This is a genomic window from Pseudomonas fjordensis, from assembly GCF_976987115.1.
This window is the reverse complement of the sequence record NZ_OZ336860.1, coordinates 3,974,588-4,032,258: the sequence shown is the minus strand read 5'-3', so window position 1 is coordinate 4,032,258 and position 57,671 is coordinate 3,974,588. Positions and strand designations below refer to the sequence as shown.

Here is a 57,671-nt window from a genome sequence, read left to right as displayed (position 1 = left end):
GCAAGGTTGCGTCGATGCAGGCGTACAGTTGCAAGCCCCTGGCCTGGGCGAAGGCGCTGTAGGTACGCACGCTGTCTTCGGTCAGCTCCAGCGGGCAGAAGTCCTGGTGTTCCAGGATCATTTGCCCGGCTTCGATCTTCGACACGTCCAGCACGTCGCTGATCAACTGGAACAAGGTGGCGGACGAGCGCTGGATAGTGTGCAGGTAATCCTGCTGGCGTGGGGCGAGGGCGGTCAGGCCGAGCAGTTCCAGGGTGCCCAGCACGCCATACAGCGGTGTGCGGATCTCATGGCTCATGGTCGCGAGGAAGCGGCTCTTGGCCTGGTTGGCCGAGTCGGCGGCTTCGCGGGCAGATTCCAGGGCGGCGGCATCTTCGATGTGCCGGGTTACGTCATGCAGCGCGCATAGCCAGGCATCCTGACCCTGGTAGCGCGTAGGCACGAAATCGACGTGCAGGTGACGCCCGTTGATTTCAAGATCGGTCTGCCCGGCCTCGCTGTGCAACTTGAGCAGGCTTATCAATCGTTGGCTGTCATGCCAGGCTTGAGCGCGCTGATTTTGCAGAAGCACTTGGTGATCACTGCGGCGGATCACACACAGGCCGGCGGGTGCCGTGTCGATCACCGTGCGGCTGAACGCCTCGCTTTCAGCGGTGCTGGCATGGGCGCGTTGCGCGGGCAGGATCACCCGTGCGGTGTACCAGCGATTGGCTGCCCGACTGCAGCCGAGCACTGCCAGCACCAGCGCAACCAGGCACAGCAACGGCCACAGCGCGTACTTGAGAAAGCGGTGCAGGCTAATGACGTAGATAGCCGTCCAGTGTTGTTCGCCAGGACTGGTGAGCTTGAACACCAGCCCGTCGGGGCTGAAGTTCAAGCCCTTGGCCAGCATTTGTCCGTCTTTCAGAGTGCCTGTTAACACTTGGCCTGCGGGAGTGACCAGGGTGAAGTCATCGTAGATCGACCATTGCAGCAACCGCTCGATGTTATTGATCTGCGCCAGGTTCAACAGCGAGCCCAGCACCACCCGAGTACTGGCCCCCGCGATGGTTGAAAACTCGCCAGGCAGATTGATCTCCACGTAAGCCAGCAGTCTCGGTGCAACGTCACCGGGGGCCGCCGGGTAGGGCGCCCAATGCACCTGATTGTCCCTCTGCGAGGTTTTTTTTGTTTCCAGGCGCTGATTCAGTTGGGTCATCACCTCGACCAACGCGTTCACCCGTGTCGGTCCTGCCCCGCGCAGTCGGCCGGCTGAGGGCACCGTCACGTCAAAATTGCCAGGGCCATTGAGCAGCATCACTTGGGGCGACTGATAGTGCGAAGTTGCCCAGAACGCACTGTAATAGGCGGCCAGATAGGTGCCCAGAGCAAAGATGTTGGGGGATTGATCGGCGGTGATCTTGTCCGGATTGATCTTCAAGCTATACGGTAAGGAGAATGGCAGGGCGCGACCTTCATACACGTTCGGCCCCTCTTCGGGCAGTGGTCTTTGCATAGGGGGCGGCAGGGAAGTCGAGGGCTTGATCTCACCTTTGACGCTTTCCAGTGCCGCATTGCGCAGAAAAACCTCGTGCTCGTGGATATTTTCCATCAAGCGGGCGAAGTGGAAGTCCAAGGTATCGCGCTGTTCATCAAGCATGCGCAGCACACCCAGGTAGCTGATGCCCAGCAACAGCGGCACCAGGGCGCCGAGCACCAGCAGGCCTTTATTCAGGCGCGAGGAACTGCTGGCGAGTTTTTCCAGGAAGGCGTTGGGCGGGTGCATTACTGCGCCTGGACGAAGGTGAGGGAGCTGCTTGTGAACACAATGACCTCTATAGCAAGCGACGTTCGGCCACACGCTTGCGCGGATCAATACACGTTCGCCGGCCCGTCATGGGTCAGCAATTGCTGGAACTGATCCGAAGACACGGCGTGGGAAATCAGGAAGCCTTGTACCTGAGTGCAGTCGATCTTACGCAACAGTGCAAGTTCTTGCGCGGTTTCTACGCCTTCGGCCACTACCGTCAGGCCCAATTGGCGGCCCAGGCTGACAATGCTGGTCAGCGCCTGGGCCAGTTCTTCGTTGGCGTTGCAGCCCTGCACCAGCGCTCGGTCGATTTTCAACTCGGTGAAGGGCGCGGACACCAGGTTCATGTACGAGCTGTAGCCCTTGCCAAAATCATCCTGGGACAGGCCGAAACCCTTGATCCGCAATCGGCAGGCGCCGGCGTAGAAGTTGCTGATGTCATCCGGGACCGAGCATTCCATCAACTCAAAGCAGATGCGCGCGGGCAAACCTTGGTGTGCCAGTACGAAAGCGAGGATGCGGTCGGGCAGGTCGTGGCTGTTGAGCAGGTGAGTGGGCAGGTTGATCGACACGGGAATGTCATAGCCGTGTTGGCGCCACTGGGCCTGGGCCACCATCGCCTGTTCCAGCACCCGCCACAACAGGTGTTCTTCGAGGCCGAAGGCAATCAACGCCGGCAGGAACGCGCCGGGCAGCAAGGTGCCGTGGTCGGGGTGAATCCAGCGCACCAGAGCTTCGGCGGCGACGATGCGGCCGTTGTCCAGGGCCTTCTTGGGTTGGAACCAGGCTTGCAGTTCGTGATTGTCCAGGGCATTGACCAGGCTCTGGCGGTCGATGCCGGGTTGGGTTTCGGCGAGCGGGGTGTGGCGCAGCCCCTGCAGTTGATCAATCAGGCAGCGCAGGGCGGCGGCATTGACCGGCTTGGAAATCAGCCCTACGACCTTCACTTGCAGGTTGCTCGCCACCAGGCTGGCGCCCATCAGCATACGGCGCGACGCCGCGCTCATGATCGCCAGTGCCGGTCGCGAGGTTTGCGCGGCCAGGCCCTGGATAAATTGCACACCGTCCATGCCGGGCATCAGCAGATCCGTCAGCACCAGGTCGAAGTCGCGGCTTTTCAGGCAGGCCAGGGCGGCTTCACCGTCCTTGGCAAACACCAGGTCAAACTCACCCAAGGTGCTGAACAGGTTCTGCAAGTACAGGTGCTGGAAGGGGTGATCTTCGACAATCAGAATGCTACAGGGCTTCATGGGCGGCTCGTTCATAGGGAGCCAGGGCGGTGAACAAGGCTCGCAGCGTAAAAGGTTTGATCAGGCAGTGGTTCATGCCAGCGGCCAGGCACAGTGCGTCTTCACCGAGCAGGGCGTTGGCGGTCGCACCGATGATGGGGGTTGTACAACCCAGCTCGCGCAGGGCCTTGGCCAGGTCGTAGCCATTGAGCTTGGGCATATTGACGTCGGTGAGCACAATGTCGAAGCCGCCGTCGTGCCAGAGCGACAAGGCTTCTTCACCATCTCGGGTCAAGGTCACGCTGCACCCAAGCTCTTCGAGCTGGTCGCGCAGGATCAGTTGGTTGATGACGTTGTCTTCTGCCACCAGGATATGCAGGCCCAGCGGGCTCAGCTCGCGCGGTTCGCAGGTTGGTTGGGGCAGGGCTGGTCGGCCGCCCTGGGCATGGCGCACCGCTTGCTGGATCGCCTTCAGGTCATTGAGGTTGACACTCCAGCCATCGCCGCGAAATTGCGGCTCGTAGGCACCGTCGCAACGGGCGATGACCCTTGGCCCCTGCCAGGGCAGGCGTGGGCGGGAGTCCGGCGGATCGGGGTACAGCTCAAGCAACACGCCAGCGGCGTCCGACTCCATCCCCACCGGCACGCCGATTTGCGGCCGGGCGCCCCAGAGGCGCAGCCAACCGCTGATGTTTTGCGCCAGTTCATGCACGGGCGAGACCACGTATACCCTCTCCGCCGTCAGTGTCTGTGGCATGGCCGACAGCAGCCTGGATGAACGTTGTTCCAACGGCGCCGCCAGGGAAAAACTGCTGCCCAGGCCCGGTTCGCTGACCATGCGCAGGGTGCCATTCATCAAGTGGGTCAGGCGCAGGCAAATGGGCAGGCCCAGGCCGGTTCCGGCCATCACATTGTTGTTGCCTGTGGTCTGGTAGAACGGTTCGAAAATAAACGCCTGGTCTTGATGGGCTATCCCCTTGCCGGTGTCCGAGACCTGCCATTGCAGACACACCCGCTCGCCTTCGCGGCTGAGCACCTGGACCCGCAACACCACGCGCCCGGCGTCGGTGAACTTGACGGCATTGCTCAGCAGGTTGTTGAGGATCTGCCGCAGTCGGCTGATATCCCCCAGCAACGGCTCCGGCAGTTGCGGGTCGAGGCAGGCGTACAGTTGCAAGCCTTTGCTCTGCGCTGCGGCGCCGTAGCCCTGCACCACCTCTTGCACCAGGGCCTGCACAGAGAATTCGCTCAGTTCCAAGGCCAGTTGCCCGGCCTCGATTTTCGACACGTCCAGCACATCGCAGATCAACTGCAGCAAGGTGGCGGAAGAACCCTCAATGGTGCGCAGGTAGCTTTTCTGCTGGGCATCTAGATGCGTGCGACCGAGCAACTCCAGGGTTCCAAGCACGCCGTACAGCGGCGTGCGGATTTCGTGGCTCATGGTGGCCAGGAACAGGGTCTTGGCTTCGTTGGCGGCGTCCGCAGATTGGCGCGCCTGTTGCAACGCTGCTTCGATCTGAGTGCGCGCACTGATGTCGCTGAACGCACATAACAGCACATCTTCACCTTTGTAACGGGTGGGGGCGCAGCTCAGGTATAAGTGACGGCCGTCGGCGGTCTCGAAGTAATCCGTGAGGCAGGGCGCCGTGGGGTCGAAGGCATTGCGTATCCAGCCCGGGCCCAATTGCTCGCCGCACTCACCCAGCCATTGTCGGGCTAGGGTGTTATCCAGCACCACCTGGCCATCGGTGCGGCGCAATACGCACAGCGCCACGGGCGCAGTCTGGATCACGTCGCGGCTGAACAGCTCACTTTCCACCAGCGCCTGGAGACGGTGCAGCGCCGGAGTAATGAAGCGGTGCTCCAGGCGGCGGGTCAGCAGGCACACCAGGCTGATACTCAGCAGGCAGAACGCCAGCGCGCCGAAGATTTGCGGCCATAGCGCCTGCACCACGGCGAGCAAATCAATGGAGTAGGTGAGTTGCCAATCCGAGGACTTCAACTGCTTGCGCAACACCAACTGTTCGGGAAACCAGCCAGCGCCGACAAACCCGAAGAAGTCCTGTTGCCGCAGCAGTGGCAAGTTCTGCCCAGGCGGAGGTGTATGGCTATTGCTGAACAGCGCCATGCCCTCGGCGTTGAACATCGTGAACTCGCCGGCACTGTGGTCGTTCAAGGCACTGGAGACTTCGTGGTCGTCCATTTCCAGGCCGAGCCAGCCGGAGTTCACGTCCCGCTCGTCCAGGCGAATAAAGATATACAACCGTGAATGCCCATTGGACGCATGGGTCAGCCATAACTCTTGAAGAGTTTTCGACGTCTTGAGGGCGGTCAGTTGATTGAGCATGCCCTGGGAAAACACGGTGGTGACCGGTGCGGTGCTGTACAGCCGCAGCACACAGCCCTCGGTGTCGACATACAGCAGGTTGAGCTGCTTGGCCTTCAGGTAGTCACGCATGCGCTGGGTCAGCCAGATGCTCCATTGCTGGCCCGGTGTTTGCCCCAGCAACAGGCGGATCTCCTCATCGGATACCGGCGCGTTCAGTTCGGTTTTACGCGTGGCTGATAAGCTCAGACTCTCCAACAGCGCTTCACGGGTGGTGAAAAAGGTATGCGCTTCAGCTATGGCGCTGCTCATGTAGCTGCGCCGCTGGGAGATTTCATTGTTGAAGGTAAACAGCAAAAAGCTGTACACGCCACCGAGAATCCCTACCAGCAGTACCAGCGCAAAAACGCGCAACAGCCGGCGCGCGGCGTTGGGGTTGGAAAGGACCGGGCTGATCTGGTGGAGGTAGTTCTTTAATCTCATCCCGGCACTTTAGGGAAGGCCAGGTGTAGGGAAAATCAGACGATCCTTAGATTGTTACAGCTAGTTCACGATGAAGGTCACATCCGTGTTGGCGCTGCCCGCCTTCAGGGTGCCGGTGGGCAAGCGGTAATACGCCGCCGACAGGGGGATCTGGAAATGGGTGCCAGTGGGGCTGAAGGCATTGAACGGGTAGGTGGTGTCCAGTGCGCTGTGCTGCTCCGGCTTTTTTCGAAGTCCTTAAGCTGATAGTCGTCGCCCATGGCGACCGGGACGGCGGGTGTCTGGCAGGAGGCTTTATTGACTACGATCGGGTTGCTCAGGTTGAATATTTTCAGTATCAGGTAATCGTTGCTCAGGGTGGCCAGGTTGCCTTCATCAATCTTGGCTTTTTCCGCCAGTGGGCCGGTCTTCAAGATTTCCAGCCTCACCCCCGCCGCTGCCGATGGCATAGGTTCTGTCCGCAGATGGGATGGGTTGATATCCTGGTTCATAGCGATCTGTACCCGTCATCCAGATACGGAAGGAAAGCCCAGATTTGCCAAGCGGGAAAGTCGTCTGCTTGGCGAACGTGTCGCCCGGGACGGGATTGATCAAAATGCCATACCTCGAGTTATCCCTGCAGTACCAGATGTGACCGGTGCTTTGCAGTGTCTCGGTAGACGCGCTTTTAAGTACTTCATGGGCAGGGCTATACGAGTTGTTCAAGAATCCCCTACCTTAACTAGCACAGATACCGTAGCCCATCAGGCAATCCTTAGACCTCACTGCTCATCCCTCAACTACCAAGCAATCTAATTATTCCATTTGACATTCGCTGCCTAAGCAGTAACATCTCGTCACACATTCACTGCCTAGGCAGTAATAAGGTGACTTTCGATGCCTCACTTCACCCCTGACAACTTCCACAACTGCCATCTCGGCCTGTTGCTGGGCCGCGCCGCGATTCTCAAGGACCGCATCATCGACACCCATATGGAACCCCACGGCATCACCGCCGCGCAGTTCAAGGTGTTGATCATCATGGCCCAGTTCGGCGTCGATACCCCGGCGGAGCTGTGCCGCAACCTGTCCCTGGACAGCGGTTCGATGACGCGCATGCTCGACCGGCTGGAGCAAAAAGACCTGCTCAGCCGCAAGCGTTCCGAGCTGGACCGGCGCCAGGTGCAGTTGGTGCTGACCGCCGAGGGCCAGCGCCTGGCGGACATGCTGCCGCACATTGGCGCCAAGGCGCTCAACCAGTTGGCCGGCGTGCTTGAGCCGGGCGAGCTGGAAACCCTGGAGCGGATCCTGAAGAAAATGCTGATCGCTGCGGGTGACCCCATCACGATCCAGCGGGTAGGTCGATCATGAACACACGCGCACTCAGCCTGGTGCTGGCGGCGATGACGTTGGCCGGTTGCGCCAATTACAGCGGCCTCGACACCCAGGGCCATCGCCTCGACGCCAATACTCTGCACACCGGCAAATCCCTCAGCGGCGTGACGCTGTCGAGCGCCGCCTGGCCGGCCGCTGACTGGTGGAAAAGCCTGGGCGACCCACAGCTTGACGGCCTGATCCAGGAAGCTCTGCAGAACAGCCCCGACATGCAAGTGGCCGATGCCCGCGCCCACCAAGCCGAAGCCGCCGCCTATGCCGCCAACGCGGCGCGCATGCCGACCCTGGATGCCAGCGCCGGCGTGAGCCGTTCGCGCCTGGCCAAGGACCAGGACCCACGCGGGCAGGGCGATGCCTATTCGACGGTGCGTAACATCGGCGCCAGCTTCAACTACAACTTCGACCTCTGGGGCGGCCAGCGCGCCGCCTGGGAAGCCGCGTTGGGCGAGGCCCGTGCTGCCGAAGTCGACCAGCAGGCCGCGCGCCTGACCCTGGCCGCCAACGTGGCCAAGGCCTACAGCGACCTGGGCCAGGCCCATATCGTGCGTGACCTGGCCGTCGATGACCTCAAGCGCACCCGCCAGATGCTCGACCTGAGCAAGCGCCGCCTGAGTTCCGGTATCGACAGCGAATACCAGTACCAGCAGACCGAGAGCCTGGAAGCCAGCTCTCAGTCGCAACTGATTGACGCGGAAAAACAACTGCAAAGCGCCAAGATCGCGCTCGCGGTATTGCTGGGTAAAGGCCCGGACCGCGGTGACGAGTTGGCTCGCCCAGCGGTGCTCAAACCCAGCGCCGTGGCCGTGCCGGCGGTGTTGCCTGCCGAGCTGCTCGGCCGTCGCCCGGACCTGGTCGCCGCACGCTGGCGCGTAGAGGCCGCGAGCAAGAACATCGATGCCAGCAAGACCCGCTTCTACCCCAACCTCAACCTGAGCGCGAGCGCAGGTGCCGAGTCGTTGCTGGGCGATGCGATGTTCGGTTCGGCCAGCCGCTTTTTCAATATCGCGCCGACGATCTCATTGCCGATTTTTGACGGCGGTCGCCTGCGCGCCGACCTCGATGCCCGCGACGCTGACTACGACCTGGCCGTGGCCCAGTACAACAAAACCCTGGTGCAAGCCTTGGGTGATATCGGCTCCACCCTCTCGCAACTGCGCGACACCGGGCGGCAGATCCAGGCCCAGCAACACGCCGCCGATATCGCGCAGCAGTCCTACGACACCGGGGTGCAACGCTACAGCTCAGGCATCGGTAACTACCTGGATGTGCTCAGCATCGAGCAGCAATTGCTGCAGGCCCAGCGTCAGCTGGCCACCCTGAATGCGGCGCAGATCGACCTGTCGATTCAATTGATGCAGGCCCTGGGTGGCGGGTATCACGCCAACAGCGTGGCCGCGACCACCCCAGCTACACGCACGGAATAATTTGAGGTATTTGTCATGGCCACTGCCGACAGCAACAACGCAACCGAACAACCCAAAGACACCAACCCGCGCAAACGCAAAGTGATGCTGATCGGCCTGGCGCTGATCGTCATTCTGAGTGTGGTGGGCGTGTGGGCCTGGTATGAATTCTACGGGCGTTTCAATGAAAGCACCGATGACGCCTATGTGAACGGCAACGTGGTGGAAATCACCCCGCTGGTCACCGGCACCGTGGTCAGCATTGGCGCCGACGATGGCGACCTGGTCCACGAAGGCCAGGTGCTGATTAACTTCGACCCCAACGACGCCGCCGTCGGCCTGCAAAGTGCCCAGGCCAACCTGGCCCGCACCGTACGCCAAGTGCGCGGTTTGTACAGCAACGTCGATGGTATGAAAGCCCAGGTCAATGCGCAGAAAGCCGATGTGCAAACCGCCCAGGACAACTACAACCGCCGTAAGACCCTGGCCCAGGGTGGCGCGATTTCCCAGGAAGAACTGTCCCACGCCCGCGACAGCCTGACCGCCGCCAAGAACGCCTTGACCAACCTTGAGCAACAACTCAAAACCACCAATGCCCTGGTGGATGACACAGTGATTTCGTCCCACCCCGACGTGCAAGCCGCCGCCGCGCAACTGCGCCAGGCGTACCTGACCAATGCGCGCAGCACCTTGATCGCACCGGTTACCGGCTATGTGGCCAAGCGCACCGTGCAACTGGGCCAGCGCGTGCAACCGGGCACCGCGCTGATGGCGGTGATCCCGCTGGACCAGCTGTGGATCGATGCCAACTTCAAGGAAACCCAACTGCGGGATATGCGCATCGGCCAGCCGGTGGATATCGAGTCGGACATCTACGGCAGCGACGTGAAGTACAGCGGCACCGTCGACAGCCTCGGCGCCGGCACCGGCAGCGCGTTCGCCTTGCTGCCTGCACAGAACGCCACCGGCAACTGGATCAAGATCGTGCAACGGGTGCCGGTGCGCATCCATATCAACGCTGAAGAGTTGTCCAAGCACCCGCTGCGCGTGGGCTTGAGCACCGTGGTCAACGTCGACCTGCACGACCAGAGCGGCCCGGTGCTGGCGCAACAGGCGCCGCAAAAAGCCTCGTTCACCACCAGCGTGTATGACCGCCAATTGGCCGAAGCCGATGCCATGATCAACCAGTTGATCCATGACAACAGCGTCGCCGCTCCCAAGGCTGCGCAACGCTGATGAGCAATAACGCCTCGTTCACGCCACCCAGCCTGTTGATGGCCACCATTGGCCTGTCGCTGGCGACCTTTATGCAGGTGCTCGACACCACCATCGCCAACGTGGCGTTGCCGACCATCTCCGGCAACCTGGGGGTGAGTTCGGAGCAGGGCACCTGGGTGATCACCTCGTTTGCGGTGAGCAACGCCATCGCCTTGCCGCTCACCGGTTGGTTGAGCCGGCGCTTTGGCGAGGTGAAGCTGTTTTTGTGGGCGACCCTGCTGTTTGTGCTGGCGTCGTTCTTGTGCGGTATTTCCACCTCGATGCCTGAGCTGATCGGCTTTCGGGTCCTGCAAGGCTTGGTCGCCGGGCCGTTGTACCCGATGACGCAGACGCTGTTGATTGCGGTCTATCCACCCGCCAAGCGCGGCATGGCCCTGGCGTTATTGGCGATGGTCACGGTGGTAGCGCCGATTGCCGGGCCCATCCTCGGTGGTTGGATCACCGACAGCTACAGCTGGCCGTGGATCTTTTTCATCAACGTGCCCATCGGGATTTTTGCGGTGATGGTGGTGCGTGCGCAGCTGAAGAAACGCCCGGTGGTCACCAGCTATCAGCCGATGGACTACGTCGGGCTGCTGAGCCTGATCGTCGGTGTGGGGGCCTTGCAGATCATCCTCGACAAGGGCAATGACCTGGACTGGTTCGAGTCCAACTTCATCATCATCGGCGCGGCCATTTCGGTGATTGCCCTGGCGGTGTTCGTGATCTGGGAGATGACCGACAAGCACCCGGTGGTCAACCTGCGGCTGTTCGCACACCGTAACTTCCGGATCGGCACCATTGTGTTGATCCTCGGTTATGCGGGCTTTTTCGGCATCAACCTGATCCTGCCGCAATGGCTGCAAACCCAGATGGGCTACACCGCCACCTGGGCCGGGCTGGCGGTGGCGCCCATCGGCATTTTGCCGGTGTTGATGTCGCCGTTCGTGGGCAAGTACGCGCACAAGTTCGACCTGCGCCTGCTGGCGGGCCTGGCGTTCCTCGCGATTGGCTTGAGCTGCTTCATGCGCGCCGGTTTCACCAACGAAGTGGACTTCACCCACATCGCCATGGTGCAACTGTTCATGGGCATCGGCGTGGCGCTGTTCTTCATGCCGACCTTGAGCATCCTGATGTCCGACCTGCCGCCGCACCAGATTGCCGATGGCGCTGGGCTGGCGACCTTCCTGCGTACCTTGGGCGGCAGCTTTGCGGCCTCGCTGACCACCTGGATCTGGATCCGCCGGGCCGACCAGCACCATGCCTATATGAGCGAGAACATGACCGTCTACGACTCGACCACCCGCGATGCGTTGCAGGCGCTGGGTGGGGCAGGGCAGAAGGCCTATACCCAACTGGACCAGATTCTCACCAGCCAGGCGTACATGATGTCCACCGTGGATTACTTCACGTTGCTGGGGTGGATGTTCATGGGCTTGATGTTGCTGGTGTGGCTGGCCAAGCCGCCGTTTACGGCGAAGGCCGGGCCTGCGGCTTCAGGGCACTGACTTGAGGTTGTACTCAGTCAAGAATGTGGGAGCGGGCTTGCTCGCGAATGCGGTGTATCAGTCACAGCCATATCGACTGACACTCAGCATTCGCGAGCAAGCCCGCTCCCACAGTTGGATCTCTGTTCACATTGACCGGTGTTGTGCTTGATCAGGCTCCAGGCAGCGCCAACTGCGGGTTGACGAAGTCAAACGCCGCCAGCTGAAACCCTTGCTCATCCACCTGCAACGCCCAGCCTTGCTTGTCCCAGTCCCCCAGCACAATGCGCTTGGCCGCCTGGTCGCCGATCTGCAACTTATGGATGGCGGGGCGGTGGGTATGGCCGTGGACCAGGGTGCGCACGCCAAACTGCTGCATCACCCGGGGCACTTCTTCAGGCGTGACATCGACAATGTCATTGGCCTTCATGCGCACCTGGGCGCTGCTCTCACTGCGCAACTTGCGCGCCAGTTTGTGGCGGGTGCCCAAGGGCAGGTGGCGCAGGATAAACAGCACAATCGGGTTGCGCAGGATGCGCCGCAGCTTCATATAGCCGAGGTCGCGGGTGCAGAGGCTGTCGCCGTGCATCAACAGCACAGGCTCGCCATACAACTGCACGACCGTCGGGTCCTTGAGCAAGGTGGCGCCTGCCGCTTTGCAGAACGCCTTGCCGATCAGGAAATCGCGGTTGCCGTGCATGATAAAAATCGGGGTGCCGCTGTCGCTCAGCTCGCGTAGAGCCGCGCAGATGGAACGCTGGAAGGGGGTCATGCCATCGTCGCCAATCCAGGCTTCGAAGAAGTCCCCCAGAATGTACAACGCCTGGGCGCCACGGGCGCGGCCGTGGAGCAGATCCAGAAACGCCCGGGTGATGTCCGGGCGCTCCTCTTCCAGATGCAAGTCTGAAATCAGCAATATCACGCTTCGATGATCTCGGCTTTCTCGACGATCACGTCTTCGGCTGGAACGTCCTGGTGACCGGCCTTGGAGGTGGTCGATACGCCTTTGATCTTGTCGACAACGTCGGTGCCTGCGGTGACTTTACCGAACACTGCGTAGCCCCAACCCTGCACGTTCTTGCCGCTGTGGTTCAGGAAGGCGTTGTCGGCGACGTTGATGAAGAACTGCGCGGAGGCCGAATGCGGCTCCATGGTACGGGCCATGGCGACGGTGTACTTGTCGTTGGAAAGGCCGTTGTCTGCTTCGTTCTGGATGCTTGGACGCTTGTCTTTCTTTTCTTTCATGCCAGGCTCGAAACCGCCGCCCTGGATCATGAAGTTGCCGATGACACGGTGGAAAACGGTGTTTTCGTAGTGGCCGGCTTTGACGTATTCGATGAAGTTGGCGACGGTGATCGGCGCTTTCTCGGCGTTCAGCTCGATGACGATGTCACCGTGGTTGGTGGTCAGTTTGACTTGAGTCATGTTCGCTACTCTTTTCAGGGAATTCGTGGGTGTGGGCGCCTGGGCACCTTACCTGTCTGGCTAAACGACGGCCAAGGCGCGCAGTTTAGCCTGCCCTGCGGGAATTTCGAGGTGGTTTTTTACCGCCCGGGCAATTAATTGGCCGCGCTCTGTATGTGTCTTGACTGCTTCGGCTATTATGAGCCCTTTGTTTTATCTGGCCCCACCTGGCCACGCACCTGTCTGTTCAAGGATCCTATGAGCAAGCCCACTGTCGACCCTACCTCGAATACCAAGGCCGGACCTGCCGTCCCGGTCAATTTCCTGCGCCCGATCATCCAGGCGGACCTGGATTCGGGCAAGCACACGCAGATCGTCACCCGTTTCCCGCCTGAGCCCAACGGCTACCTGCACATCGGCCACGCCAAGTCGATCTGTGTGAACTTCGGCCTGGCCCAGGAGTTCGGTGGCGTCACGCACCTGCGTTTCGACGACACCAACCCGGCCAAGGAAGACCAGGAATACATCGACGCCATCGAAAGCGACATCAAGTGGCTGGGCTTTGAATGGTCCGGTGAAGTGCGCTATGCCTCCAAGTATTTCGACCAGTTGTTCGACTGGGCTGTCGAGCTGATCAAGGCCGGCAAGGCCTATGTGGACGACCTGACCCCGGAGCAGGCCAAGGAGTACCGTGGCACCCTGACCGAGCCGGGCAAGAACAGCCCGTTCCGCGACCGTTCGGTGGAAGAGAACCTGGACTGGTTCAACCGTATGCGTGCCGGCGAATTCCCGGACGGCGCTCGCGTGCTGCGCGCCAAGATCGACATGGCCTCGCCGAACATGAACCTGCGCGACCCGATCATGTACCGCATCCGCCATGCCCACCACCACCAGACCGGTGACAAGTGGTGCATCTACCCCAACTACGACTTTACCCACGGTCAGTCGGACGCCATCGAAGGCATCACCCACTCCATCTGCACCCTGGAGTTCGAGAGCCATCGCCCGCTGTACGAGTGGTTCCTGGACAGCCTGCCGGTGCCGGCGCACCCGCGTCAGTACGAGTTCAGCCGCCTGAACCTGAACTACACCATCACCAGCAAGCGCAAGCTCAAGCAACTGGTCGATGAAAAACACGTGCATGGCTGGGATGACCCGCGCATGTCCACGCTGTCGGGCTTCCGCCGCCGTGGCTACACCCCGGCGTCGATCCGCAACTTCTGCGACATGGTCGGCACCAACCGTTCCGACGGTGTGGTCGATTTCGGCATGCTGGAATTCAGCATCCGCCAGGACCTGGATGCCAACGCGCCGCGCGCCATGTGCGTGCTGCGTCCGTTGAAGGTCGTGATCACCAACTACCCGGAAGGCCAGGTCGAGAACCTCGAACTGCCGCGTCACCCGCAGAAAGAAGAGCTGGGCGTGCGCAAATTGCCGTTCGCCCGCGAAATCTACATCGACCGTGACGACTTCATGGAAGAGCCGCCAAAAGGCTACAAGCGCCTGGAGCCGAACGGCGAAGTGCGCCTGCGCGGCAGCTACGTGATCCGTGCGGACGAAGCGATCAAGGACGCCGATGGCAACATCGTCGAGCTGCGTTGCTCGTACGACCCGGACACCCTGGGCAAGAACCCTGAAGGCCGCAAGGTCAAGGGCGTGGTCCACTGGGTACCGGCCGCTGCCAGCATCGAGTGCGAAGTGCGCCTGTACGATCGTCTGTTCCGCTCGCCGAACCCTGAGAAGGCAGAAGACAGCGCCAGTTTCCTCGACAACATCAACCCTGACTCTCTGCAAGTACTCACTGGTTGTCGTGCCGAGCCATCGCTTGGCGACGCACAGCCGGAAGACCGTTTCCAGTTCGAGCGCGAAGGCTACTTCTGCGCGGATATCAAGGACTCGAAACCTGGTGCTCCGGTATTCAACCGTACCGTGACCTTGCGAGATTCGTGGGGCCAGTGATTTAAGGGAAACATCGTGCTAACGATTTACAACACGCTCAGCAAGACCAAAGAAGTCTTCAAGCCGCTGGATGGCAACAAGGTGCGCATGTACGTGTGCGGTATGACCGTGTACGACTACTGCCACATCGGCCACGGCCGTAGCATGGTTGCCTTCGACCTGGTGACCCGCTGGTTGCGTTTCAGCGGCTATGACTTGACGTACGTGCGCAACATCACCGACATCGACGACAAGATCATCAACCGTGCCAACGAGAACGGCGAGTCGTTTGACGCGCTGACCGAGCGCATGATCGCCGCCATGCACGAGGACGAGGCGCGCCTCAACATCCTCAAGCCGGACATGGAACCGCGTGCCACGGACCACATTCCTGGCATGCACGCGATGATCCAGACCTTGATCGACAAGGGCTACGCCTACGCCCCAGGCAATGGCGATGTGTACTACCGCGTCGCCAAATTCATGGGCTACGGCAAGCTGTCGCGCAAGAAGATCGAAGACCTGCGCATCGGCGCGCGTATCGAAGTTGACGAAGCCAAGCAGGATCCGCTCGACTTCGTGCTGTGGAAAGCCACCAAGCCGGGCGAGCCGAGCTGGGAGTCGCCCTGGGGCGCCGGGCGTCCGGGTTGGCACATCGAATGCTCGGTGATGTCCACCTGCTGCCTGGGCGAGACCTTCGACATTCATGGCGGCGGCAGCGACCTGGAGTTCCCGCACCACGAAAACGAAATCGCCCAGAGCGAAGCCGCCACTGGCAAGACCTACGCCAATGCCTGGATGCACTGCGGCATGATCCGCATCAATGGCGAGAAGATGTCCAAGTCCTTGAACAACTTCTTCACCATCCGCGACGTGCTGGAAAAGTACCACCCGGAAGTGGTGCGCTACCTGCTGGTGTCCAGCCACTACCGCAGCGCCATCAACTACTCCGAAGACAACCTCAAGGACGCCAAGGGTGCCCTGGAGCGTTTCTACCACGCGTTGAAAGGCCTGCCCGCGGTTGCACCGGCTGGCGGCGAAGCCTTCGTGGCACGCTTCACCGAAGTGATGAATGACGACTTCGGCACCCCGGAAGCCTGCGCCGTACTGTTTGAAATGGTGCGCGAGATCAACCGCTTGCGCGAGACCGATATCGACGCAGCGGCGGGCCTGGCGGCGCGCCTGAAAGAGCTGGCCAGCGTGTTGGGCGTGTTGCAGATGGAGGCCGATGACTTCCTGCAAGCGGGCGCTGAAGGGCGTGTGGATGCCGCGCAAGTGGATGCGTTGATCCAGGCGCGTTTGGCTGCTCGGGCTAACAAGGACTGGGCGGAATCCGACCGTATCCGCGACCAACTGACCGCGATGGGTGTGGTGTTGGAAGACGGTAAGGGTGGGACGACGTGGCGGTTGGCTGACTGATCGTTGAAAGCTGCACGCTGAATGAAAAACGCCCCGACTGGTTCGGGGCGTTTTTTTGCACACTGTTTAACGTTTCATTCGATCCACTGTGGGAGCTGGCTTGCCCGCGATGACGGAGTGTCAGTTACCGAAAATGTTGGCTGACCCGCTGCAATCGCAGGCAAGCCAGCTCCCACATTTTTTACCGTGCCCACTTTGCGAACTCTTCGGTTTCAGATTTATGTGTGGGTTGGATGGTCTTTGAGGCTTAGTGTTTTATCCACCATTAACTGGATCCCCTCCAGCATCCGACAAATCCCCAGGGCGACGCTGCGAGGATTGCCGTCGATCTCAAAAGCCAAGTGGCTTGCCAGTGCATGAACCGACGCTAGATCCTCAGATGCGTTGACCAGCAGCGTCTCGACGTCTAGTCCTTCTCGCACGGTAAACAAGCCATGGCCCTCAGCAGGCGGCTCTGGTTTCTCAGACGGGTTCAGATAGTGGTTGATTGCTCGATGAGCAGCAGTGTGAAGCGTGATTGAATCTGAAGGCGGATTAGGACTGTCTTTAATCATGGCGAAGCTCCTAGAGTATTGGAGTCACCACCCCTCGCTGCGAAACGATATTGGGGTGGCAGCTGTACGCAGGTTCGCAGACCGGGACTCTAGGCTCCCGGCATACCCGAAGGTATCCCGCGCACAGCCGCCATAACATCAGGCATAAAAAAGCGCCCGCTATCTTGAGGTGGACGCTGTGCGTCTAGAGTTTAACCGAGCTGCGAAACCCGGTCGCTGAATTTGCAGCGACCCCCGAAGATTAGGCAGGCATCTTCCGAGGGGCAACCCTAAAACGCTGTCGGAAATTTCTGGCTGGACCTCAATGCCTGGATGGATCGGGTGCCAGCTGAGGTAATGGTTACCACCAAGAACCGTTTTACTGATCGAGCGGTCGCTTCCCTGTGTGGCGCGGGCCGATGATGCTGAGCTGGCGCAATGGGCGGCGCGTATCCGTTCGATTGCCTGGCGCCAAACCAAATGTGGGAGCTGGCTTGCCTGCGATGGCCATAGGTATCTACACAACTCTGTGGGTTGTAACAGCAAACGGTAACCACGATGCGAAGCGAGGCGCTCTTGATCTTGATCTGCTTGTGATCTTGATCTCAGGCGCCCCGTTAAACCACGCTGGCCGGAATTCGACAGGGATTTGGGGGGTAAACCGGCAGGGATGCCGGTTTAGCCGCCCCGCGCCATGGATGGCGCGTGGCGGCGGCCCCCCAAATCACTGGCGGATTACGGGCACACCGAGCCTAGGCGAGGTGCCGAGTGGTGGGGCAAGAGCGTTTTGCTTACTTTTGCGCTTTTCAAAAGTGAGCCGCTGTCAGAGCGGAACCCTAGGTGGCCGTTACCTACATAACGGATATGTACTCAGTCTGATCCTAAATCCCGGTAGGCTGTCAGGCCGTCTTCGCGAGCAAGCCCGCACACAGGTTGATCGCGGGGTGCCAGGTAGATGGGCGCCGGCTGTCAGGCCGTCACGGAAGCAAGCTCCCCCGCCACAGGTCCGGCGTCGCACCAAAGTTGTGTAGATACCTATGGCTATCGCAAGCCAGCTCCCACATTTTTAATGCGTTCGCCTGATGAATCAGCGGCGGCTGCTGACTTCGGCGGGGACGTCATCGCCGGCCATGCGTTTGCGGAACAGGGCGGTTCGCGCCAACAGCAGTGTGGTGACCGGCACGGTGATCGCGAGCAAAATCGGAATCAACCAGCCGTGCAACACCGGCCCGGATTTGAGCGTTGAAAAGTAGATGATCGACGCCAACGCCACGCTCCACGCCCCCAGCGTCGAGGCGAGTGCCGGCGGGTGCATGCGTTGGAAAAATTCTTTCATCCGCAGCAAGCCAATCGCGCCAATCAAGGCAAACAGGCTGCTGAGCAACAGCAACGCCGCCACGATAATTTCAACCCATAACGGCATCATTCAATCACCTCGCCACGCAGCAGGAATTTGGCCAGGGCGAACGAGCCGACGAAGCCGAACAGCGCGATCAATAGCGCCGCTTCAAAGTAAGTGTCACTGGCATAGCGGATACCCAGGGTGAGCATCATCAGCATCGCCAGGATGTACAGGTAGTCCAGCGCCAGTACCCGGTCCTGGGCCGAGGGGCCTTTGAACAGGCGCACCAGGGTCAGCACCATGGCCAGGGAGAACAGGAACAGGCTGAACAGGATCGCATTGGCGAGCAGGGCGCTCATTCGAAGATCTCCATCAGGGGCCGTTCGTAGGCGTGCTTGAATTGCTGGATAAACGAGGCCTCGTCATCCAGGTCGAAGACGTGCAGCAGCAGGATGCTACGGTCCAGGGCCAGTTCCGACCACACGGTGCCGGGGGTCACGCTGGTGATCATCGCCAGCACGGCCAGGCCGTTGGCGTCGCGCAGGTCCAGGGGGATCTTGATAAAGCGCGAGCGCGGTGGGCGTGAGCCGCAGGTGAGTACGCCCCAGGCCACGTGAAGGTTGGAGATGATCACGTCGAGGCCGACCCGGAAAAACAGACGGATGATCACCCCAGGGCGGCGGATGCGGATCGGCAGCGGGCGCAACGGCGCCATCATCAGCGGCGCAAGAAAGCCCAGCAGTGCGCCCAGCAGCAGGTTGCCGGGGCTGATCGACAGGTTCAGCACCAGCCACAACACCCACAACGCCAACGACAACCAGGGAGCAGGGAACAGACGCTTCATGGTTGCACCTCCAGGGCGGCGGCCTTGGCTTCAGGGCTGGGCACTGGCCGGGTCGCGAGCACTGCCATCACGTAGTGTTCCGGGTTGTTCAGGCTGTCGGCGGTGGCCTGAGTGTAGCGCATCAGCGCCTCGGCCTTGAAGGTCAGCGCGATGCTCAACCCCAGTAGCAGGAAGATCGGCACACATTCGTAGCGGCGCAGCAGCGGTGATGGGCGTTCTTCCGGGGTCCAGAAGCGCTGGATGCCGAGGCGGGCGAACGCGATGAGCGAGGCCAGGCCAGAGAGAATCAGCAGCGCCACCAGGCCCCAGGCCGCTGGGCGAATGGACTCATCCACGGCGTTGCCCAGGCCCAGCGGGTTGATCAGCGCGCTCAACAGGCTGAGCTTGCCGATAAACCCGGACAGCGGCGGCATGCCGATAATCAGCAGCGCACAGGCGATAAAGCTCAAGCCGAGAAAGGCCATGGTCCAGGGGATGACCTGGCCGATCACCGCTTTCTGCTCATCGTCCAGGTTCACGCCGGGACGCGGGTGCAGGGATTCCATGGCTTTGGGCAGCGCATCGATCTCCTCATCCAGTGGCAGGTCGTTGGCCGAGCGCGAGCGTTCGATCAATTCAGCCAGCAGGAACAGCGCACTCAGTGCCAGGGTGGAGCTGACCAGATAGAACAACGCTCCTGCGGTCAGACTCGGCTGGGCAAACCCGACCGCCGACAGCAGGATCCCGGCCGACACGAGGATGCTCAGGCTGGCCATGCGCTCCAGGCGCTGCGCCGCCACCATCGCCAGTGCCGCGCAAATGATGGTCGCCATGCCGCCGTACACCAGCCAGTCGCCGCCAAATAGCGCCGAGGCGCCGGCCTGGCCGGAGAACAGCAGGGTCCACAGGCGCAGCACGGTGTACACGCCGACCTTGGTCATGATCGCGAACATCGCCGCCACCGGCGCGCTGGCCGAGGAGTAGGCGGGCGCCAGCCAGAAGTTCAGCGGCCACATGCCGGCCTTGGCCAGGAACGCCGTCGCCAGGATCGCCGCACCGGCATGCAACAGGCCGCGATCGGCCTCCGGCACCAGCGGGATCTTCAACGCCAGGTCGGCGAAATTCAGCGTACCGGTGACGCCGTAGATCATCGCCGCGCCAATCAGGAACAGCGACGACGCCAGCAGGTTGATCGCAATGTAATGCAGCCCCGACGACACCCGCGCGCGGCCGGAACCGTGCAGCATCAAACCGTAAGAGGCCGCCAGCAGCACCTCGAAGAACACGAACAGGTTGAACAGGTCCGCGGTGAGGAAGGCGCCATACAGCCCCATCAGTTGAATCTGGAACAGGGCATGGAAGCTGGTGCCCGCACGGTCCCAGCGCGCCATGGCGAACAGCAGCGCACTCACGCCGATCACCCCGGTAAGCACCAGCATCATCGCCGACAGTTGGTCCACCACCAGCACGATGCCGAACGGCACCTGCCAGTTGCCCGGCAAGTACACGCCAATGGAGCCGGGGCCGCCCTGTTGCGTCCAGTACAACAGCAGCACGGCAACGCCCAGGCCGACGATGCTGGAGCACAGATTGATCCGGGCTTTGAGCGGGCGGCGTTTCTCGCCCAGCATCAGCATCAACCCAGCGGTGAGCAGCGGCAGCAGGATCGGCGCGACGATCAGTTGATTCATCCACGTCATTCCTTGGGCTCCCGGCCGTCCACATGGTCAGTGCCGGTCAGGCCCCGGGATGCCAGCAGCACCACCAGGAACAATGCGGTCATGGCGAAGCTGATGACGATGGCCGTGAGCACCAGGGCCTGGGGCAGTGGGTCGGTGTAGTTGAGCAGGTCTTGGGGCACGCCGTCCTTGATGATCGGCTCCTTGCCGATAAACAGGCTGCCCATGCTGAAGATGAACAGGTTGACGCCGTAAGACAGCAGGCACAAACCCATCACCACCTGGAACGTCCGAGGCCGCAAGATCAACCAGACGCCGGAGGCCGCCAGGACCCCAATGGCTATTGCGATGACTTCTTCCATCAGGCGGCTCCTTCGGTTGCAGCAACCACTTTGGGCTGGTTGCTCGGTTTATGCGCGCGCACCGACTGGTGGCCGAGGGCGGTAAGCATCAACAGGGTCGAGCCCACGACCATGGCGTACACGCCGACGTCAAAGAACAGCGCACTGGCGATATGGATGTCCCCCAGTAGCGGCAGGCTGAAATGCCAGGTATGTGTGGTGAGGAACGGGTACCCGGCGAACAGCGCACCCAGCCCGGTCAAGGTCGCCGACAGCAGGCCGAAGCCCATCCAGCGCATCGGCCGCAGGCTCATCTGCGCCTCGACCCACTGCGTACCGGCGACCATGTATTGCAGGATAAACGCCACCGACATCACCAGCCCGGCGACGAAACCACCACCCGGTTGATTGTGGCCACGCATGAACAGGTAGAACGACACCACCAGCGCAATCGGCAGCAGCAGGCGCACCAGCACCGCCGGCACCATCATAAAGCCCAGGGCGGTGTCGCTGGCCTGGCGTGGGTTGACCAGATCGGTCGCCACGTCCGGCGCCAGTTGGCGCTGTTGGGGCGGCAACTCCATGCTTTCCTTGGACGGGCGGAAGCGGCGCAGCAGGGCGTAAACCGTCAACGCCACGGCGCCGAGTACAGTGATTTCGCCCAGGGTATCGAAGCCCCGGAAGTCCACCAGCATCACATTCACCACATTGCTGCCGCCGCCTTCGGGCAGGGCACGGCTGAGGTAAAACGAAGAGATATCGTTGGGCGTCTGACGGGTCAGCATCGCGTAGGACAGCAGCGCCATGCCGCCGCCGACTGCGGTGGACAGCAGTAAGTCACGCAGGCGGCGGATACGCGCCTTGCGCAGCGAACTGGGCAGGGGTGAGACCTCTTCGATCCGCCTTGGCAGCCAGCGCAGGCCGAGCAGGATCAGCACGGTGGTGACCACTTCCACCACCAGTTGGGTGAGGGCCAGGTCCGGTGCCGAGAACCATACGAAGGTGACGCAGGTCATCAGGCCGCACACGCTGACCATGGTCAGGGCCGCCAGCCGGTGGTACTTGGCTTGCCAGGCGGCACCCAGTGCGCAGGCAATCGCCAGCAACCACAGGGTGACGAAGACGATGGAGCCCGGGATTTTCGGGCGGTCGCCCCAGCTGAGGCCACTGTTGATCATCGGGATCATTGCGCCGATCACTGCCAGCAGCACCAACAGGAACAACTGGGTTTGCAGGCGCTTGGTGCTGATGCGTTTCTCGATGCGGCGCACGCCGCGCATCATCACCACCAGGCAGCGCTCGAAACCGCGCTTGCCGTTGAAGTAGCCGATCAGCGGTGGGTATTCGAAGCGGCCACGCTTGAGTTGCTTGCGCAGCAGCAGGTACAGCACCACGCCGCCGGTCATCGCCACCAGGCTCATGATCATCGGCGCGTTCCAGCCGTGCCAGATCGCCAGGCTATATTCGGGCAAGGTACCGCCCACCACCGGCAGGGCGGCAGCGGCGAGGATCGAGCCGACCACCTGGGCCGGGAAAATTCCCACCAGCAGGCAGGTGAACACCAACAGCTCAACCGGTGCGCGCATCCAGCGCGGCGGCTCGTGGGGCGTGTGCGGCAAGTCGGTGGCGGGCGGGCCGAAGAACACATCGACGGTAAAGCGCAGGGCATAGGCCACGCTGAATGTGCCGGCAATGGTCGCGATCAGCGGCAGGGCGATTTCCACCCATTGGGTCGACGAGATAAACACGGTTTCGGCAAAGAACATCTCTTTGGACAGGAAGCCATTGAGCAACGGCACCCCGGCCATGGACGCACTGGCGACCATCGCCAGGGTCGCGGTAAACGGGATCAGGCGCACCAGCCCACTGAGCTTGCGGATATCCCGCGTGCCGCTTTCGTGGTCGATGATGCCCGCGGCCATGAACAGCGAAGCCTTGAAGGTGGCGTGGTTGAGAATATGGAAGACGGCGGCAACAGCGGCCAGTGGGCTGTTAAGACCCAGCAGCAGGGTGATCAGCCCGAGGTGGCTGATGGTGGAATAGGCCAGCAGGCCCTTGAGATCGTTTTGAAACATGGCGCAGTAAGCGCCGAGGAGGAGAGTGAGGGCGCCGGCACCGCCGACGATCCAGAACCATTCTTCGCTGCCGGACAGCGATGGCCACAGGCGGGCCAGCAGGAACACGCCGGCCTTCACCATCGTCGCCGAATGCAGGTAGGCCGAAACCGGTGTCGGTGCCGCCATGGCGTGGGGCAGCCAGAAATGAAAGGGGAATTGCGCGCTTTTGCTCAAGGCGCCGATCAGCACCAGGGCGAGCATGACCGGGTACAGCGAATGCGCGCGAATTTGATCGCCCGCCGCCAGCACCTGGTCCAGGTCATAGCTGCCGACGATATGCCCCAGCAGCATCACTCCCGCCAACAGGCACAAACCGCCTGCGCCAGTGACCATCAGTGCCATGTACGCACCACGGCGCGCATCGGCACGGTGGTGCCAATAGCCGATCAGCAGGAACGAGAACAGGCTGGTCAGTTCCCAGAAGAATACGATCTGGATCAGGTTGCCGGAGATCACCAGGCCCAGCATGGCGCCCATGAACGCCAGGAAAAACGCAAAGAAACGCGGCACCGGGTCGTCCGGTGACATGTAGTAGCGCGCATACAGCGACACCAGCGTGCCGATGCCCAGCACCAGCATCGAGAACAGCCAGGCGAACCCATCCATGCGCAACACGAAGTTCAGCCCAAGGCTGGGCAACCACATGAATTCTTCGCGGATCACGCCACCGTGGGCGATCTGGGGGTAGAGCAGGGCGACTTGAATAGTACCGACCAGTGCCACAAGGCCGGCCAACAGGGATTCGGTGTTACGTGCGTTATGCGGCAGCAAGGCCGCCAGACAGCTGCCGATAAAAGGCAGAAGCAGTAGAACTATCAGGGACATAGGCTTCTAATCTGCGGGAGTTTGGGATGCATCATACGTGCCGCTTTCACGATCACCAAACGCCAAGATGTGGCAGGATCCTACAAGGTAGGCTGAAACTTCCCATTTGGCACTGTTTGGACCTGCCCTTGAATTGAAATGCTGACCTCTGTGGGAGCCGTTATCTGCAGCGAGGCCGTACCTGTGGCGAGGGAGCTTGCTCCCGTGACGGCCTGCCAACCGCCACCCATCTCCCTGACACCCCACAATCCAACTGTGGGAGCTGGCTTGCCTGCGATGGCGGCCTAACAGCCGACACCCATCTCCCTGGCACCCCGCGGTCAAACTGTGGGAGCGGGCTTGCTCGCGAAGGCGGCCTAACAGTCAACACAGTTGGACCGGGTACATATCCGTTATTTAGGTAACAGCCACTTAGGGTTCCGCCCTGACGGCGGCTCACTTTTGAACAGCGCAAAAGTAAGCAAAACGCTCTTGCCCCACCACTCGGCACCTCGCTTAGGCTCGGTGTGCCCGTAATCCGCCAGTGATTTGGGGGGGCCGCCGCCACGCGCCATCCATGGCGCGGGGCGGCTAAACCGGCATCCCTGCCGGTTTAGCCCCCAAATCCCTGTCGAATTCCGGCCAGCGTGGTTTGACGGGGCGCCTGAGATCAAAAGCAGATCAAGAGCAAGAGCAAGAGCGGCTCGCTTCGCATCGTGGTTACTGTTGATCGCAAACTATCCCTGCCGCTCCTCCTCCAACGCCTCTGCCAACTCAACGGCCTTCTGCCCCTTCGTCTTCAATTCACTCACAATCACCGCCACCACAATCAGCACCGCCCCCAACATCGCAATCGGTGGGAACCGCTCCCCGGCGATTCGCCCAACAACGCCTGCCCACACGGGCTCACCGGCATAAATCAACGTCGCCCGGGTTGGCGAAACACTTTGCTGGGCCCAGTTCATCGCCACCTGGATCACCGCACTGGTCAAGCCCAGGCCCACGGCACTGAACAGCAGCAGCCAGGAAAAGCCCGGCAACGCCTCGCCCATGGGCACCACCATCATGAATGACAGCACCGAAGCGGTGGCCAGTTGCACCACGGTCACCCGGCGAATATCCACCTGGCCGGCAAATGCGCTGATCAAGATGATCTCGGCCGCTATTGCCACTGCACCGACCAGCGTGGCGATTTCACCTGGGCTGAAGTTCAGCGAAGCCCCCGCCGGGCCGGTCAACAGCATCAACCCGGCAAACGCCAGCATGATGCCGATGCTGGGCATCAACCCGGGGCGACGGCCCAATACCAGCCACTGCAACAGCGGCACGAACGGTACATACAGCGCGGTGATAAACGCCGACTGGCTGCTCAAGATGGTTTGCAGGCCTATGGTCTGCAAGCCATAGCCGAACATGATTGCCACACCGATAAACACCCCGGCCTTTAGTTCGAACAGGGTCAGGTCGCGCAGGGTGCGCAAGGAAAAGAACCCCACCACAATCGTCGCCGCCGCGAAGCGCAGGCCGACAAAGAACATTGGCCCGCTGACGGTCATGGCGTGCTGCACCAGCAAAAAGGTGCCGCCCCAGATCATGGTGATCACCACCAGGATGCATTCGGCTTTACTGAAACGGTTGAAACGCGAAGGGGAGTTAGGGGCAGTCATGGCGGCTCGGTCTTGCAAGGGGAAAGCACGGACCGCACAATGCGCCGCACGCTGGGCAGTATACTGCGCACACCTACCTATTGAGCAATATAGTGCACAAAGAAAATCCGCAACGGGCCTCGGTCCTGCAGCACGTCAGCCAGAACGTTCGTCGTCTGCGCCATGCCGCCGACTTGAGCCAGACCGCGCTCTCGGAAAAATCCGGTGTCAGCCGGCGCATGCTGGTGGCGATTGAAGCAGGGGAGAAGAACGTCAGTCTGTCGACGCTGGACCGTGTCGCCGAAGCGCTGGACGTGGCCTTCAGCGACCTGATCCAGGCGCCGGATGTGCGCGATCATAGCCGTATCAACGAGTTGGCCTGGGCGGGCGAGATTGTCGGCAGTAAGGCGGTGTTGCTGGCCAAGGCCACGGCACGGCGTGAGGTCGAATTATGGGAGTGGCGGCTTGAGCCCGGTGATCGCTATTGCCCGGACCCTGACTTGGAAGGGTGGAGCGAACAACTGTTTGTGTTCGAGGGCAGCCTGACGCTGGTGATAGGTGATCAGGAAAATGTTATCGAAGCAGGAGAGTTCTTTATGTTCGCCAGCCACCAGCCCCATGCTTATCGCAATGATGGGGACGCGGCGGTGCGATTTGTTCGAAATGTGGTGATTTGAACAACACTCAGGGGTGAACCGGCATGAGTCAATCAACCCGCAATGCTGATGTACTGATCATCGGTGGCGGCCTGAGCGGTACGATGCTGGCCGTGCAACTGCTGCGCCTACCGGGCACGCGGCGCATCCTGATAGTCGAACCTCGCGCTGAACTGGGGCGCGGCGAAGCCTACAGCGCAGTCGAATTGGGCCATACGCTGAACGGCAATGCCGCCCGCATGAGCGTTGACCCAGACAATGCCGACGACCTCACTCAGTGGCTCACCGACTACCTCAGCGCCGGGGGATGGCCCGAGTCGTATCAACAGCATGTGCCCATCAGCGAACTGTTCCCGCCGCGGGGGATTTTTGGCCTGTACGCCCAGCAGCGCTTGGCGCAAGCCAAGGCGCGGTCCACATCGACCGTCGAGCATATCCGTGCCGAAGCGGTGGACCTTCAAGTCGACGCAACCTCAGCGTTATTGACTCTCGATACTGGCGAGCAACTGCGCGGCGCCTGTGCGGTAGTGGCCACCGGCATGTTCCCAGCGGCACGCACCCCGCAAACCGAATCCACAGGTTTGAACGCTGCTGCGCTGGATCCTTGGGATGTCCGCGCAATGACCCAATTGGACCCCCAATCGACGGTGCTGATCATCGGCTCGGGCCTGACTATGGTCGATGCCGTGGTCTCCCTGGAACAGGCCGGGCATCGCGGCCCTGTCGAGGTTTTTTCGCGCCACGGCTTGTTGCCCCATGTACGCCGGCAACCGCCGAGCTGGGACGACTTCCTCGCCGCCGACCACCGCCTGAGCAGCCCCCGACAATTGCTGCGTGAGGTGCGACGCCAGTGCCAGCTCGCGTTGGGGCAAGGCATCGACTGGCAGGCACCGCTGGACACGGTGCGCGTGCATATAGCACGCCTGTGGAGCCAGGCCACTGAGGCTCAGAAACGCCAGTTTGTGCGGCATGTGCGTCCCTGGTGGGAAAGCCACCATCACCGTTCGCCGCCAATGAGTGCGCAATTGGTGGAGCGCTTGCAGGGGGAAGGGCGGCTGCGGATTCATGCGGCGTCGTTCAAGGGCTTGGTGCCGTCGCAAGAGGGGGTTGCCATTGCGCTGCGCTACCGGGGTGAAGAGATGATCAATCAGGTTGTGGGCGCTGCGCTGATCAATTCCAGCGGCATCGAATACGACTGGCGGCGGGTGGCCCGGCCTTTGCCGCAGCAATTGCTCAAGCGCGGGTTGGTCCAGCCTGGGCCATTGGCGCTGGGGATCGCGGCGGATGCAACGGGGGCGGTGCTGGATGCTCGCGGCCAGGTCAGCCCGCGACTGTTCGCCATGGGGCCGCCGTTGCGGGGGATGTGGTGGGAAAGTACGGCGGTGACCGATGTGGCGCTGCAGGCCAAGGCGCTGGCCGCCAGGATTACGACAGCTATCTAACGGATGCCACAGGGCCAGATGTAGGAGCTGGCTTGCCTGCGAAGAGCCTGAGGGCACCGCGTTTGTTCAGGAAGCACGCGTTATCGTTGACGTTTTTCGCGAGCAAGCTCGCTCCTACAGTTAGGGCATACCCGGGATCGAGTGTCAGTGACTGACTTCCCCGACCCTCACAAACCCCGCCTCTAGCCCAAACACCTCAACCCCCTGCGGCGTCGATTGCCCCGTGGTCACTTTTACCCGCTGCACCGGCTGATCCATCGCCGCCCGATACGCCACGGTCATATCCGCCTGGATCGCCTGGCTGGGAATCACGATTGCCTGGTCATTGTTGTAAGTGACGATGGTCAACCGCGCACTCATGCCCAGGCGCACCCGTTGCAACTGCTGTGGCGTCAGCTTGGGGATCGACAAGGTCACCGGAAACTGCGCGCTGCCCTGGCTGTCGCTGGCGATGGCCAAGCCGCTGACCACCCTGACCGAACCCGTCAGCCGCTCGCCGTCAAAGCCATCGCCCATCACTTCAACGGCCTGGCCCTGACGTAACTGGTTGATATCCAGCTCTGAGACCTTGGCGACGATTTTCAACTGTTCGATATTGGCCAGGCCGAACAGCACCTGGCCCTGGCTGACCTTGCTGCCGGCCTGCACCGGCGCGTTGTTGTTGCCGCCACCTTGAGCCGTGTTGGTGCTGCCGGGGGCCGGTACCACGATGCCGGAGAAGGGCGCCTTGACCTCCTTGCCTTCGAGCAGTGTTTGCAAGGCTTCGTACTTCACTGTGGCATTGGTCAGCTCCATCTCTGCGATCTGCCGGTATTCGCCCTGGCCTTGGTCCAGGGCTTGTTGCAGCTCACTGCGCGCCGCCGCCAGGTCCAGTTGCTGTTGCTGGGTTTGTTGCTTGAGGTCGTCCAGTTCGTTGCGGGGGATGATGCCGCGCTTGAACAGGTTTTCGCTCTCGGTGAGTTTGCGTTGGGTGTTACCCGCGGTCATTTCCGCGGTGCGTAAACTGCGACGGGCGCGGCTGACGGTGGGGCTGCTGCCCCAGTCTTGCATTTCCTGCACGGTGCGCCGGGCCTTGAGTTGCGCGGAGAGGGCGTCGCGCAGTTGTACTTCCAGCGTCGCTGGGTCCATGCGCAACAGGACCTGGCCGGCTTCGACGCGCTGGCCTTGCTCGACCAGGTTAGCCAGCACATTGCCGTCGAACGGCGCCGTCAGGGTGACGGTGGTCTGAGGCTCGATCTTGCCCACCAGGCCGATCTGGTGCACCAGCGGGTCGGGCTTGACGGCCAGCCACTGCCCGGCTGTGCTCGCTGGCTCGGCGCCGCCGCGTTGGCTGAGCAGGCTGACTGCCGCGCCGGCCAGCAACAGGATCAAGGCAACGGCCATCAGCAATTTTTTATTAGTAGTCATTGAGGGCGATTTCCCAACTTTCCAGCGTCATGCCCAGGGTCAGATCGAGCTGGGTCTGGGCGTTCAAATAAGCGATCAGCGCATTGAGCTGGGCATTTTCGGCGTTGCGCAGGTCGGTCTCGAAGCTCAGCACCTGGAAGTTGGTGGAGCGCCCGGCGCTGAGTTTTTCCCGCTCGATCTCGATCTTGCGCCGCGACAACTCCACGGCACGTTTGGATATTTCATATTGGCGCCAGCGGGTGCCGAGGTCACGCACCACATTGTTGACGTTGCGCTCCAGTTCCTGGCGAGCGTCGGTGATGCGGATTTCCTGATCCTCCACATTTACCCGCGCGCGCACTTCGGCCTGGCGCGTGCTGATATCGCCAATGGGGATCTGCACTTGCACCCCGGCGTAACTGTCCCAGGTGCGGTTATTGTTATGGCCGTCGTCGTTATCGGTGGCGGCGCGTATCTGGTTGGCGCCGGCCACCAGGTCCACCTGCCAGCGCCCGGAATCCTTGGCGATCACCAGGTTTAGGTCGGCCTGCTGGCTGCCGAGTAGCGCGGCGAGGTATTCCGGTTGCTGGTTTTGCGCGAGGTTGAAGGCCTGGCGTTTGTCGATCTCCATGGGGCTGGCTTCCAGGGCCTCGGTGGCGCGCACCGGTGTCGACAGGTCCAGGGCCAGCAGGCGCAGCAACGCCAGGCGGCTGGTGTCGAGTTGGTTGCGGGCTTCTTCCACGCCCAATTGCTGGGTGGCGATATCGGCTTCGGTCTGCACGATCTCGAACTCGGCCATGCGCCCGGCGCTGATCAGCGCTTTGTTCACCTCCAGCAAGGTCGTGGAGCGCTTGAGGGCTTCCTGCACGATCACCAGTTGTTCCTGGGCGCGCAGCAACTCGCGGTAAGTGGCGATGATCTGGCTGATGGTCTGCGCCACGGTGGCCTTGAGGTTCAGGCGGTTGGCCTGCTCGGCCAGGCGCGACAGGCGCAGCGGTGCGGTGGTGGCATCCCAGCCGGCCCCGCGCATCAGCGGTTGGATGATCGCCAGGTCCAGGCCGTCGCTGCGGTAGCGGCCGGCGCGGTTGGCGTTGTTCAACTGCTGGGTCCAGGCCATGCTCAAGCGCGTGCCGTATTCACCCAGCAGGCTGCTGCTCGGCGCGACGTTGGCGTTGCGCGCATTGTCTTGGGAGCCGCGGGTGCTGCGGTAATAGCTGTTGAGGGTGAGCTTGGGGTTGAACACGTCTTCGGCCACGCGCAGGTCGAACTTCTGCGCCACCCGTTGCAGGTAGGCGCTGCGGATCGCCGGGTTATTGCGCAGGCCCAGGTACACCGCGTCGCCCAGGGTCATGGTGGTGGCCTGGGCATTCAGCGAGACGCTACGCTCGTAGCCGCTGCGGGTGGTACTGGGTGCCTGAGGGTTGATGACCACGTCGGCGGCCATGCCCGGCAGGCTGATCAGCATCAGCAGTAGCAGGTATTTATTCATCGCGCAGGGCCTCGACCGGCTGCAAGCGTGAGGCCGACACCGCCGGGTAAATGCCAAAGAACAAACCCACCAGTAACGTGCTGCCCACGCCCAGGGGCAGGGCGGCCACTGCTAAGGTAAAGGCCCAGCCTGACAGCCACGCATACAGCCAGGCAGCGGTCATGCCCAGCACCGCGCCGCACAGCGCACCCACGGCGGTGAGGGTGACCGCTTCGAGCAAAAACAGGTTGCGGATATCCCGCTGGCGCGCGCCCAGGGCCATGCGGATGCCGATCTCACGGCGGCGTTCCGAGACGTTCATCAGCATCACGTTCATCACCCCCACACCGCCGCCCACCAGGGAGATCGCGCCGAGGGCCAGCAGCAGGTAGGCGAAGGTGCGGCTTTGGCGGGTCATGCCATCGATCATTTGCTGGGGCACCGTGATGTCGACGTCATGATCAGTGAGCTGGGGTTGCAACGCGGCGACGGTGTCCCTGGCGATGCGTTCCATGTCTTGCCCAGGCGTTGCGCGGATGATCAGGTTGTTGATCTGCGGGGTGGCGTAGATGCGGCGCATGCCTTCGGCGGGAATAAACAGCGATTCGTTGGCCTGCACCGGCATCAGCATGGCCCGGGGTTGGTTGTGCAGGATGCCCACCACCAGAAACAGGTAATCGTTGATACGCACACGGTCGCCCAGTTGCAGCGGGTCGCCCGGCGTGCTGAGGGCCTGGGCGAGTTGGTCGCCGATCACCCCGTAGGTTTCGTTGGCATCGAAGGGTGACAGGAAGCGCCCCTCACGCAGCGCCAGGCGCATGGCGTCCTGGATCCCCGCAGTACTGCCGACAAAGCTCGCATTGGTAGTGCGCCCATGAAAAACGATGGGCCCGCTGAACAGGCTGAGCGTGCCGATATGGGCAATGCCTGGCACTGCGTGGCGCACCGCGTCGAGGTCCAGCTGTGTGCGCATCGGCACGTTGCTGCTGCCCTTGGGCGGGAACTGGGCGATGAGGGTGTCGGTGCCCATGTCCTTGAAAATCATCGCCGCATCTACCGCCGCGTTGTGGCCGATATTGATCAACGCCACCACGGAGGAGCTGCCGATGACGATCCCCAGGAGCGCCAGGATCGAACGCTTGCCCAGGGTGCGCAGGCTGATAAAGGCTTCGTGCAGCAACTGGCTGAGGCTCTGCTCGACCCGCAGGCTCATGGGCGCCCGGCCTCATGCACCACACCATTGCGCACCAGGATCTTGCGCTCCAGGCGCTCGGCAATGTGGGGGTCGTGGGTGACGATGATCAGCGTCACCTGTTGTTCACGGTTGAGGTTCAACAGCAGGTCCATGATCTCCTGGGCGGTGGTGCTGTCGAGGTTGCCGGTGGGTTCGTCGGCCAGAATCACCGAGGGGTTGCCGACCAGGGCGCGGGCAATGGCCACGCGCTGGCGCTGGCCGCCGGAGAGGTCGGCAGGGCGGTGGTGGGCGCGTTCGCCGAGGCCGACCTGTGCGAGCATGCGCTGGGCGTGTTCCACCGATTCATGCCGCGACACGCCGCGATAACTCAAGGGCAATGCGACGTTGTCCAGGGCGCTCAGGCGGGGCAGCAGGTTGAAACTCTGGAACACGAAGCCGATCTGCTGGTTGCGGATCGCCGCCAGCTCATCGGGGGTGGCGTTGAAAATATCGTGGCCGGCAAAGTGGTATTGGCCGCAGTTGGGCAGGTCCAGCAGGCCGAGGATGTTGAGCAAGGTGCTTTTGCCGGAACCAGAGGCCCCGAGAATGCCGCAGCTGTCACCGCTGGCGATGGACAGGCACACGTCATTGAGAATGCTCAATTCTTGCCCGGCGAGCTGATAGCGCTTGCCGATGCCTTGCAGGGAAATCAAGCCGGGTTGCGCGGGGGTCTGTGTCATCATGACTACGCCTGCAGTCTCGACGGTATCGCCTTGCCCCCGGAAACCCTTTGTAACAAGTTCGGAAGCTGCCTGTACGCGTCACGGACTGGTTTTATTTCTTGTTTTTAAAATATTGTTTGAATAGTAACTGCCTTCCTCACGCTTCGCCAGCCGTCGAGGTAGAGCGGTTTTACCGGTTGATACGATTTTCTCGCTGGGTGTGAGAGGCAGTTAAAAAACCTACGATTTGCCTCAAAAGCCCGAATATACGGGCTTTACAAGATATGGCGGAGTGTCACTACTTGCTTTCGACGGGCCGCCCCGGTATAAAAAATCAAATTATTTTTTAAAACAATATTTCCGCCGTGGAACCCATATGGTCGCGAAGAAACTCAGCGCTCCAAACGTTACCAAGACTCGACTGCTGGATGCGACAGAGGCTCTCTTCATCAAGTACGGCTATGACGCCGTGTTGTTACGGCAGATCACCGAACGTGCCCAGGTCAACCTGGCGGCGGTGAACTACCACTTCGGGGACAAGGACTCCCTGATGAAAACCCTGCTGATGCAACGCCTGGAGCCGCTCAACGAGCAGCGCCTGGAACTGCTGGCGCGCTGTGAAGCCGAATCCGACGGCCCGCTGGATTGCGACACGCTTCTGGGCGTGCTGTTTGCTCCGGCCATGGGGCTGGAGCGCAGCGACCCGGCCAGCGGGGAAGGGCGCTCGTTCATCCGCTTCCTGGGCCGCGTCTACAGCGACACCTCGCCGTTCATCCAGGAATACCTCAAGGTGCATTACCAGCCGGTGTTCCAGCGTTTCTTCGAAGCTTTCGCCCTGGCCTTGCCGGATTTGCCGCGCAATGAACTGGGGGTGCGCCTGCAGTTTGCCCTCAAGGCCATTTCCGGGGTCATGGCCGGCACCGAACTGCGCCTGCTGATGAACTCCATGAGCCTGGGCCGCCCGGCCACGGATGCCGAGGTGATGGCCAAGTTGATTACCCTGGTGTCGGCAGCGATTCGGGTGCCGCAGCAGAGTGCCGAGGCTGAAACGGCGTTGGCCAAGGTGCTGGAAACCCAGCGCGCCATTCGCGAACAGGCCACACGCTGAAACCCATCCCCAAACCCCTGTAGGAGCGAGCTTGCTCGCGAAAAACGCAATGACGCCGCGGTTAACCAGAATGCCCGCGTTATCGTTGATGTTCCTCGCGAGCAAGCTCGCTCCTACAGGGTGAGGCCGTTTCCTGACCAAAACCCAGGCAAAAAAAAGCCCGCTGGGGCGGCGGGCTTGATATGCAACGTTTGTAACGGATGAGGCTTCACACTACGGCTTGGCTTGTGAATAAAACGTGAAAAATATGTAAGAAGACGTGTGAATTTGCTTTACGGCTTACATGCATGTGAACGAGCAGGGTTATTACCGCTGGTCAGAACTGTCAATTCTCACAGGTGACGGGTTGTAGTTGAGGGGGCTTTTATTCCCACAGCGATCCCCGCTCAGGAGAAAAAAGATGCCGACCAAGCCTGCGAGTAAAAAAAATAGCGTTGCAGCCAGCCCCAGCCCCAAGAAAAAATCTGCCGGCACGCATAAAACGACGGCCGCAGAACAGCCGTCGGTTTCCGTCCTTCCTGTAGCGAATAAAAAAAAGACCCCGCCGAAAAAAAAAGCATCGCTGCCTAAAGGCCCGGCACAACCCACAGTCGTTCAAGATCTCGACTCCCCCTACCCTGTGCCCAACCAAGTCATTCCGGTTCTGGGAGCGGCCTACGGGATTGGTTATCGTCATATCAAAGATGGTTTGACCTATGTCTTTGAGCGTTGGTCCAACTGTAAAGAGGGCGATACATATCATATATGGATGAACGGGATACACATGCAAGAGGGTAAAGTTAATTCCGTCAATAAAGATGATCCACGTTTTTTTCTGGTAATTCCCAGAACGACCCTGCTGCACTATTTTGTCAATAATGTATATGGAGAAGTCATCCGGGGCGGCCCGGGAACACCAAGTACTTCAGTACCGCAACGTATTCTGATACTGCACACGTTGCCCGGTGGGGATGGCAATTGCGACGGTTCCTACCACCGTGGATTGACGTTTACGCTCTCCGATGTCTATGTCGACTCCGTGGTTGCGGCTCTAGGTGTGACATGCACCATCCACAAGTGGGTGAACATGCGGGTCAATGACCTGGTTATGTTCTACTGGGGAGAGCACCGCTATGAGTTACCCCCTTTGCGTAATGATCAAGTCGGTTCCGACCTTACGTTCGCTATCGATCCTACTTTTTTAAATGAAGCGGGCAGCGGCCATTTTGTCGTGCAGTTCTATTTGTACGACGAGGTCTTGGATGTGTCTGGACCTTGCCACCGATGGAGCAAGCCGATTCCTGTCGACGTTGACCTTAACCTGACGTTGCTGGATGAGCCTGAGATTGTCGAGGCGGATGCGGCAACACTGCTCTTGGAAGCTGATGAGTTACATGGTCAACCTGCCACAGGTTCAGTACTGATTCGCAGAAATGATCCGAACTTTATCAGGGGGGATTTCCTTATTTGGAAGGTGGAAGGCAACACGGTGGATGGCGAGAATGTTTCCTATGGGTTTCGCTTGGAAGTTGAACTGGCGAATTACAACGACATTGCAATTCCCAACGCGTTTATCCGTTCTCTGATCCAAAGCACCTTGAAGATCTCCTATGTTCGTGAACGAGGCATGCTGGCATCCAGATCAACCATCTATGCGGTCGCTGGAGTCCTTTATACCTTGCCTCAGCCAGAGGTCGTCCAGGCGCATGGTCCATTTGTGGAGCCGGACTTGCCATACATCACTGCGGCAATGCCTGACTACACCCCACCCGGTAATGCAGGGGATAGCCTGCGAGTCAATATTATGGGGGATAACAAGGATGGCAGTGTCGAGCACGAATTCAGCGATCGCGCCGCCGGAACTCATCCCCGTTTCCGGGACTTCCTGAACGCCGTCTATGCACGATTCGAAGGATTGCTTCGTACCCGCGTCTATTATGGTGTCACGGGGCCAGTAAACATACGCGAGTCCGAACGTCGATATATCCAGATCGGGCGTCCGGCGCGCAGTTTAATCGCGCCACTTATTCAGGAGGCAGACGCCACCAACAATGTTAATCCGGACAGCATCGGCAGCGTCGCGACGTTTGAGGCCCGTGCAGAGTTCAGGGCCGGCGATGAAGTTATTATCAAATTCGTGGGATCGGTAACGGGAACAATCTCATCCTCTTATGTACTGGCTGTGAATTCCAACCCTTTTCTTGCTGATATTCCTAAACAGCTGATAGACGGCAATAAAAATGGCACGCTCACTATCAGTTATGTGCGCAGGCGGTTTGCCGTGGATGAGTTGTCCGAAGAGGCGACCTATACCATTGGCAGGGCATTGGGCTTGCTGTCCCTGCCCGAGGTCCTTGAGGCGACAACAGGGCCGGATGAACTCGACCCGTGGCTGGTAGTAAATACCGGAGCCACAGTACGTTGCCGCTATGATGAACCCAAGGACGGCGATACCGTCGAAGTCTGTTGGCTAGGGCTGGTCGGCGGCGGCGTACACTTTGAAGTCAAGGATGCGCAAAGCGGAGATGCTTATGTCGATGTGATCGTTCCGCCGGAAGCGATTGGCTTCAGTATTCATCCGTCTGGGCGTGATATCGACGTATCGTTTAAGGTGGTGCGTAATGGTTTTCCCACAGACTCACCAACCCTCACCTTGAACTTGCTGACCTTGAGCCATGTGCCTGGCGCAACGATTGATAGCATCGGCGAAAGCGCCGTTCTCGAAATACCCAAGTTACAAGACCTTGACCAGACCCGTGTGCTTCCCTGGCCATACATTGCACTTAAACAGAAGATGTATAAACGCTACATCGGAACCTTTAACAATGGTGACGCCTATTACGAGGAGACATTTGCAGGTCGTGATGTCTCATTCAACGATGTGAACGATGGACCCGCGTCTTACACGCCTGTTGGCAGATTGCGCAATCTGCAAGAGTGGACGCCCTTAGCCATTGAATTTGGTGTGACGTTTAATCACAGTAGCAACGCTGGTGACATTGTATGGTTCGAGACTCGCCATTATATGGTTCAGACCGAGTCCAATGTCTTCCCTCATCCGCAAATCAGGTATTCTTCTCCTCCGGACGGGCCTGAAGTTATTATCAGTCCCATCACCGTTGAAAATAAATGTCAGGTGTTGGTGACCTACCCGAACATGAACCAAGGGGGAGAGGATCTGATTACGCTGTATTTGATCGACTCACAGGGAACATCGATTGAAGTGGGTACGCTGCCTGGGCTTGACGGCGGCACGGTGACGTTCAATATCAGCAATGAGCTGGTTGGGGCGGCAATTAATACTACAATCCAGTTTCAGTATGAGGTGATATTGGGGCGTGGTGGTCAAGGCTCTTCGGAAGTTCAGATAGTGCATGTCCAGGCGATCCCTCTGGGCAGTCTGCCAAGAGCCTTTATCAATAATATTGGCAATGGAGGCAGCATAAATCCTGCCAGTCTGACTGGTAATGCTGTGTTGAGGATGGGCAAGTGGCCGTATAGTCAGGAAGGCCATATTGCCTGGTTAATAGTGTCTGCCCCAGGAGCGAGCACGCAGGAATTGCTGGTAGCGCACAGCGTTACCGCTAGTGAGGCTGCCAATGGCTTTATAAACCTCACGGTGTTGCGCAGTTGGCTGATGTCTGTGCCAAATAATGGAACCGTTACTATAACGCCGCATGTGAACTTCAATAAGCAGAATGATAAGCCAAAAGCGGTGGCCTTCCCGCAGACGCAGTACCGAATCATGCATACTACAGCATTGGTGTTCAATCAGGTGACGGTGTATTTGAACAGGAAAACGTACCTAATAGACGGATATCCAAATGTTTTGCCAGCTTTTGGTGCGGGTAATCAGGTCCAATATATGGCATCCGGCGGAACTCCTCCGTATATCTATTCTACCTCCAATGCCAATGTCGCCAATGTCACTAGCAATTCAGGATTAGTCACCGTGCGAGGTAATGGCACTGCATATATCAGCGTGCGTGACTCGTCATTCCCCGCACAGACGCGAAGTTACGCCGTTGTTGTCAGTAATGTGGTTCGCTGCCTTGATTTGGGTAATGGTACTGTTCCCACAAATCGGTCGGTCGCTGCCAACGCTGGCAGGCGCCTGCCCAGCCTGACAGAGGCTCGAGAAATTCATGCGGCGTATGGCGCTCGTTGGCCGATAGGGGGCGGCTACTTTGATTGCACGTCGACGTTCTCCCATTCTGAATGGTTTAGTAATTACTACTATGTAATCAACGTCAAAAACGGTGATACAGGGACAGCCAAGGATCACTTTCTTGGTGGTTACAGCAATGCTATCGGGCTGCTCTGAACAGGACTTGTTGTCATGAAATAGTAACGGGAGGGCTCACGATGAAGCTCTCCCGTACTTATTCACTGAGTTGCGTTAGCTTCAGATGCGCCAGCCTGCTGAGGTCGTCGCAAGCCGCTCGCGCATTCCCTCCACATTCTGCGCCAACTGCACTGTCAATAATCGATACCCATCCAGAGCGCTGTAAACCGGTTCACCCAGCGTGGACTCACGGGCAGTGGTGTGTCCGCTACGCTCCAACCGCTCCGTCACCCCCGACTTCAACGCTCGAGCCATCCCCACCAACTGCACCCGAATCTGCCGATGCTCGGCCTTCAACATCACCCGCATCCTTGCCGTGGCTTGCTCATCGCGCGGGTCCGGCCGGGTATTGCCCAGAATCTCCAGAGTGCTGATGCACATACGTAAGTGACGCTGGATCGCGTCCAGTTCAGTCATGGAAATCCGCACTTCCTTGGACACCGAAGGCATCAGCGAACGCAGCTGCACCATTGCCCCGTTCAAGCGGTTGAGCAGCTTGAGGTGTTCATCGTCGGTTACCGATTGCCCATTGATGATCCGGCTATAAATCTGCGCGCAATCTCGCAGGGCGCTGGCCAGGTTGTAGCGCCACGAGTACACGGCGTACAACGGCAAGGCAAAGGAAAACGCCAGGGCCAGCACGATGCCGATCAGGATGTCGACGGTGCGCCACAGGCCATCGGAGATCGGGTTGTCGCCGTGGCCGGCGACGATAAATACGGTGATCGCCGACAGCAGCGCGATGTAACCGCCCTTGCCGATGGCGTGATAGGAAAAGAACCCACATACCACTGACATCAACAGGTAGGTGAGCAACGGCAGGCCGAAGTACGCCTGTTGCACCACCAGCAGCAAGCCGACGCTGGCGCCGATCAAGGTGCCGTAGGCGCGCTCGACGGCTTTCTTGCCAATATTGCCGTGGTGCTGCAACCCGCCGATGACGATCAGCATGGTCACCGAGGCCCATTCACCGTGGGGCAGGTTGAGGCCGGTGGTCAGCAGGATGGTTGCCAGCAAACCCACTGATACGCGCGCGGCGTGGATCAGCTTGGCATGGCGAAAGCGGCGGTAGGGGTCGAGCAAGGGGCGCAGCAGGCGCCGGGCAAAGAAGGGCAGGTTCATCAGCAGTAAAGTGGCCTCGATTATCTGAGTGCGCGCGATCAAATGTGGGAGCTGGCTTGCCTGCGATTGCATCACCGCGACCTGACTGAAAGACCGAGGTGCCGGCATCGCAGGCAAGCCAGCTCCCACACTGACCTGTCTGCACATTGGAACGGGATTGATTTTAGAAGATGTAGTCGGTAGTCAGGAAACTCGAATCGCGGTTGCGCAAAATGTCGCTGACCAACGCCTTGTTACTCTCCTGGAACTTGGTCGCCACCAAGGTGCGGATCGAGAACACGCGTAAGGCGTCATGTACCGACAACGTGCCCTCGGCCGAGTTCTTGCGCCCATTGAACGGGAAGGTATCCGGCCCACGCTGGCATTGGGCATTGATGTTGATGCGGCCCACCTGGTTGGCGAAGGTGTCTACCAGGCGCCCGACTTCCACGGGGTCGGTGCCAAAGAGGCTCAACTGCTGGCCGAAATCCGAGTCCAGCACGTAGTCGATCACGGTTTCCAGGTCACGGTAGGGCACGATCGGCACCACCGGGCCGAATTGCTCTTCGTGGTAGACGCGCATCTGTGGGTTCACCGGGTACAGCACCGCCGGGTAGAAGAACGAACCCCGGCTGCTGCCGCCTTCGGCATTCATCACTTTGGCGCCATGGCGCGCCGCGTCGGCCACCAGTTCGTTGAGGTAATCGACCTTGCCCACTTCCGGCAGTGGCGTCAGCGCCACGCCATCCTCCCAGGGCATGCCGGGCTTGAGCGTCGCCAGCTTGGCGTTGAATTTCTCGATAAAGCGGTCGACCACGTCTTCATGCACGAACAGGATCTTCAACGCGGTGCAACGCTGGCCGTTGAACGACAGCGAGCCGGTGACGGCTTCGTTCACCGCGTTGTCCAGGTCCACTTCGGGCAGTACGATCCCCGGGTTTTTGGCATCCAGCCCCAGCGCAGCGCGCAAACGGTGCGGCTTGGGGTGCAGCTTTTTCAAATCACTGGCGGCCTTGTTGGTGCCGATAAACGCAAAGATGTCGATCTTGCCGCTGGCCATCAGCGCGCTCACGGTCTCGCGGCCGCTGCCGTAGATCACGTTGATCACCCCGGCCGGGAAGCTGTCGCGGAAGGCTTCCAGCAAGGGGCGGATCAACAGCACACCCAGCTTGGCCGGCTTGAACACCACGGTATTGCCCATGATCAGCGCCGGGATCAGCGTGGTGAAGGTCTCGTTCAACGGGTAGTTGTAAGGCCCCATGCACAACGCCACGCCCAGGGGCACGCGGCGGATCTGGCCGAGGGTGTCCTGCTCCAGTTCAAAGCGGCTGCTGCGGCGGTCGAGTTCCTTGAGGGCATTGATGGTGTCGGTGATGTAGTCGCAGGTGCGGTCGAATTCTTTCTGCGAGTCTTTGAGGTTTTTGCCGATCTCCCACATCAGCAGCTTGACCACCGCATCGCGCTGTTCGCGCATGCGCCGCAGGAACGCCTCGACGTGCTGGATACGCTCTACCACGCGCATCGTCGGCCATGCACCTTGGCCACGGTCGTAGGCGCGCACGGCAGCATCCAAAGCGGTGAGGGCGGTGTCGGCATCCAGCAGCGGCGTGCTGCCGATGTGCACGCGCTCCTCACCCAGTTGCACCGGGCTTTGCACGCGGGCAAGCGGGCCGTTCCACACCTGCAACTGGCCATCGACCAGGTATTCACGTTGTTCAATGGGCGCCGCCAGGCGAAATTGCTCGGGAATCTGCGAGGTGGAGGTGGGAAACAGCTGGGCGAGCAGGTTGCTGGTGGTCATGTCGCTACCCCTGGAATAGTTGCAAAACATGACTAGAGAGTCACCCAACAAGCGGCTCTAACGCAAGGCTTGCGCGCATTCTTGTTCGCAGCGCGGTGTACGCCGGGTAAACTGCGCGGCTTTTCAGAAGGAGTTCACATGAGTCAGTACCAGCCGGGCATTCTTGCCGCACCGGTGCCTTTGCAGGCCCGCCATCTGTTTTTCGCCCTCGACTCGTTGCACGCCGTGCCCGCTGCGCTGGACGCACTGGTGCAGTTGACGGATGCGGCGGCCGTGGTGGGTTTCGGTGAGCCGCTGGTAAAGGCGCTGGGCGCCGAGATCCCAGGGCTGCGCTCATTCCCGGCCGTCAGCGGCCCTGGCGCTCACAACCCGTCGACTCAACAGGCGCTGTGGGTATGGCTGCATGGGGTGGATCGCGGTGAGTTGCTGCTGCGCAGCCGGGCCGTGGAAAAAGCCCTGGCCCCGGCGTTTCGCCTGGTGCAGTCGACTGAAGGCTTCCGCTACAAGACCGGTTTTGACCTGACCGACTACGAAGACGGCACCGAAAACCCCCACGACGATGCCGCCGTGGAAGCCGCGCTGACCGACAGCGGCGCCAGCTTCGCTGCTATCCAGCAATGGCAGCACGACCTTGACGGGTTCGCCGCGTTGCCTGCCCAGGAGCGTGATCACATCATTGGCCGCCGCCATGGCGATAACGAAGAGCTCGACGATGCCCCCGAGTCGGCCCATACCAAGCGCACCGCCCAGGAAAGCTTCACGCCGGAAGCCTTCGTAGTGCGCCGCTCCATGCCCTGGGCCGAAAATGGCCAGGCGGGGTTGATGTTCCTCGCGTTTGGTCATTCATTCGATGCGTTCGAAGCGCAGTTGCGACGCATGAGTGGGTTGGAAGATGGGATTGTCGATGGCCTGTATCGCATCAGCAAGCCGTTGACGGGGGGCTATTACTGGTGCCCGCCGCTGAAGGACGGGCGCCTGGACCTGGACGTGGTTTTTGAGACGCGCCGCTTGCCTTGAGCGATCATTGCCCCCTGTAGGAGCGAGCTTGCTCGCGAAAAGCGTCAACGATAACGCGCGCCGCCAGAATCAACGCGGCGCCTTCGCGTTTTTCGCGAGCAAGCTCGCTCCTACAGAAAGCTTAACCGAGCATTTTCACCTTGCCGCTGTGCAGCTTGTACACGCCGCCCACTATCAGCAGTTTTCCCGTGGCGACCGCATCGGCCAACAAGCTTGATTCAGCCATGAGCCGCGCCATGGTGTCGGTGACATTTTGTGCAATGGCGTTTTCCAGCAGGTCGCCGGGCGCTTTCAATACCTTGTTCACCGAGGGTTTGAAAGTATCCGCCAAGCCCTGGATCTTGCCCGGGAAGCGGGCGTTATCCTTGACGGCCTTGACCCCCGCCGCGACGGCGCCACACATGTCGTGCCCCAATACCATGATCAGGGGCGTGCCCAATACCGCTACCGCGTATTCGAGGCTGGCGAGCCCGTTATCGGTGACGAAATTGCCCGCGACCCGTACCGCGAAGAGGTCGCCAAGGGCAGTGTCGAACGTGTACTCAGGGGCGATCCGCGAATCGGCGCAGCTCAATACCGCGACGAACGGATTTTGCCCGTTCACCAACACTTTGCGTTCGCGCATGAAGTCGTGACGGCTGGTTACGCCGTTGGTATAGCGTTGGTTGCCCTCCATCAACCGCTGCAAGGCAAGCTGTGGGCTGAGGTCGTTGGCGGGCTTGGGGCGCTCTGTCGGCGCTGGTGTTGCGTACGCGAGTGAGGGCAGCGCCCCGGCCAGTAGCGTTGCGCCTGTACTGACGGCAGCCAGGCGCAGGAAGTTTCGACGGTCTTTGAGGTGAGTTGGGCGGTCGCACATGGGCAAGGTTCTCAGGCGGGTTTGAGAGCACTAGGGTGCGAACGACGTGCCGAAAGAGATGTAAGGAATATCCGTTTTTTTGGCTTGCCCGGTGGACGCAGAGCCCGATCAACACAAGACTCAGCCCTTGTAAAACAGGCCTGGGGAAGGCTAGTGTGGCGGCCTGAATATTTCTGAATGTTTCAGTTTTATGTCCAGCCCTGCCCAACGTACCGCCAATACCACCTCGCGCCGCGCGGCACTGACCCTCGGGTTTTGCCTGCCCAGTGATGTGTTTCTGTACCTGCTGCTGCCAATGGAGTCCGAGGCGTTCGGCATCACCCTGGCCCAGGCCGGCGTATTGTTGGCGGCCAACCGCCTGGTACGCATCTTCGGTTACCGGCATGTACTGAATTTTTATGCACGCAACGGCGACCGCCTGACCTGCACGCTCGCCGCCGGGGCGGCAGCGCTGTGCGCACTGGGTAACTCGGTGCTGTCGGGCTTCGCTGCGCTGCTGGGCTTGCGGCTGGTGTGGGGCCTGTGCTTTGCCGCGTTGAACCTGTCGACCCAGGTACTGGCGACGTCTGAACCTGAGGGAGCGGCGCGCCGGGCGGGGCGCTCACGAGCATTAATCGCCTTTGGGCCGATGCTGGCCCTGCCTCTGGGCGGGTTGCTGACGTTATGGGCCGGGCCGCGCCCGATTTTCCTGATTCTCGCCGTCTGCTGCCTGGTGGGGGTATGGATCGCCCGCGGCTTGCCCACCGCCGGTCATGACTTGCACAGCACCCCGGGGCGCCGCTTCAAGTGGCCGGACAGTGTGGCACTGTGGTCGTTTATCGAAGGTGTCGCCCTGGATGGCTTGTTCATCTTTGGCCTGTCGATCCAGGCGCAGAAGATCATGGGCGGGGATGCGGTGCTGATCGCCGGGGGCTTGATGGGCCTGCGCTACCTGTCGGAATTGCTCCTGAGCCCCTTGGGCGGGCGTGCGGCCCAGCGGTTTGGCGCCACGTCGATGCTGTTGTTGTTTTCGTTCCTGAGCGCCGTGGCCCTGGCTGCGTTCGGCAGCCATTGGGTGATCGTCGGCGCCGCAGCAGTGTTGGTGCTGCGTGCCCTGCAATTGCCCTTGGTGACCACCCTGGTGGCCGAGCGCAACCCCGGCACCTTGCGCGTGTCTGCCTTGGCGTCCAACGCCGTATGGCGCGATATCGGCGCCGGCCTCGGGCCGCTGCTGGCGGGCCTGTTGCTGCCTGTGGCCTCGGCGCCCTGGGTGTTTGGCCTGGCGGGTGCGGCGATTGCCGTGAGCGCAGTGTTTTGCTGGCGGGCCAAATTGCCCACTGACGTGTCCCTGGGGCGTTAAGCGCTCTTCAGGCTGTCCAGCCAGGCCGGGTCCAGCCGGGTTTGCGCAATATCGATGCCCAGCGCCTGCATCTTTGCCTTGTGGGCCTCGATCTCGCCCACCAGTTGCGCCTGGGCGCTGGAGTTGGCGTCCAGTTCGTGCATCTGTGTCAGTCCCAGGTGATAGAAACGCAACAGCTTGATGGCTGACGGGTCGTTGGCCTGTACCCGCTCGCTAACCTTGTGCATCACATTGGTCACGCTCATCAGGCTGCGCTTGAGCTGCCAGCCATACACCGCCGACGCCATCCAGGGTTGGGTCCAGAACGGGCCACGTACCAGCGCGACGGTGATCAACACGCCGGCAAAGACGCCGCCGACGTTGAAGCGAAAATTATCACCGCCAGGCTCACCGAACAGCATCACTGCCAGGCTCGATAACAGCATGGCCAAGGCCAGGAACAGCACGGCAATGACCAGCGTGCTGCGGCGAGTCTGTTGGCGATAGGTGGCGGGGTCGCAGGGTTTGAGCTCGAACATCCGGGGCAGGTCTCCAGAAAGGGCGCTCATCTTCTCATGCTTGCAGCAATGAAGTTGAACGATGGCCGCGGGCGATTTCTCTAAAACGGTGAACCCTTCATGAGGTCAGCCATCATGCCCGACTATAAACAGCCACCGCCTGGCACACCCGACCCGCACCGTACCCCCGGGGAAGAGGAGCGCGACAACGATGCGTTGCGCCCCAATGATCCGAAAGAACGAGGCCCGGACGACGATGTGCAGCGCGCCGAAGAAGACCTGGAAAACCTCCACGACAAAGCCCGCCCGCTTTAACAGGAGAACCTGATGAACAAGCGTACCGATGGCCCCCATTCCAACGAACATGCCAGTGGCAAGGATGAACTGGGCTTCGACCCGGACTCGCCGGACGTGGCCGACCCGCAGGTCGATCCGATCGGCCCGGCTATTGCGCCGCTGGACAAAAAGGATGAGGAGACAGCGAAAAAAAAGCCGCCCTACGATCCGTTGGGCGACTTGAAGCAGTGAACCGAGCCCCGCCTATGTGCGGGGCTTTGTTTATCTGGGCGGGGACCAGCTGACGTCGCTGATGCCGTATTTTTCCGCCCAGGGCCGGGTGGTCTTTTTCACCTGCTCGTGACCCACGCGGCCGATGCGGCTGACATGGGCAATGTCGGCATCGACGGCCGCCCAATGCCAGGCCTCGGCGTTGTTCATCACCTCGGCGCGCACCACGAAAGACTTGGGTTTACCGTGTAGCTGATAGTGGACGGTGTAGATTTTTGCGGTACTCATGTTGCCTCCCAATCTTGTTATAGATGGATAGGCTGGCGCTCCAAAAGGTTCATTCAAAATGACAACGCACACAGAGGCGCGGCATAGTGACGCTCTCGCCCTGCGCCCAAGGATCGCGCCATGCACACACTCGCCAATAGCCGCCTGTACCTGCAACGCCTGGGCTATGCCTCGCCACCGCCGCCCACCCTGCAAACCCTGCGGGACCTGCAACTGCGCCATGTGTGCACCTTCGCATTTGAAAGCCTGTCGACCCTGATGCATGCACCGGTGCCGATCGACCTGCCCAGCGTCGAGCGTAAGGTGCTGCATGAGGGACGTGGCGGCTATTGCTACGAGTTGAACCAGCTGTTCCTGGCCCTGTTGCTGGAACTGGGCTTTGATGCCCGTGGCATCACCGGGCGCGTTGTGATCGGCGGCCCACCGGACGCCCACACCGGGCGTACCCATCGCTTGAGCCTGGTGACCCTCGACGGCGTGCGCTATATCACCGATGTCGGTTTTGGCGGCATGGTGCCCAGCAGTCCGTTGCAACTGGACACCGAAGCGCCCCAGGCCACCGCTCATGAGCCTTATCGACTGACGCTCAATCAAGGCAGCTACACGCTATGGGCCCAGGTGGGCGAGGAGTGGCGCGGCCTGTACGTGTTCGACCTGCAAACCCAGGCCGACATCGACTATGAAATCGGCAACTGGTACGTCTCCACGCACCCTGGCTCACCGTTCGTAGGGCAGTTGAAAGCCGCGCTGCTTGCGCCCGGTATACGTCATACCTTGGCCAACGCCCGCTATGCCCTTCATTATCTGGATCGACCCAGCGAAAAGCGCACGCTCAAGAGTACCGATGAGTTACTGGGACTGTTGCGCGACACCTTCGGCATTCGGCTGCCGGAGCAGCCTCAACTTCGCGAAGCCGTTGAACACCTGATTCGCATGAATCCTGAAGAGTCTTGAGATAGAGCCTTCGCTGAACCGTTTTTCTCCATTTTGGTGCAAATCAGTTCGAACTTTTCGCAAACGCCAGGGTTCGAACCGATTCCTGAATACTTTGCCCACCTTAAAATGGAGATGTAAAACGATGTCCAAACTATTCGGAAAATTCCTCAAGAACACCTCGTTGCTGGCCCTGGTGGCTGCGCCTGGCGTGGTGTTCGCAGCACCTTCCACTGACCCGATTTCCACGTTCGGGATCATGGGCAGCTACAACGACTTCAAACTTGAAGGCGGTAGCGAAAGCGACAAAGACCACATGCCCGAAGCCGGCCTGTTCTACAACTTCGGCAACAAGCTCACTGCCGAGTCGGGCTTTATCTACCAGGCCGGTATCGAAGCCAAGTACGGCGAAAAAAGCGATAACAAACTCAAGGAAGGCCAGGCCGACCTCGACCTCGGCTGGCGTGCCGCGCTGGATGCGCGCAATTTTGTCGACGTGATCGTGGGTGGCGGCTACAGCTGGACCCGCTACGAGCCGGACACCAATGGCTACGACATGAAGCTCACCAACAAGTCGCCGTTTGCCAAGGCCGCTTTGGGCTACAACCACCAGTTCGATGACATGACCCTGCGCGTTGAAGCCGGCGCCCGTCACACCATCGACGGCCGCGCCAAGCTCAAGGTAGACGGTGTTGGCAGCGACACCGTCGACCTCAAGGACCGCACCAACCCTTACGCCGAAGTCAGCCTGCTGATGAACCAGAAGGGCGACCTGCCAGTGATGGCGGGCCTGTACTACACCCGCACCGAGTACAAGCTCGATAACGATTCCTATGTGGCCGACAACACCAAGCTCAAGCGTGATGAGTATGGTTTCAAGGTGGGTATCGCGTTCTAACGCTGTTTACGCTGTAAAAACGCCCCGAATGCTCGGGGCGTTTTTTTTGCGGCTATTGCCGGTCAGCCCAATGCGGCAAGTTGCGCCACGGTTTCCGGAAAGCGCGCCACCAGTCGTATCAAAGTGACAGCCTGCGCATTCGGCTTGGCCCGGCCTTGCTCCCAGTTCTCCAAGGTGCGGGTGTTGGTGCGCAGGTACATAGCGAATACCGAGCGGGACAGGTTGAGTTGCTGGCGTACGGCGATTACCTCCTCAGCGCGCAGTGGCGCCAGCTTGTTGAGGTGCGCTTTGTGGGTGCGCAGGGTGATTTTGCCCTGGCGTTCATCGGCCAGGGCGTCGAAGCCTTCGACCAGTTCGGAAAAGATTTCACGTTTCATGGTGTGTTCTCGCTTTGATTTCCCTGTCTAGCATGTGTTTAAGGGCTTTCTTGTGTTGGGGTGTCAGGTCGTTCTGTTCGTGTTTGCCGTACAAAGTGAATAACCAGAATTGCGTACCGCCTGACCACCAGTAGTAAATGACCCGCAGGCCACCGCGCTTGCCTTTGTTTCGTCGCTCATCGACGAAGCGAACTTTCTCAACCCGCCCGTTCCTTCGATCACGTCTCCCGCTTCTGGGTTTTTCATCAACTCCTGCTGAAAACCGTGAAAAAGCTCATCGCTCAGATAGTCCCTGCGATGCCGTTCGAATGCCGGCAGTTCGATAAATAGAGCATCCATGTTCTGTACGTAGCCTGCGTATAGTTTGGTGGCCCACTCGCTATGGGTCAAGCGCCCAAGCTGTGGGAACTTTCTTAAAACGCAAACACCTTAAGGCCGCATCCAGCGGGGAAGATGCCGGATGAGGAGGCAGATTGAAGAGGAAATTTCAGCGAGTAGGGAAGGGAAAAAGCCAGGCTACTGAAACGCAAAACGGCGCCCAAAGGCGCCGTTCTGTTTACTGCATCAACCTAAGCGATCAAACGCCCAGCACCGCGTGCTGCACCAGGGTGAGCAACGGTTGTGGGTACACGCCCAGGAAGAAGGCGAGCAGGGCGATCGCCAGCAGCATCACGCCACCGGCTTTCTGTTCCCAGTGCAGCTCGGCATCCACACGGCGCAGGTTTGGCTCGATCAGGTACAGGGTCACCATCACGCGCAGGTAGTAGAACACGCCGATGGCGCTGCCCAGTACCAACGAGGCTACCAGCCACCATTCGTGGGCTTCGACACCGGTCGCGACGATGTAGAACTTGCCGATAAAGCCCGCGGTCAGCGGAATACCGGCCAGGGACAGCATCATCACGGTGAGTACGGCGGTCAGGTACGGACGGCGCCAGAACAGGCCGCGGTATTCGTACAGGGCGTCGGCGTCCCGGCCTTTGTACGGCGACGACATCAAGGTGATGACGCCGAACGCACCCAGGCTGGTGATCACGTAGGTGACCAGGTACACGCCGATGGCTTCCACGGCCAGGCCTTTGCTCGCCACCAGGGCGATCAGCAGGTAGCCGAAGTGGGCGATGGACGAATAACCCAGCAGACGCTTGAGGTTGTTCTGGGTCAGGGCCAGCAGGTTACCGAACAGGATCGACGCGATGGCGATCACGGTCAGTACGTTGCTCAGCACGCCGGTGTTGGCGGCGGGGGAGATCTGGAACAGACGCACCATCACCGCAAACACCGCGACCTTGGACGCAGTGGCCAGGAACGCGGCCACCGGCGCCGGGGCGCCTTCGTACACGTCCGGGGTCCACAGGTGGAACGGCACCAGCGACAGCTTGAACGCCAGGCCGATCAGCATCATCGCCAGGCCCAGTTGGGCAATCGGCGCTGGGCTGTTGGTGGCGGCCAGGGCGTGGCCGATACCGGTGAAGCTCAGGCTGCCGGCTTCGGCGTAGAGCAGGGCCATACCGAACAACAGGAACGCGGAACCGGCGGCCGACAGCACCATGTACTTGATGCCGGCTTCCAGGGAGCGCTTGTTGAAGAAGGCGTAGGCCACCAGGCCGTAGGTCGGGATCGACAGCAGTTCCAGGCCGATGAACAGGCCTGCCAGGTGCTGCGCGCTGACCAGCACGATACCGCCGGCCGCAGCCAGCAGGATCAGCAGGTACAGCTCTTCCTTGTTGCCCGGGTAGCCGGTGCCGCCTTCGCCGAGGTAGGCGTGGGCGAGGGTGACGCAGGCCAGGGTCGCCACCAGGATCAGGGCGATGTACAGCAACGCGAAGTCATCGACCATCATCAATGGCGTGACCGCCAGTGGCGCGACCTTGAGGGCCGGGATGATCGACAGCAGGGCCAGATTCAACCCGGCGCAGGACAGCAGGAACGTTTGCGAGTGATTGCGGCGCCAGGCGATCGCCAGCATCACCACCACGATGGTGAGGCTGGTAATCAGCAGCGGCGCAAGCGCGATAAAGTGTTGGATCGTGAATTCCATAGCGCTCTTACCGGGCCGAAGCGAGTTGGGAGAAGGCGGTGCCGAACCACTGCTGCACGCCATGCATCGTTGCGGCAGAAGTGTCCAGGAACGGTTGCGGGTACACGCCGATGAAAATCAGCAATACCGCAAGGCCGAGCACCATGATCAGTTCGCGCGCGTCCATGCCTTGCAGGACGGTGTCGGACTTGGCCGGGCCGAAATAGGCGCGGTGGATCATGATCAGCGAGTAGACCGAACCGAACACCAGGCCGGAGGTGGCGATGGCGCTGATCCACGGCGTCTGCACAAAGGCACCCATCAGGATCAGGAACTCGCCGATGAAGTTACCGGTACCCGGCAAGCCCAGCGACGCGGCGGCGAAGAACAGGCTGATAGCCGGCAGGTAAGCGATGCGCGACCACACGCCACCCATTTCACGCATGTCACGGGTATGCAGACGCTCGTACAGCTGACCACTCAGGATAAAGAGGGCAGCGGCCGAAACACCGTGGGCCAACATCTGGATCACTGCGCCCTGCAGCGCCAGTTGGCTGCCGGAGTAGATGCCGATCAGTACGAAACCCATGTGGGAAACGGACGAGAAGGCAATCAGACGCTTGATGTCGGTTTGCGCGAAGGCCAGGAACGCACCGTAGAAGATCCCGATCAGACCCAGGGTCATGGCGATCGGCGCGAATTCGGCCGAAGCATTCGGGAACAGCGGCAGGGCGAAACGCAGCAGGCCGTAGGCAGCGGTCTTCAACAGGATACCGGCCAGGTCCACGGAGCCGGCAGTCGGCGCCTGGGCGTGAGCGTCAGGCAACCAGGAGTGGAACGGCACTACCGGCAGCTTCACCGCGAAGGCGATGAAGAAGCCCAGCATCAGCACGTACTCGGTGGTCAACGACATCTTGGTTTTCAACAGGTCGGCGTAGTTGAAGGTAATCACGCCGGTGTTGTTGAAGTTGACCAGTACCAGGCCCAGGATCGCCACCAACATGATCAGGCCGGAAGCCTGGGTGAAGATGAAGAACTTGGTCGCCGCGTAGATCCGGGTTTTCTTGCCGTCCGAAGAACTGTGACCCCAGAGCGCGATGAGGAAGTACATCGGCACCAGCATCATTTCCCAGAAGAAGAAGAACATGAACAGGTCCAGCGCCAGGAACACGCCGACAACACCGCCCAGGATCCACATCAGGTTCAGGTGGAAGAAGCCCACGTGACGCTGGATCTCTTTCCAGGAGCAGAGTACCGAGAGGATACCCAGCAGACCGGTCAGCAGGATCATCAACAGCGACAGGCCGTCGAGGGCCAGGTGCACGTTGATGCCGAAGCGCTGGATCCACACGTGCTTGAATTCAAGCGCGAAGGTGGGGTCGACACCCGGTGCCGGAGCGAATGAATAGTCACCATGGGCCCACAGCCAGAGGCCGAGCGCGAGTTCCAGGGACATGGTCAGCAACGCAATCCAGCGGGGGAGGGTGGCGCCGAAGCGTTCACCCATCCAGCAGAGCAGGCCGCCGATAAAAGGGATCAGGATTAGCCAGGGCAGAATCATGACGGGCTCGTTTCCTTTCGCAAGTTCGCAAAGTACGCAGTGCACTTAAACATAGTCAGACCGCTACCACGACGATGGCGCCGATCACCAGAACGGCACCCGCCGCCATGGACGCTGCATACCAACGCAATTGGCCGGTCTCGCTGCGGCTCAGGGCGGTGTGACCGGCCTTGGCGGCACGCGGGATCAAACCGATGGTCTGGTCGAGCGGGTCTTTGCGCAGCACGTGGCTGATCGCAAGGTAAGGTTTGACGAACAGTTTGTCGTAGATCCAATCGAAGCCCCAGGCAGCGAACCACCAGGCCGACAGGAAGCGACCAATGCCACTGTTGGCCACGGCGGTCACGAAGCGACGCTTGCCGAGGAACAGCAGGGCCGCCAGCAGGATACCGGCGATGGCGATGGCGCCCGAGGCGATTTCCAGGCTGTGCTGGGCTTCGCCGCCGGCATGGCCGACGCTTTGTGGCAACACACCGTGCAGCGGCGGGGTGATCATCGCGCCAACGAAGGTCGACAGGATGATCAGCACCGACAGTGGCAACCAGTGGGAGATGCCGTGGCCTGCGTGCGCTTCGGTCTTGGCTTCACCGTGGAAGGTGATGAAGATCAGGCGGAAGGTGTACAGCGAGGTCATGAACGCACCCACCAGGCCTGCGTACAGCAGGTTCTGGTTACCGCTGGCGAAAGCTTCCCAGAGGATCTCGTCCTTGGAGTAGAAGCCGGCGGTCACCAGCGGCAGGGCGGCCAGTGCGGCACCACCGACGATGAAGCTGGCGTAGGCCAGTGGCAGTTTCTTCCACAGGCCGCCCATCTTGAAGATGTTCTGCTCGTGGTGGCAGGCCACGATCACCGCACCGGAGGCGAGGAACAGCAGGGCCTTGAAGAACGCGTGGGTCATCAGGTGGAAGATCGCCGCGTCCCAGGCGCCAACGCCCAGGGCCAGGAACATGTAGCCGATCTGGCTCATGGTCGAGTAGGCGAGGATACGCTTGATGTCGGTCTGCACCAGCGCGGCGAAGCCGGCCAGTACCAGGGTCACGCCGCCGACGATGCCCACCAGGTGCAGGATGTCCGGCGCCAGGGTGAACAGGCCGTGGGTACGGGCGATCAGGTAGACACCGGCGGTTACCATGGTGGCGGCGTGGATCAGTGCCGATACCGGGGTAGGGCCGGCCATCGCATCCGCGAGCCAGGTTTGCAGCGGCAGTTGCGCAGATTTACCCACGGCGCCGCCCAGCAGCATCAGGGTCGCCAGGGTGATCCAGAAGTCACCGACCTGGAATTTCTGCGGAGCCAGCACCAGCAGTTCCTGGATGTTCAGCGTGCCCACCTGTTGGAACAGGATGAACAGGCCGATGGCCATGAACACGTCGCCGATGCGGGTGACGATAAACGCCTTGAGTGCCGCGTTACCGTTGTTGCGGTTGCTGTAGTAGAAACCGATCAACAGGTACGAGCACAGGCCCACGCCTTCCCAGCCGAAGTACAGGAACAACAGGTTATCGCCCAGCACCAGGAACAGCATGCTGGCGATAAACAGGTTGGTGTACGAGAAGAAGCGCGAGTAGCCCGCTTCACCGCGCATGTACCAGGACGCGAACAGGTGGATCAGGAAGCCCACACCCACCACCACGCCAAGCATGGTGATCGACAGGCCATCGATGTAGAGGGCGAAGTTGGGCTTGAAGCCCTCAACCGCCATCCACTGCCACAGCACCAGGGTGTAGTGACCGCCTTCAGGCGGTGCCACGTTGAATTGCCAGATGACGTAGGCGGCCACGATGGCCGACAGGCCGATGGAGCCCACGCCGATCAAGGCCGAGAGGTTTTCTGACCAGCGCCCGCGAGAGAACGACAGCAGCAGGAAACCGATCAGGGGGAATACGAAAGTCAGAAAGATCATGTTCATCCGCGCATCTCACTGGCAGCGTCGATATCAAGCGTGTGGAAGCGACGATACAGCTGCAGCAGGATCGCCAGGCCAATACTGGCTTCGGCGGCTGCCAGGCTGATCACCAGGATGAACATCACTTGCCCATCCGGCTGGCCCCAACGTGCGCCTGCCACGATGAACGCCAGTGCTGCGGCGTTCATCATGATTTCCAGGCTCATCAACACGAACAGAATGTTACGGCGAACCATCAGGCCGACCAGGCCAAGGCAGAACAGGATGCCGGCGACCGCCAGACCATGCTCCAAAGGGATAGCAGGCATCGTCATTGCTCCTTGGCTTCGTTGCGGCCCAAGTGGAAGGCAGTGATGGCTGCGGCGAGCAGCAGCATCGAAGCCAGTTCGACCACCAGCAGGTACGGACCGAACAGGCTGATGCCTACGGCTTTCGCGTCTACGGTGGTGTGGCCGATGGCCTGGCCGCTCTGGTGAGCGAACAGCACATACAGCAGTTCACCCAGCAGCAAGGCTGCGAGCACAACCGGGCCGAGCCAGATGCCGGGCTTGAGCCAGACGCGTTCCTGGGCGACCGAAGCCGGCCCCAGGTTGAGCATCATCACCACAAACACGAACAGCACCATGATGGCGCCGGCGTAGGCGATCACTTCCAGCACACCGGCGAACGGTGCGCCGAGGCTGAAAAAGGTCATGGCCACGGCGATCAGCGAAATGATCAGGTAGAGCAGGGCGTGCACGGGGTTAGTGTTGGTGATCACGCGAAGCGTGGACACCACTGCAATACCCGATGCGAAATAGAAAGCGAATTCCATCTTTCTTCCTTAAGGCAGCAAGCTCTTCACGTTGATCGGCTCGGCTTCGTTTTGTGCGGCGCCTTTTGGCTTACCGGCAACGGCCATACCTGCAACACGATAGAAGTTGTAATCAGGGTTTTTACCGGGACCAGAGATCAGCAGATCTTCTTTCTCGTACACCAGGTCCTGACGTTTGAACTCGGCCATCTCGAAATCCGGGGTGAGCTGGATCGCGGTGGTCGGGCAAGCTTCCTCGCAGAGGCCGCAGAAAATGCAGCGCGAGAAGTTGATGCGGAAGAAGTCCGGGTACCAGCGACCGTCTTCGGTTTCAGCTTTCTGCAGGGAAATGCAACCCACCGGGCACGCCACGGCGCACAGGTTGCAGGCTACGCAACGCTCTTCGCCGTCGGGGTCGCGGGTCAGTACGATGCGGCCGCGATAGCGCGGCGGCAGGTACACCGCTTCTTCGGGGTATTGCAGGGTGTCGCGTTTGCGAAAGCCGTGACCGAACACCATCACCAGGCTTCGCAACTGGGTACCGGTACCCTTAACGATGTCGCCAATATATTTGAACATGGGTCAAATCCTCACTGAACCGCGGCCGCGGGCGTGTTCAACAACACGACGGCAGCCGTCACCAGCAAATTGATCAGGGTCAGCGGCAGGCAGAATCTCCAGCTGAAATCCATCACCTGGTCATAGCGTGGGCGCGGAATCGAGGCGCGCAGCAGGATGAACAGCATGATGAAGAACGCGGTCTTCAGGAAGAACCAGAAGAAGGCCAACTGCGGCAGGATGCCAAACGGACCGTGCCAGCCGCCGAAGAACAGCGTGACCAGCAGGGCCGAGATCAAGATGATGCCGATGTACTCACCGACGAAGAACATGCCCCACTTCATGCCGGCATATTCAATGTGGTAACCGTCGGCCAGTTCCTGTTCCGCTTCCGGCTGGTCGAAGGGGTGACGGTGAGTCACGGCCACGCCAGCGATGAAGAAGGTGCAGAAGCCGAAGAACTGCGGAATGATGAACCACAGGTTCTGTGCCTGGTACTCGACGATGTCGCGCATGTTGAACGAGCCAACCTGCACCACGATGCCCATCAGTGCCAACCCCATGAACACTTCATAGGATACGGTTTGCGCCGAGGCACGCAAGCTGCCCAGCAGGGCGAACTTGTTGTTGCTCGACCAACCGGCGAACAGCACCGCGTACACCGACAAACCGGCCATGGCGAAGAAGAACAGCAAGCCGATGTTCAGGTCCGCCACGCCCCAGGTCGGGGTGATCGGGATGATCGCAAAGGCAATCAGCAAGGCGCTCATGGCCACCACCGGTGCCAGGGTGAAGATCACCTTGTCGGCAAACGGCGGGGTCCAGTCTTCCTTGAAGAACATTTTCAGCATGTCGGCAGCGATCTGGAACATGCCGAACGGGCCAACGCGGTTCGGACCGTAACGGTCCTGCCACCAGCCCAGCAGGCGACGTTCGACGAAGCTGAGCAGGGCGCCCGCGACGACCACGGCCAACAGGATCACGATGGCCTTGACCACCGAGATGATCACGTCAATTACTTCCGGCGTGAACCAAGTCATTGCGCTGCCTCCTGCAGACCGTCAACGGTTGTGCCGAAAATGGCAGGCGGAATACCGGCGATGCCTTTAGGCAGTGCAACCAGGCCGGCACCCAGCTCGTCATTGATACGCAGCGGCAGACGCAGGGTCTGGCCGGCCACGTTGAGGCTGAGCAGCGCACCGTCGTTGACGCCCAGACGGTCGGCTTCGGACTTGGCGACGGACACGTAAGCGGTAGGAATGCGCTCTTGCACCGGCGCGGCCTTGGAAGAGGTTTCTTCGCTGCCGAACAGGTGGAAGAACGGCACGACCTGCCAGGTGCCCGGCGCCGGGTTGAACGGACGCGGTACCGCAGCGAACCAGTTCAGCGAGTCACCGCTGGTTTCGATCAGGCGGGTGCCCGGGTCGCCAGCGCGGATATGACCACCGACTTCGTCCTGGAACTTGTTCCAGGCCTGCGGCGAGTTCCAGCCCGGCGACCAGGCAAACGGCACCTGCTGACGCGGTTCGGCCGAACCCGAGTAACCTTCCATGGAGAAGGCGAACGCGGTGTCGTTGTCCTGCGGGGTACGCGGCTCGTGCACGCTGATGTCGGCGCGCATGGCGGTACGACCGGAGTAGCGCAGCGGCTCACGCGCCAGTTTCAGGCCCTTGATGCGGAACGCGGCAGATGGCGCGGCATCGACGATACGAGCAAGCTGCGGCGCGCTGGCGGCGGTGGCAGCGGTGACGTGGTCGAGCTGGGTCCAGTCGATCGGCTGGTTCAGCAGGGTGGCGCGCAGGGCATGCAGCCAGCGCCAGCCTTCGTGCACCAGGATGCTGGCGTCCATGTACTTCGGATCGAACACCTGGAAGAAGCGCTGGGCGCGGCCTTCCTGGCTGACCAGGGTACCGTCGCCTTCAGCGAAGGTGGCGGCTGGCAGCACCAGGTCGGCGCGGTCGCTGGTGGCGGTCTTCTGGTGGTCGGCGACGATCAGCACCTTGGCGGCGTTGAGCGCAGCGTCAACCTTGGCCGCAGCGGTGCGGGTGTACAGGTCGTTTTCCAGTACCACGATGGCGTCGGCGTTGCCGTCGATCACCGCTTGCAGCGCTGCGTCCACGGACTCGCCACCGAGCATGGCCAGGCCCAGGCTGTTGGCTTCCGGTACTACCAGGCTGATGGAACCGTTTTTGTCGCGCAGCTTCAGGGCCTTGGCGATGTTGGCAGCGGCTTCGATCAGCGCTTTGGAACCCAACGAGGTACCGGCAATGATCAACGGGCGCTTGGCCGCCAGCAGGGCGTCGGCAATGCGCTGGGCCAACTCGACGGCTTCAGCGTCCAGGCCTTCAACGGCAGGCGCGCTGGCGTCGAGGGCGTGGGCCACGGCGAAACCGAGGCGGGCCAGGTCGTCCGGCGCGGCGTGCACGCATTCTTCGGCGATGTCGTCGAGCTTGGTTTCAGCCAGGGACGCGATAAACAGCGGGTTCAGCGCGTGCTGGCCGATGTTCTTCACGGCGGCGTCGAGCCAAGGCTGCACGCGCATGGCGTCGGCCATTTCTTCGGCTTTGCCTTTGACCGATTGACGCAGAGACAGGGCGATACGCGCGGCGGTCTGGGTCAGGTCTTCACCGAGCACGAAGATCGCATCGTGGTCTTCGATGTCGCGCATGTTCGGCACGGGCAGCGGGCTGTCGTTCAGCACTTGCAGGACCAGGCGAATACGCTCCAGCTCGCCGGCTTCGATACCGCAGTAGAAGTGCTCGGCACCTACCAGCTCGCGCAAGGCGAAGTTGCTTTCGAGGCTGGCGCGTGGCGAACCGATACCCACGATAGTGCGGCCGCGCAACAGGTCGGCGGCTTTATCCAGCGCGGCGTCCAGGCCCAGCTTGGCGCCATCGGCCAGCAGGGGCTGGCGTGGGCGGTCTTCGCGGTTGACGTAGCCATAGCCGAAACGGCCACGGTCGCACAGGAAGTACTGGTTGACCGAACCGTTGAAGCGGTTTTCGATACGACGCAGCTCACCGTAGCGCTCGCCCGGAGAGATGTTGCAACCGCTGGAGCAGCCATGGCAGATGCTTGGCGCAAATTGCATGTCCCACTTACGGTTGTAGCGCTCGGAGTGGGTCTTGTCGGTGAACACCCCGGTGGGGCAGACCTCGGTGAGGTTGCCGGAGAACTCGCTTTCGAGCACGCCGTCTTCAACGCGACCGAAGTACACGTTGTCGTGGGCGCCAAACACGCCCAGGTCGGTGCCGCCGGCGTAGTCTTTATAGAAGCGCACGCAGCGGTAGCAGGCGATGCAGCGGTTCATTTCGTGGGAAATGAACGGGCCGAGGTCCTGGTTCTGGTGGGTGCGCTTGGTGAAGCGATAACGGCGCTCGTTGTGGCCGGTCATCACCGTCATGTCTTGCAGGTGGCAGTGACCGCCTTCCTCACAGACCGGGCAGTCGTGGGGGTGGTTGGTCATCAGCCACTCGACAACGCTGGCGCGGAACGCCTTGGATTCTTCATCGTCGATGGAGATCCAGGTGTTGTCGGTGGCTGGG

Annotated in this window: 48 protein-coding genes and 1 pseudogene (2 of these 49 running past the window's edge); 16 read left to right on the top strand and 33 right to left on the bottom strand. The window is 60.7% G+C overall.

The window, feature by feature from the left end:
- The 4 genes from ACWHXD_RS18135 to ACWHXD_RS18120 all read right to left on the bottom strand — a co-directional run.
- Positions 1-1,765 carry the 5' portion of a hybrid sensor histidine kinase/response regulator gene (locus tag ACWHXD_RS18135; RefSeq protein WP_138761681.1) on the bottom strand. Its footprint begins 1,385 nt before the window's first position, so only the first 1,765 of its 3,150 coding nucleotides appear in the window; the start codon lies at positions 1,763-1,765; its stop codon lies beyond the left edge, outside the window.
- 86 nt (positions 1,766-1,851) lie between these two features.
- Positions 1,852-3,039 (bottom strand): response regulator cyclic di-GMP phosphodiesterase PvrR, encoded by a 1,188-nt coding sequence (gene pvrR, locus ACWHXD_RS18130; RefSeq protein WP_138761680.1) that lies wholly within the window; start codon positions 3,037-3,039, stop codon positions 1,852-1,854.
- Positions 3,026-5,827: an ATP-binding protein gene (locus tag ACWHXD_RS18125; RefSeq protein WP_138761679.1), complete on the bottom strand. Its 2,802-nt coding sequence runs from the start codon at positions 5,825-5,827 to the stop codon at positions 3,026-3,028. The genes pvrR and ACWHXD_RS18125 overlap by 14 nt, the downstream gene beginning before the upstream one ends.
- A gap of 104 nt (positions 5,828-5,931) precedes the next feature.
- The gene (locus ACWHXD_RS18120) at positions 5,932-6,318 is read right to left on the bottom strand and encodes a hypothetical protein (RefSeq protein ID WP_138761678.1); all 387 of its coding nucleotides are present in this window, start codon (positions 6,316-6,318) and stop codon (positions 5,932-5,934) included.
- 385 nt (positions 6,319-6,703) lie between these two features.
- Here ACWHXD_RS18120 and ACWHXD_RS18115 point away from each other — a divergent pair, with 385 nt between their 5' ends.
- From ACWHXD_RS18115 to ACWHXD_RS18100, 4 genes are read left to right on the top strand one after another with little or no spacing between them, the layout of a single operon-like run.
- Positions 6,704-7,177 carry a MarR family winged helix-turn-helix transcriptional regulator gene (locus ACWHXD_RS18115; RefSeq protein WP_014718945.1) on the top strand — a complete coding sequence of 158 codons (474 nt, stop codon included), beginning with the start codon at positions 6,704-6,706 and terminating at the stop codon, positions 7,175-7,177.
- Positions 7,174-8,625 carry an efflux transporter outer membrane subunit gene (locus ACWHXD_RS18110; protein WP_138761677.1) on the top strand — a complete coding sequence of 484 codons (1,452 nt, stop codon included), beginning with the start codon at positions 7,174-7,176 and terminating at the stop codon, positions 8,623-8,625. The genes ACWHXD_RS18115 and ACWHXD_RS18110 overlap by 4 nt, the downstream gene beginning before the upstream one ends.
- Before the next feature lie 15 nt (positions 8,626-8,640).
- Positions 8,641-9,840 carry an HlyD family secretion protein gene (locus ACWHXD_RS18105; protein WP_138761676.1) on the top strand — a complete coding sequence of 400 codons (1,200 nt, stop codon included), beginning with the start codon at positions 8,641-8,643 and terminating at the stop codon, positions 9,838-9,840.
- The gene (locus ACWHXD_RS18100; RefSeq protein WP_003192178.1) at positions 9,840-11,369 is read left to right on the top strand and encodes a DHA2 family efflux MFS transporter permease subunit; all 1,530 of its coding nucleotides are present in this window, start codon (positions 9,840-9,842) and stop codon (positions 11,367-11,369) included. The genes ACWHXD_RS18105 and ACWHXD_RS18100 overlap by 1 nt, the downstream gene beginning before the upstream one ends.
- Positions 11,370-11,520: 151 nt before the next feature.
- Here the strand turns inward: ACWHXD_RS18100 and lpxH are convergent, their stop codons facing one another.
- Positions 11,521-12,270: a UDP-2,3-diacylglucosamine diphosphatase gene (gene lpxH, locus ACWHXD_RS18095; RefSeq protein WP_034133801.1), complete on the bottom strand. Its 750-nt coding sequence runs from the start codon at positions 12,268-12,270 to the stop codon at positions 11,521-11,523.
- Complete coding sequence (locus ACWHXD_RS18090; protein ID WP_065877469.1) at positions 12,267-12,773, bottom strand: peptidylprolyl isomerase; 507 nt, start codon at positions 12,771-12,773, stop codon at positions 12,267-12,269. The genes lpxH and ACWHXD_RS18090 overlap by 4 nt, the downstream gene beginning before the upstream one ends.
- Positions 12,774-13,010: 237 nt before the next feature.
- Here ACWHXD_RS18090 and ACWHXD_RS18085 point away from each other — a divergent pair, with 237 nt between their 5' ends.
- Together ACWHXD_RS18085 and cysS are read left to right on the top strand one after the other, a co-directional pair.
- Complete coding sequence (locus ACWHXD_RS18085) at positions 13,011-14,711, top strand: glutamine--tRNA ligase/YqeY domain fusion protein (RefSeq protein WP_003192174.1); 1,701 nt, start codon at positions 13,011-13,013, stop codon at positions 14,709-14,711.
- Between the two features lie 15 nt (positions 14,712-14,726).
- Positions 14,727-16,109 carry a cysteine--tRNA ligase gene (cysS, locus tag ACWHXD_RS18080; protein ID WP_032896617.1) on the top strand — a complete coding sequence of 461 codons (1,383 nt, stop codon included), beginning with the start codon at positions 14,727-14,729 and terminating at the stop codon, positions 16,107-16,109.
- Positions 16,110-16,327: 218 nt separating this feature from the next.
- Here the strand turns inward: cysS and ACWHXD_RS18075 are convergent, their stop codons facing one another.
- From ACWHXD_RS18075 to ACWHXD_RS18040, 8 genes are all read right to left on the bottom strand, one after another.
- The gene (locus tag ACWHXD_RS18075) at positions 16,328-16,663 is read right to left on the bottom strand and encodes a DUF6124 family protein (RefSeq protein WP_098950966.1); all 336 of its coding nucleotides are present in this window, start codon (positions 16,661-16,663) and stop codon (positions 16,328-16,330) included.
- 1,066 nt (positions 16,664-17,729) lie between these two features.
- The gene (locus ACWHXD_RS18070) at positions 17,730-18,068 is read right to left on the bottom strand and encodes a Na+/H+ antiporter subunit G (RefSeq protein WP_014718935.1); all 339 of its coding nucleotides are present in this window, start codon (positions 18,066-18,068) and stop codon (positions 17,730-17,732) included.
- Positions 18,065-18,343, bottom strand: a complete 279-nt coding sequence (locus ACWHXD_RS18065) for a K+/H+ antiporter subunit F (protein ID WP_003192168.1) — start codon at positions 18,341-18,343, stop codon at positions 18,065-18,067. Before ACWHXD_RS18065 ends, ACWHXD_RS18070 begins: the two co-directional genes overlap by 4 nt.
- On the bottom strand, positions 18,340-18,828 hold the full coding sequence (locus ACWHXD_RS18060; protein WP_014718934.1) for a Na+/H+ antiporter subunit E: 489 nt from the start codon (positions 18,826-18,828) through the stop codon (positions 18,340-18,342). The genes ACWHXD_RS18065 and ACWHXD_RS18060 overlap by 4 nt, the downstream gene beginning before the upstream one ends.
- Positions 18,825-20,507, bottom strand: a complete 1,683-nt coding sequence (locus ACWHXD_RS18055; RefSeq protein WP_138761675.1) for a monovalent cation/H+ antiporter subunit D — start codon at positions 20,505-20,507, stop codon at positions 18,825-18,827. Before ACWHXD_RS18055 ends, ACWHXD_RS18060 begins: the two co-directional genes overlap by 4 nt.
- Positions 20,504-20,848: a Na+/H+ antiporter subunit C gene (locus ACWHXD_RS18050; protein WP_003192163.1), complete on the bottom strand. Its 345-nt coding sequence runs from the start codon at positions 20,846-20,848 to the stop codon at positions 20,504-20,506. The genes ACWHXD_RS18055 and ACWHXD_RS18050 overlap by 4 nt, the downstream gene beginning before the upstream one ends.
- Positions 20,848-23,769: a monovalent cation/H+ antiporter subunit A gene (locus ACWHXD_RS18045; RefSeq protein WP_032896622.1), complete on the bottom strand. Its 2,922-nt coding sequence runs from the start codon at positions 23,767-23,769 to the stop codon at positions 20,848-20,850. The genes ACWHXD_RS18050 and ACWHXD_RS18045 overlap by 1 nt, the downstream gene beginning before the upstream one ends.
- 716 nt (positions 23,770-24,485) lie before the next feature.
- Complete coding sequence (locus tag ACWHXD_RS18040; RefSeq protein WP_138761674.1) at positions 24,486-25,415, bottom strand: DMT family transporter; 930 nt, start codon at positions 25,413-25,415, stop codon at positions 24,486-24,488.
- A gap of 92 nt (positions 25,416-25,507) precedes the next feature.
- On the opposite strand from ACWHXD_RS18040, the gene ACWHXD_RS18035 reads away from it, so the two are divergent.
- Entirely contained in the window at positions 25,508-26,071 is a 564-nt protein-coding gene (locus ACWHXD_RS18035; RefSeq protein WP_098950970.1) for a helix-turn-helix domain-containing protein, read from the top strand.
- A 23-nt stretch (positions 26,072-26,094) separates the two neighbouring features.
- The gene (locus ACWHXD_RS18030; RefSeq protein WP_138761673.1) at positions 26,095-27,492 is read left to right on the top strand and encodes an FAD/NAD(P)-binding protein; all 1,398 of its coding nucleotides are present in this window, start codon (positions 26,095-26,097) and stop codon (positions 27,490-27,492) included.
- A 144-nt stretch (positions 27,493-27,636) separates the two neighbouring features.
- On the opposite strand, the gene ACWHXD_RS18025 is transcribed toward ACWHXD_RS18030, so the two are convergent.
- The 4 genes from ACWHXD_RS18025 to ACWHXD_RS18010 are packed head-to-tail and all read right to left on the bottom strand — an operon-like array spanning position 27,637 to position 32,263.
- Positions 27,637-28,899, bottom strand: coding sequence for an efflux RND transporter periplasmic adaptor subunit (locus ACWHXD_RS18025; protein ID WP_138761672.1), 1,263 nt, complete (start codon positions 28,897-28,899; stop codon positions 27,637-27,639).
- Entirely contained in the window at positions 28,889-30,367 is a 1,479-nt protein-coding gene (locus ACWHXD_RS18020) for a TolC family protein (protein WP_138761671.1), read from the bottom strand. Before ACWHXD_RS18020 ends, ACWHXD_RS18025 begins: the two co-directional genes overlap by 11 nt.
- Entirely contained in the window at positions 30,360-31,559 is a 1,200-nt protein-coding gene (locus ACWHXD_RS18015) for an ABC transporter permease (protein ID WP_499084376.1), read from the bottom strand. The genes ACWHXD_RS18020 and ACWHXD_RS18015 overlap by 8 nt, the downstream gene beginning before the upstream one ends.
- Entirely contained in the window at positions 31,556-32,263 is a 708-nt protein-coding gene (locus ACWHXD_RS18010; protein ID WP_138761670.1) for an ABC transporter ATP-binding protein, read from the bottom strand. Before ACWHXD_RS18010 ends, ACWHXD_RS18015 begins: the two co-directional genes overlap by 4 nt.
- A gap of 355 nt (positions 32,264-32,618) precedes the next feature.
- On the opposite strand from ACWHXD_RS18010, the gene ACWHXD_RS18005 reads away from it, so the two are divergent.
- Entirely contained in the window at positions 32,619-33,350 is a 732-nt protein-coding gene (locus ACWHXD_RS18005; RefSeq protein WP_032880606.1) for a TetR/AcrR family transcriptional regulator, read from the top strand.
- Between the two features lie 400 nt (positions 33,351-33,750).
- Positions 33,751-37,653 (top strand): immunoglobulin-like domain-containing protein, encoded by a 3,903-nt coding sequence (locus ACWHXD_RS18000; RefSeq protein WP_098950978.1) that lies wholly within the window; start codon positions 33,751-33,753, stop codon positions 37,651-37,653.
- Between the two features lie 81 nt (positions 37,654-37,734).
- Here the strand turns inward: ACWHXD_RS18000 and ACWHXD_RS17995 are convergent, their stop codons facing one another.
- Together ACWHXD_RS17995 and ACWHXD_RS17990 are read right to left on the bottom strand one after the other, a co-directional pair.
- On the bottom strand, positions 37,735-38,796 hold the full coding sequence (locus ACWHXD_RS17995; protein ID WP_098950979.1) for an FUSC family protein: 1,062 nt from the start codon (positions 38,794-38,796) through the stop codon (positions 37,735-37,737).
- Between the two features lie 163 nt (positions 38,797-38,959).
- A complete protein-coding gene (locus ACWHXD_RS17990; RefSeq protein ID WP_138761669.1) occupies positions 38,960-40,576 on the bottom strand; it encodes an NADP-dependent glyceraldehyde-3-phosphate dehydrogenase in 1,617 nt (538 codons plus the stop codon).
- A 138-nt stretch (positions 40,577-40,714) separates the two neighbouring features.
- Here ACWHXD_RS17990 and ACWHXD_RS17985 point away from each other — a divergent pair, with 138 nt between their 5' ends.
- Positions 40,715-41,593: a Dyp-type peroxidase gene (locus ACWHXD_RS17985; RefSeq protein WP_138761668.1), complete on the top strand. Its 879-nt coding sequence runs from the start codon at positions 40,715-40,717 to the stop codon at positions 41,591-41,593.
- A 121-nt stretch (positions 41,594-41,714) separates the two neighbouring features.
- Here ACWHXD_RS17985 and ACWHXD_RS17980 read toward each other — a convergent pair whose 3' ends face one another.
- Entirely contained in the window at positions 41,715-42,449 is a 735-nt protein-coding gene (locus tag ACWHXD_RS17980) for a carbonic anhydrase (RefSeq protein ID WP_138761667.1), read from the bottom strand.
- Positions 42,450-42,639: 190 nt separating this feature from the next.
- On the opposite strand from ACWHXD_RS17980, the gene ACWHXD_RS17975 reads away from it, so the two are divergent.
- Complete coding sequence (locus ACWHXD_RS17975; protein ID WP_138761666.1) at positions 42,640-43,788, top strand: MFS transporter; 1,149 nt, start codon at positions 42,640-42,642, stop codon at positions 43,786-43,788.
- Here the strand turns inward: ACWHXD_RS17975 and ACWHXD_RS17970 are convergent.
- On the bottom strand, positions 43,785-44,306 hold the full coding sequence (locus ACWHXD_RS17970; protein ID WP_138761665.1) for a DUF3087 family protein: 522 nt from the start codon (positions 44,304-44,306) through the stop codon (positions 43,785-43,787). The two genes, ACWHXD_RS17975 and ACWHXD_RS17970, sit on opposite strands and share 4 nt — an antisense overlap.
- Before the next feature lie 114 nt (positions 44,307-44,420).
- Between ACWHXD_RS17970 and ACWHXD_RS17965 the strand changes: the two genes are divergently transcribed.
- On the top strand, positions 44,421-44,600 hold the full coding sequence (locus tag ACWHXD_RS17965) for a hypothetical protein (RefSeq protein ID WP_003192131.1): 180 nt from the start codon (positions 44,421-44,423) through the stop codon (positions 44,598-44,600).
- A 12-nt stretch (positions 44,601-44,612) separates the two neighbouring features.
- Complete coding sequence (locus ACWHXD_RS17960) at positions 44,613-44,813, top strand: DUF6021 family protein (RefSeq protein ID WP_032896653.1); 201 nt, start codon at positions 44,613-44,615, stop codon at positions 44,811-44,813.
- Between the two features lie 30 nt (positions 44,814-44,843).
- On the opposite strand, the gene ACWHXD_RS17955 is transcribed toward ACWHXD_RS17960, so the two are convergent.
- Positions 44,844-45,080 (bottom strand): DUF6555 family protein, encoded by a 237-nt coding sequence (locus tag ACWHXD_RS17955; RefSeq protein WP_003192128.1) that lies wholly within the window; start codon positions 45,078-45,080, stop codon positions 44,844-44,846.
- 120 nt (positions 45,081-45,200) lie between these two features.
- Between ACWHXD_RS17955 and ACWHXD_RS17950 the strand changes: the two genes are divergently transcribed.
- Both ACWHXD_RS17950 and ACWHXD_RS17945 read left to right on the top strand, forming a co-directional pair.
- Positions 45,201-46,034, top strand: coding sequence for an arylamine N-acetyltransferase family protein (locus ACWHXD_RS17950; RefSeq protein WP_138761664.1), 834 nt, complete (start codon positions 45,201-45,203; stop codon positions 46,032-46,034).
- A 124-nt stretch (positions 46,035-46,158) separates the two neighbouring features.
- The gene (locus ACWHXD_RS17945) at positions 46,159-46,911 is read left to right on the top strand and encodes an outer membrane beta-barrel protein (protein ID WP_003192126.1); all 753 of its coding nucleotides are present in this window, start codon (positions 46,159-46,161) and stop codon (positions 46,909-46,911) included.
- Between the two features lie 62 nt (positions 46,912-46,973).
- Here ACWHXD_RS17945 and ACWHXD_RS17940 read toward each other — a convergent pair whose 3' ends face one another.
- The 10 genes and pseudogenes from ACWHXD_RS17940 to nuoG all read right to left on the bottom strand — a co-directional run.
- The gene (locus tag ACWHXD_RS17940) at positions 46,974-47,288 is read right to left on the bottom strand and encodes a helix-turn-helix domain-containing protein (RefSeq protein ID WP_032896658.1); all 315 of its coding nucleotides are present in this window, start codon (positions 47,286-47,288) and stop codon (positions 46,974-46,976) included.
- A pseudogene (locus ACWHXD_RS17935) lies at positions 47,278-47,627 on the bottom strand (toxin). The gene ACWHXD_RS17940 and the pseudogene ACWHXD_RS17935 overlap by 11 nt, the downstream one beginning before the upstream one ends.
- Positions 47,628-47,865: 238 nt before the next feature.
- Positions 47,866-49,329 (bottom strand): NADH-quinone oxidoreductase subunit NuoN, encoded by a 1,464-nt coding sequence (gene nuoN / locus ACWHXD_RS17930; protein WP_003192122.1) that lies wholly within the window; start codon positions 49,327-49,329, stop codon positions 47,866-47,868.
- A gap of 7 nt (positions 49,330-49,336) precedes the next feature.
- Complete coding sequence (nuoM, locus tag ACWHXD_RS17925) at positions 49,337-50,869, bottom strand: NADH-quinone oxidoreductase subunit M (RefSeq protein ID WP_014718913.1); 1,533 nt, start codon at positions 50,867-50,869, stop codon at positions 49,337-49,339.
- 55 nt (positions 50,870-50,924) lie between these two features.
- Positions 50,925-52,778, bottom strand: a complete 1,854-nt coding sequence (gene nuoL, locus ACWHXD_RS17920) for an NADH-quinone oxidoreductase subunit L (RefSeq protein ID WP_014718912.1) — start codon at positions 52,776-52,778, stop codon at positions 50,925-50,927.
- The gene (nuoK, locus tag ACWHXD_RS17915; RefSeq protein ID WP_003174727.1) at positions 52,775-53,083 is read right to left on the bottom strand and encodes an NADH-quinone oxidoreductase subunit NuoK; all 309 of its coding nucleotides are present in this window, start codon (positions 53,081-53,083) and stop codon (positions 52,775-52,777) included. The genes nuoL and nuoK overlap by 4 nt, the downstream gene beginning before the upstream one ends.
- A gap of 2 nt (positions 53,084-53,085) precedes the next feature.
- On the bottom strand, positions 53,086-53,589 hold the full coding sequence (gene nuoJ, locus ACWHXD_RS17910) for an NADH-quinone oxidoreductase subunit J (RefSeq protein ID WP_003174726.1): 504 nt from the start codon (positions 53,587-53,589) through the stop codon (positions 53,086-53,088).
- Between the two features lie 9 nt (positions 53,590-53,598).
- Positions 53,599-54,147, bottom strand: coding sequence for an NADH-quinone oxidoreductase subunit NuoI (nuoI, locus tag ACWHXD_RS17905; RefSeq protein WP_003174725.1), 549 nt, complete (start codon positions 54,145-54,147; stop codon positions 53,599-53,601).
- Between the two features lie 11 nt (positions 54,148-54,158).
- Complete coding sequence (gene nuoH / locus ACWHXD_RS17900) at positions 54,159-55,166, bottom strand: NADH-quinone oxidoreductase subunit NuoH (protein WP_003174724.1); 1,008 nt, start codon at positions 55,164-55,166, stop codon at positions 54,159-54,161.
- A protein-coding gene (gene nuoG / locus ACWHXD_RS17895) for an NADH-quinone oxidoreductase subunit NuoG (protein WP_138761663.1) crosses the window boundary here: on the bottom strand, positions 55,163-57,671 show its 3' portion. It continues 206 nt past the right edge of the window; the window shows 2,509 of its 2,715 coding nt (coding positions 207-2,715); its start codon lies off the right edge, out of view; the stop codon is at positions 55,163-55,165. The genes nuoH and nuoG overlap by 4 nt, the downstream gene beginning before the upstream one ends.

Bases quoted from the DNA above. Each gene is read 5' to 3' on its own strand.
- ACWHXD_RS18075 (WP_098950966.1), bottom strand. From the start codon at position 16,663: ATGATTAAAGACAGTCCTAATCCGCCTTCAGATTCAATCACGCTTCAC.
- ACWHXD_RS18120 (WP_138761678.1), bottom strand. From the start codon at position 6,318: ATGAACCAGGATATCAACCCATCCCATCTGCGGACAGAACCTATGCCA.
- ACWHXD_RS18000 (WP_098950978.1), top strand. From the start codon at position 33,751: ATGCCGACCAAGCCTGCGAGTAAAAAAAATAGCGTTGCAGCCAGCCCC.
- nuoH (WP_003174724.1), bottom strand. From the start codon at position 55,166: ATGACTTGGTTCACGCCGGAAGTAATTGACGTGATCATCTCGGTGGTC.
- ACWHXD_RS17995 (WP_098950979.1), bottom strand. From the start codon at position 38,796: ATGAACCTGCCCTTCTTTGCCCGGCGCCTGCTGCGCCCCTTGCTCGAC.
- ACWHXD_RS18020 (WP_138761671.1), bottom strand. From the start codon at position 30,367: ATGAATAAATACCTGCTACTGCTGATGCTGATCAGCCTGCCGGGCATG.
- pvrR (WP_138761680.1), bottom strand. From the start codon at position 3,039: ATGAAGCCCTGTAGCATTCTGATTGTCGAAGATCACCCCTTCCAGCAC.
- ACWHXD_RS17985 (WP_138761668.1), top strand. From the start codon at position 40,715: ATGAGTCAGTACCAGCCGGGCATTCTTGCCGCACCGGTGCCTTTGCAG.
- ACWHXD_RS17940 (WP_032896658.1), bottom strand. From the start codon at position 47,288: ATGAAACGTGAAATCTTTTCCGAACTGGTCGAAGGCTTCGACGCCCTG.
- ACWHXD_RS17980 (WP_138761667.1), bottom strand. From the start codon at position 42,449: ATGTGCGACCGCCCAACTCACCTCAAAGACCGTCGAAACTTCCTGCGC.
- ACWHXD_RS17970 (WP_138761665.1), bottom strand. From the start codon at position 44,306: ATGTTCGAGCTCAAACCCTGCGACCCCGCCACCTATCGCCAACAGACT.
- ACWHXD_RS18115 (WP_014718945.1), top strand. From the start codon at position 6,704: ATGCCTCACTTCACCCCTGACAACTTCCACAACTGCCATCTCGGCCTG.
- ACWHXD_RS18030 (WP_138761673.1), top strand. From the start codon at position 26,095: ATGAGTCAATCAACCCGCAATGCTGATGTACTGATCATCGGTGGCGGC.
- ACWHXD_RS18040 (WP_138761674.1), bottom strand. From the start codon at position 25,415: ATGACTGCCCCTAACTCCCCTTCGCGTTTCAACCGTTTCAGTAAAGCC.
- ACWHXD_RS17960 (WP_032896653.1), top strand. From the start codon at position 44,613: ATGAACAAGCGTACCGATGGCCCCCATTCCAACGAACATGCCAGTGGC.
- ACWHXD_RS17975 (WP_138761666.1), top strand. From the start codon at position 42,640: ATGTCCAGCCCTGCCCAACGTACCGCCAATACCACCTCGCGCCGCGCG.
- ACWHXD_RS18010 (WP_138761670.1), bottom strand. From the start codon at position 32,263: ATGATGACACAGACCCCCGCGCAACCCGGCTTGATTTCCCTGCAAGGC.
- ACWHXD_RS18110 (WP_138761677.1), top strand. From the start codon at position 7,174: ATGAACACACGCGCACTCAGCCTGGTGCTGGCGGCGATGACGTTGGCC.
- ACWHXD_RS18055 (WP_138761675.1), bottom strand. From the start codon at position 20,507: ATGACGTGGATGAATCAACTGATCGTCGCGCCGATCCTGCTGCCGCTG.
- ACWHXD_RS18100 (WP_003192178.1), top strand. From the start codon at position 9,840: ATGAGCAATAACGCCTCGTTCACGCCACCCAGCCTGTTGATGGCCACC.
- ACWHXD_RS18015 (WP_499084376.1), bottom strand. From the start codon at position 31,559: ATGAGCCTGCGGGTCGAGCAGAGCCTCAGCCAGTTGCTGCACGAAGCC.
- ACWHXD_RS18060 (WP_014718934.1), bottom strand. From the start codon at position 18,828: ATGAAGCGTCTGTTCCCTGCTCCCTGGTTGTCGTTGGCGTTGTGGGTG.
- ACWHXD_RS18085 (WP_003192174.1), top strand. From the start codon at position 13,011: ATGAGCAAGCCCACTGTCGACCCTACCTCGAATACCAAGGCCGGACCT.
- nuoK (WP_003174727.1), bottom strand. From the start codon at position 53,083: ATGCCTGCTATCCCTTTGGAGCATGGTCTGGCGGTCGCCGGCATCCTG.
- ACWHXD_RS17990 (WP_138761669.1), bottom strand. From the start codon at position 40,576: ATGACCACCAGCAACCTGCTCGCCCAGCTGTTTCCCACCTCCACCTCG.
- ACWHXD_RS18005 (WP_032880606.1), top strand. From the start codon at position 32,619: ATGGTCGCGAAGAAACTCAGCGCTCCAAACGTTACCAAGACTCGACTG.
- ACWHXD_RS18105 (WP_138761676.1), top strand. From the start codon at position 8,641: ATGGCCACTGCCGACAGCAACAACGCAACCGAACAACCCAAAGACACC.
- nuoL (WP_014718912.1), bottom strand. From the start codon at position 52,778: ATGAACATGATCTTTCTGACTTTCGTATTCCCCCTGATCGGTTTCCTG.
- nuoJ (WP_003174726.1), bottom strand. From the start codon at position 53,589: ATGGAATTCGCTTTCTATTTCGCATCGGGTATTGCAGTGGTGTCCACG.
- ACWHXD_RS18065 (WP_003192168.1), bottom strand. From the start codon at position 18,343: ATGAGCGCCCTGCTCGCCAATGCGATCCTGTTCAGCCTGTTCCTGTTC.
- ACWHXD_RS18045 (WP_032896622.1), bottom strand. From the start codon at position 23,769: ATGTCCCTGATAGTTCTACTGCTTCTGCCTTTTATCGGCAGCTGTCTG.
- ACWHXD_RS17945 (WP_003192126.1), top strand. From the start codon at position 46,159: ATGTCCAAACTATTCGGAAAATTCCTCAAGAACACCTCGTTGCTGGCC.
- nuoN (WP_003192122.1), bottom strand. From the start codon at position 49,329: ATGGAATTCACGATCCAACACTTTATCGCGCTTGCGCCGCTGCTGATT.
- nuoI (WP_003174725.1), bottom strand. From the start codon at position 54,147: ATGTTCAAATATATTGGCGACATCGTTAAGGGTACCGGTACCCAGTTG.
- ACWHXD_RS18050 (WP_003192163.1), bottom strand. From the start codon at position 20,848: ATGGAAGAAGTCATCGCAATAGCCATTGGGGTCCTGGCGGCCTCCGGC.
- ACWHXD_RS18070 (WP_014718935.1), bottom strand. From the start codon at position 18,068: ATGATGCCGTTATGGGTTGAAATTATCGTGGCGGCGTTGCTGTTGCTC.
- ACWHXD_RS17965 (WP_003192131.1), top strand. From the start codon at position 44,421: ATGCCCGACTATAAACAGCCACCGCCTGGCACACCCGACCCGCACCGT.
- ACWHXD_RS18025 (WP_138761672.1), bottom strand. From the start codon at position 28,899: ATGACTACTAATAAAAAATTGCTGATGGCCGTTGCCTTGATCCTGTTG.
- nuoM (WP_014718913.1), bottom strand. From the start codon at position 50,869: ATGATTCTGCCCTGGCTAATCCTGATCCCTTTTATCGGCGGCCTGCTC.
- ACWHXD_RS18125 (WP_138761679.1), bottom strand. From the start codon at position 5,827: ATGAGATTAAAGAACTACCTCCACCAGATCAGCCCGGTCCTTTCCAAC.
- ACWHXD_RS17950 (WP_138761664.1), top strand. From the start codon at position 45,201: ATGCACACACTCGCCAATAGCCGCCTGTACCTGCAACGCCTGGGCTAT.
- ACWHXD_RS17955 (WP_003192128.1), bottom strand. From the start codon at position 45,080: ATGAGTACCGCAAAAATCTACACCGTCCACTATCAGCTACACGGTAAA.
- ACWHXD_RS18090 (WP_065877469.1), bottom strand. From the start codon at position 12,773: ATGACTCAAGTCAAACTGACCACCAACCACGGTGACATCGTCATCGAG.